This is a genomic window from Brevundimonas lenta, from assembly GCF_014196335.1.
In the GTDB taxonomy this organism is placed as follows: Bacteria; Pseudomonadota; Alphaproteobacteria; order Caulobacterales; family Caulobacteraceae; genus Brevundimonas; species Brevundimonas lenta.
This window is the reverse complement of the sequence record NZ_JACIDM010000001.1, coordinates 385,659-440,911: the sequence shown is the minus strand read 5'-3', so window position 1 is coordinate 440,911 and position 55,253 is coordinate 385,659. Positions and strand designations below refer to the sequence as shown.

54 protein-coding genes (2 of these 54 cut by a window edge) are annotated in these 55,253 nt (G+C 69.4%); 29 read left to right on the top strand and 25 right to left on the bottom strand.

Features of this window, described 5'->3' with window-relative positions; translation table 11 throughout:
* Nucleotides 1-755: the 5' portion of an HlyD family secretion protein gene (locus GGR12_RS02260; protein ID WP_183202446.1), read on the bottom strand. The gene continues 358 nt to the left of window position 1, outside the view; the window shows 755 of its 1,113 coding nt (coding positions 1-755); the start codon lies at nt 753-755; its stop codon lies beyond the left edge, outside the window.
* A 123-nt stretch (nt 756-878) separates the two neighbouring features.
* On the opposite strand from GGR12_RS02260, the gene GGR12_RS02255 reads away from it, so the two are divergent.
* On the top strand, nt 879-2,129 hold the full coding sequence (locus GGR12_RS02255) for a flavin monoamine oxidase family protein (RefSeq protein ID WP_183202444.1): 1,251 nt from the start codon (nt 879-881) through the stop codon (nt 2,127-2,129).
* Between the two features lie 83 nt (nt 2,130-2,212).
* Nucleotides 2,213-2,929, top strand: a complete 717-nt coding sequence (locus GGR12_RS02250) for a hypothetical protein (RefSeq protein ID WP_183202442.1) — start codon at nt 2,213-2,215, stop codon at nt 2,927-2,929.
* Nucleotides 2,930-2,950: 21 nt separating this feature from the next.
* On the opposite strand, the gene GGR12_RS02245 is transcribed toward GGR12_RS02250, so the two are convergent.
* Nucleotides 2,951-4,309: a serine hydrolase gene (locus GGR12_RS02245; RefSeq protein ID WP_183202440.1), complete on the bottom strand. Its 1,359-nt coding sequence runs from the start codon at nt 4,307-4,309 to the stop codon at nt 2,951-2,953.
* Between the two features lie 144 nt (nt 4,310-4,453).
* Between GGR12_RS02245 and nth the strand changes: the two genes are divergently transcribed.
* Together nth and GGR12_RS02235 are read left to right on the top strand one after the other, a co-directional pair.
* On the top strand, nt 4,454-5,209 hold the full coding sequence (gene nth, locus GGR12_RS02240) for an endonuclease III (protein ID WP_183202438.1): 756 nt from the start codon (nt 4,454-4,456) through the stop codon (nt 5,207-5,209).
* 64 nt (nt 5,210-5,273) lie between these two features.
* Nucleotides 5,274-5,693: a hypothetical protein gene (locus GGR12_RS02235; protein ID WP_183202436.1), complete on the top strand. Its 420-nt coding sequence runs from the start codon at nt 5,274-5,276 to the stop codon at nt 5,691-5,693.
* On the opposite strand, the gene GGR12_RS02230 is transcribed toward GGR12_RS02235, so the two are convergent.
* On the bottom strand, nt 5,671-6,552 hold the full coding sequence (locus GGR12_RS02230) for an ATP-grasp domain-containing protein (RefSeq protein WP_183202434.1): 882 nt from the start codon (nt 6,550-6,552) through the stop codon (nt 5,671-5,673). The two genes, GGR12_RS02235 and GGR12_RS02230, sit on opposite strands and share 23 nt — an antisense overlap.
* A 239-nt stretch (nt 6,553-6,791) precedes the next feature.
* Between GGR12_RS02230 and GGR12_RS02225 the strand changes: the two genes are divergently transcribed.
* Nucleotides 6,792-7,808, top strand: coding sequence for an adenosine kinase (locus GGR12_RS02225; RefSeq protein WP_183202432.1), 1,017 nt, complete (start codon nt 6,792-6,794; stop codon nt 7,806-7,808).
* A 161-nt stretch (nt 7,809-7,969) separates the two neighbouring features.
* Here GGR12_RS02225 and GGR12_RS02220 read toward each other — a convergent pair whose 3' ends face one another.
* From GGR12_RS02220 to GGR12_RS02210, 3 genes are all read right to left on the bottom strand, one after another.
* Entirely contained in the window at nt 7,970-8,515 is a 546-nt protein-coding gene (locus GGR12_RS02220) for a Smr/MutS family protein (RefSeq protein WP_183202430.1), read from the bottom strand.
* On the bottom strand, nt 8,512-8,757 hold the full coding sequence (locus tag GGR12_RS02215) for a helix-turn-helix domain-containing protein (RefSeq protein ID WP_183202428.1): 246 nt from the start codon (nt 8,755-8,757) through the stop codon (nt 8,512-8,514). The genes GGR12_RS02220 and GGR12_RS02215 overlap by 4 nt, the downstream gene beginning before the upstream one ends.
* A gap of 62 nt (nt 8,758-8,819) precedes the next feature.
* Nucleotides 8,820-9,380, bottom strand: a complete 561-nt coding sequence (locus tag GGR12_RS02210) for a DUF2975 domain-containing protein (protein ID WP_246328709.1) — start codon at nt 9,378-9,380, stop codon at nt 8,820-8,822.
* A gap of 510 nt (nt 9,381-9,890) precedes the next feature.
* Here GGR12_RS02210 and rdgB point away from each other — a divergent pair.
* From rdgB to GGR12_RS02160, 10 genes are all read left to right on the top strand, one after another.
* Nucleotides 9,891-10,469, top strand: coding sequence for an RdgB/HAM1 family non-canonical purine NTP pyrophosphatase (gene rdgB / locus GGR12_RS02205; protein WP_183203726.1), 579 nt, complete (start codon nt 9,891-9,893; stop codon nt 10,467-10,469).
* A 17-nt stretch (nt 10,470-10,486) separates the two neighbouring features.
* Nucleotides 10,487-11,641 (top strand): radical SAM family heme chaperone HemW, encoded by a 1,155-nt coding sequence (gene hemW / locus GGR12_RS02200; RefSeq protein ID WP_183202426.1) that lies wholly within the window; start codon nt 10,487-10,489, stop codon nt 11,639-11,641.
* Nucleotides 11,642-11,879: 238 nt separating this feature from the next.
* Nucleotides 11,880-12,752: a 16S rRNA (cytidine(1402)-2'-O)-methyltransferase gene (gene rsmI, locus GGR12_RS02195; protein WP_183202418.1), complete on the top strand. Its 873-nt coding sequence runs from the start codon at nt 11,880-11,882 to the stop codon at nt 12,750-12,752.
* Nucleotides 12,749-13,189: a YraN family protein gene (locus tag GGR12_RS02190; RefSeq protein ID WP_425486202.1), complete on the top strand. Its 441-nt coding sequence runs from the start codon at nt 12,749-12,751 to the stop codon at nt 13,187-13,189. The genes rsmI and GGR12_RS02190 overlap by 4 nt, the downstream gene beginning before the upstream one ends.
* On the top strand, nt 13,186-14,001 hold the full coding sequence (locus tag GGR12_RS02185) for a SirB1 family protein (RefSeq protein ID WP_183202416.1): 816 nt from the start codon (nt 13,186-13,188) through the stop codon (nt 13,999-14,001). Before GGR12_RS02190 ends, GGR12_RS02185 begins: the two co-directional genes overlap by 4 nt.
* 204 nt (nt 14,002-14,205) lie before the next feature.
* Nucleotides 14,206-15,156 (top strand): glutathione synthase, encoded by a 951-nt coding sequence (gshB, locus tag GGR12_RS02180; protein ID WP_183202414.1) that lies wholly within the window; start codon nt 14,206-14,208, stop codon nt 15,154-15,156.
* A 298-nt stretch (nt 15,157-15,454) separates the two neighbouring features.
* Nucleotides 15,455-17,044 carry a YifB family Mg chelatase-like AAA ATPase gene (locus GGR12_RS02175; RefSeq protein WP_183202411.1) on the top strand — a complete coding sequence of 530 codons (1,590 nt, stop codon included), beginning with the start codon at nt 15,455-15,457 and terminating at the stop codon, nt 17,042-17,044.
* A 73-nt stretch (nt 17,045-17,117) separates the two neighbouring features.
* Nucleotides 17,118-18,401, top strand: coding sequence for an FG-GAP repeat domain-containing protein (locus GGR12_RS02170; RefSeq protein ID WP_183202409.1), 1,284 nt, complete (start codon nt 17,118-17,120; stop codon nt 18,399-18,401).
* Nucleotides 18,402-18,451: 50 nt separating this feature from the next.
* Nucleotides 18,452-19,984, top strand: a complete 1,533-nt coding sequence (locus tag GGR12_RS02165; RefSeq protein WP_183202407.1) for a response regulator — start codon at nt 18,452-18,454, stop codon at nt 19,982-19,984.
* 33 nt (nt 19,985-20,017) lie between these two features.
* Nucleotides 20,018-21,769, top strand: coding sequence for an AmpG family muropeptide MFS transporter (locus GGR12_RS02160; protein WP_183202405.1), 1,752 nt, complete (start codon nt 20,018-20,020; stop codon nt 21,767-21,769).
* A 45-nt stretch (nt 21,770-21,814) separates the two neighbouring features.
* Here the strand turns inward: GGR12_RS02160 and GGR12_RS02155 are convergent, their stop codons facing one another.
* Nucleotides 21,815-24,094, bottom strand: coding sequence for an NADP-dependent malic enzyme (locus tag GGR12_RS02155; protein ID WP_183202403.1), 2,280 nt, complete (start codon nt 24,092-24,094; stop codon nt 21,815-21,817).
* A 208-nt stretch (nt 24,095-24,302) separates the two neighbouring features.
* On the opposite strand from GGR12_RS02155, the gene GGR12_RS02150 reads away from it, so the two are divergent.
* From GGR12_RS02150 to GGR12_RS02140, 3 genes are read left to right on the top strand one after another with little or no spacing between them, the layout of a single operon-like run.
* A complete protein-coding gene (locus GGR12_RS02150) occupies nt 24,303-26,471 on the top strand; it encodes a TonB-dependent receptor (protein WP_343053060.1) in 2,169 nt (722 codons plus the stop codon).
* Between the two features lie 8 nt (nt 26,472-26,479).
* A complete protein-coding gene (locus GGR12_RS02145; RefSeq protein WP_183202401.1) occupies nt 26,480-27,577 on the top strand; it encodes a PepSY-associated TM helix domain-containing protein in 1,098 nt (365 codons plus the stop codon).
* The gene (locus tag GGR12_RS02140) at nt 27,574-27,762 is read left to right on the top strand and encodes a hypothetical protein (RefSeq protein ID WP_183202398.1); all 189 of its coding nucleotides are present in this window, start codon (nt 27,574-27,576) and stop codon (nt 27,760-27,762) included. Before GGR12_RS02145 ends, GGR12_RS02140 begins: the two co-directional genes overlap by 4 nt.
* On the opposite strand, the gene dapF is transcribed toward GGR12_RS02140, so the two are convergent.
* Entirely contained in the window at nt 27,759-28,592 is an 834-nt protein-coding gene (gene dapF / locus GGR12_RS02135) for a diaminopimelate epimerase (RefSeq protein WP_183202396.1), read from the bottom strand. The two genes, GGR12_RS02140 and dapF, sit on opposite strands and share 4 nt — an antisense overlap.
* A gap of 59 nt (nt 28,593-28,651) precedes the next feature.
* Between dapF and GGR12_RS02130 the strand changes: the two genes are divergently transcribed.
* The 3 genes from GGR12_RS02130 to GGR12_RS02120 all read left to right on the top strand — a co-directional run bounded on the left by GGR12_RS02130 (nt 28,652) and on the right by GGR12_RS02120 (nt 34,371).
* A complete protein-coding gene (locus GGR12_RS02130) occupies nt 28,652-29,485 on the top strand; it encodes a potassium channel family protein (RefSeq protein ID WP_183202394.1) in 834 nt (277 codons plus the stop codon).
* A 285-nt stretch (nt 29,486-29,770) separates the two neighbouring features.
* On the top strand, nt 29,771-31,948 hold the full coding sequence (locus GGR12_RS02125; RefSeq protein WP_183202392.1) for a prolyl oligopeptidase family serine peptidase: 2,178 nt from the start codon (nt 29,771-29,773) through the stop codon (nt 31,946-31,948).
* Nucleotides 31,949-32,100: 152 nt separating this feature from the next.
* Nucleotides 32,101-34,371, top strand: a complete 2,271-nt coding sequence (locus GGR12_RS02120) for a prolyl oligopeptidase family serine peptidase (RefSeq protein WP_183202390.1) — start codon at nt 32,101-32,103, stop codon at nt 34,369-34,371.
* A 201-nt stretch (nt 34,372-34,572) separates the two neighbouring features.
* Here the strand turns inward: GGR12_RS02120 and GGR12_RS02115 are convergent, their stop codons facing one another.
* From GGR12_RS02115 to ftsY, 3 genes are all read right to left on the bottom strand, one after another.
* On the bottom strand, nt 34,573-35,205 hold the full coding sequence (locus GGR12_RS02115; protein ID WP_183202388.1) for a MarR family winged helix-turn-helix transcriptional regulator: 633 nt from the start codon (nt 35,203-35,205) through the stop codon (nt 34,573-34,575).
* A gap of 74 nt (nt 35,206-35,279) precedes the next feature.
* Complete coding sequence (locus GGR12_RS02110) at nt 35,280-35,960, bottom strand: inner membrane-spanning protein YciB (protein WP_183202386.1); 681 nt, start codon at nt 35,958-35,960, stop codon at nt 35,280-35,282.
* 2 nt (nt 35,961-35,962) lie between these two features.
* On the bottom strand, nt 35,963-36,898 hold the full coding sequence (gene ftsY, locus GGR12_RS02105) for a signal recognition particle-docking protein FtsY (protein ID WP_183202384.1): 936 nt from the start codon (nt 36,896-36,898) through the stop codon (nt 35,963-35,965).
* A gap of 99 nt (nt 36,899-36,997) precedes the next feature.
* Between ftsY and GGR12_RS02100 the strand changes: the two genes are divergently transcribed.
* A complete protein-coding gene (locus tag GGR12_RS02100) occupies nt 36,998-39,058 on the top strand; it encodes an NAD(+) synthase (RefSeq protein ID WP_183202382.1) in 2,061 nt (686 codons plus the stop codon).
* 14 nt (nt 39,059-39,072) lie between these two features.
* Here GGR12_RS02100 and GGR12_RS02095 read toward each other — a convergent pair whose 3' ends face one another.
* The 3 genes from GGR12_RS02095 to GGR12_RS02085 all read right to left on the bottom strand — a co-directional run bounded on the left by GGR12_RS02095 (nt 39,073) and on the right by GGR12_RS02085 (nt 40,910).
* On the bottom strand, nt 39,073-39,378 hold the full coding sequence (locus GGR12_RS02095; RefSeq protein WP_183202380.1) for a hypothetical protein: 306 nt from the start codon (nt 39,376-39,378) through the stop codon (nt 39,073-39,075).
* 10 nt (nt 39,379-39,388) lie between these two features.
* Nucleotides 39,389-40,264, bottom strand: coding sequence for an alpha/beta fold hydrolase (locus GGR12_RS02090; protein ID WP_183202378.1), 876 nt, complete (start codon nt 40,262-40,264; stop codon nt 39,389-39,391).
* A 133-nt stretch (nt 40,265-40,397) separates the two neighbouring features.
* On the bottom strand, nt 40,398-40,910 hold the full coding sequence (locus GGR12_RS02085) for a D-glycero-alpha-D-manno-heptose-1,7-bisphosphate 7-phosphatase (protein WP_183202376.1): 513 nt from the start codon (nt 40,908-40,910) through the stop codon (nt 40,398-40,400).
* Between the two features lie 163 nt (nt 40,911-41,073).
* Here GGR12_RS02085 and GGR12_RS02080 point away from each other — a divergent pair, with 163 nt between their 5' ends.
* From GGR12_RS02080 to GGR12_RS02070, 3 genes are read left to right on the top strand one after another with little or no spacing between them, the layout of a single operon-like run.
* The gene (locus GGR12_RS02080; RefSeq protein ID WP_183202374.1) at nt 41,074-42,234 is read left to right on the top strand and encodes a DegT/DnrJ/EryC1/StrS family aminotransferase; all 1,161 of its coding nucleotides are present in this window, start codon (nt 41,074-41,076) and stop codon (nt 42,232-42,234) included.
* Nucleotides 42,235-42,239: 5 nt separating this feature from the next.
* Complete coding sequence (locus GGR12_RS02075; protein WP_183202371.1) at nt 42,240-43,172, top strand: Gfo/Idh/MocA family protein; 933 nt, start codon at nt 42,240-42,242, stop codon at nt 43,170-43,172.
* 26 nt (nt 43,173-43,198) lie between these two features.
* The gene (locus GGR12_RS02070; RefSeq protein ID WP_183202369.1) at nt 43,199-43,594 is read left to right on the top strand and encodes a hypothetical protein; all 396 of its coding nucleotides are present in this window, start codon (nt 43,199-43,201) and stop codon (nt 43,592-43,594) included.
* 58 nt (nt 43,595-43,652) lie between these two features.
* Here GGR12_RS02070 and GGR12_RS02065 read toward each other — a convergent pair whose 3' ends face one another.
* Complete coding sequence (locus GGR12_RS02065) at nt 43,653-44,135, bottom strand: MaoC family dehydratase (protein WP_183202367.1); 483 nt, start codon at nt 44,133-44,135, stop codon at nt 43,653-43,655.
* A 4-nt stretch (nt 44,136-44,139) separates the two neighbouring features.
* Nucleotides 44,140-45,141 (bottom strand): threonine ammonia-lyase, encoded by a 1,002-nt coding sequence (locus GGR12_RS02060; protein ID WP_183202365.1) that lies wholly within the window; start codon nt 45,139-45,141, stop codon nt 44,140-44,142.
* A 212-nt stretch (nt 45,142-45,353) separates the two neighbouring features.
* Here GGR12_RS02060 and glpK point away from each other — a divergent pair, with 212 nt between their 5' ends.
* Together glpK and GGR12_RS02050 are read left to right on the top strand one after the other, a co-directional pair.
* A complete protein-coding gene (glpK, locus tag GGR12_RS02055; protein ID WP_183202363.1) occupies nt 45,354-46,847 on the top strand; it encodes a glycerol kinase GlpK in 1,494 nt (497 codons plus the stop codon).
* The gene (locus tag GGR12_RS02050) at nt 46,844-47,923 is read left to right on the top strand and encodes a phosphotransferase family protein (protein WP_183202361.1); all 1,080 of its coding nucleotides are present in this window, start codon (nt 46,844-46,846) and stop codon (nt 47,921-47,923) included. The genes glpK and GGR12_RS02050 overlap by 4 nt, the downstream gene beginning before the upstream one ends.
* Before the next feature lie 150 nt (nt 47,924-48,073).
* Here GGR12_RS02050 and GGR12_RS02045 read toward each other — a convergent pair whose 3' ends face one another.
* From GGR12_RS02045 to ccmC, 7 genes are all read right to left on the bottom strand, one after another.
* Nucleotides 48,074-49,789, bottom strand: coding sequence for a CHAT domain-containing protein (locus GGR12_RS02045; protein WP_183202359.1), 1,716 nt, complete (start codon nt 49,787-49,789; stop codon nt 48,074-48,076).
* Nucleotides 49,789-50,418, bottom strand: coding sequence for a hypothetical protein (locus GGR12_RS02040; RefSeq protein ID WP_183202356.1), 630 nt, complete (start codon nt 50,416-50,418; stop codon nt 49,789-49,791). The genes GGR12_RS02045 and GGR12_RS02040 overlap by 1 nt, the downstream gene beginning before the upstream one ends.
* A 130-nt stretch (nt 50,419-50,548) precedes the next feature.
* Nucleotides 50,549-51,301 carry a DUF1223 domain-containing protein gene (locus GGR12_RS02035; RefSeq protein ID WP_183202354.1) on the bottom strand — a complete coding sequence of 251 codons (753 nt, stop codon included), beginning with the start codon at nt 51,299-51,301 and terminating at the stop codon, nt 50,549-50,551.
* A 57-nt stretch (nt 51,302-51,358) separates the two neighbouring features.
* Nucleotides 51,359-51,595 (bottom strand): hypothetical protein, encoded by a 237-nt coding sequence (locus GGR12_RS02030; RefSeq protein WP_183202352.1) that lies wholly within the window; start codon nt 51,593-51,595, stop codon nt 51,359-51,361.
* A gap of 45 nt (nt 51,596-51,640) precedes the next feature.
* Nucleotides 51,641-52,210, bottom strand: a complete 570-nt coding sequence (locus GGR12_RS02025; protein WP_183202350.1) for a DsbE family thiol:disulfide interchange protein — start codon at nt 52,208-52,210, stop codon at nt 51,641-51,643.
* Nucleotides 52,207-52,401 (bottom strand): heme exporter protein CcmD, encoded by a 195-nt coding sequence (ccmD, locus tag GGR12_RS02020; RefSeq protein WP_183202348.1) that lies wholly within the window; start codon nt 52,399-52,401, stop codon nt 52,207-52,209. Before ccmD ends, GGR12_RS02025 begins: the two co-directional genes overlap by 4 nt.
* 2 nt (nt 52,402-52,403) lie before the next feature.
* The gene (gene ccmC / locus GGR12_RS02015; RefSeq protein WP_183202346.1) at nt 52,404-53,126 is read right to left on the bottom strand and encodes a heme ABC transporter permease CcmC; all 723 of its coding nucleotides are present in this window, start codon (nt 53,124-53,126) and stop codon (nt 52,404-52,406) included.
* Nucleotides 53,127-53,221: 95 nt separating this feature from the next.
* Here ccmC and GGR12_RS02010 point away from each other — a divergent pair, with 95 nt between their 5' ends.
* Nucleotides 53,222-53,446 carry an alkylphosphonate utilization protein gene (locus tag GGR12_RS02010; protein ID WP_183202336.1) on the top strand — a complete coding sequence of 75 codons (225 nt, stop codon included), beginning with the start codon at nt 53,222-53,224 and terminating at the stop codon, nt 53,444-53,446.
* Nucleotides 53,447-53,630: 184 nt separating this feature from the next.
* Here the strand turns inward: GGR12_RS02010 and ccmB are convergent, their stop codons facing one another.
* Complete coding sequence (gene ccmB, locus GGR12_RS02005) at nt 53,631-54,284, bottom strand: heme exporter protein CcmB (protein WP_221212182.1); 654 nt, start codon at nt 54,282-54,284, stop codon at nt 53,631-53,633.
* An 8-nt stretch (nt 54,285-54,292) separates the two neighbouring features.
* Nucleotides 54,293-54,931 (bottom strand): heme ABC exporter ATP-binding protein CcmA, encoded by a 639-nt coding sequence (ccmA, locus tag GGR12_RS02000; protein WP_425486201.1) that lies wholly within the window; start codon nt 54,929-54,931, stop codon nt 54,293-54,295.
* A gap of 162 nt (nt 54,932-55,093) precedes the next feature.
* On the opposite strand from ccmA, the gene acnA reads away from it, so the two are divergent.
* Nucleotides 55,094-55,253, top strand: the 5' end (the start) of a protein-coding gene (gene acnA / locus GGR12_RS01995) for an aconitate hydratase AcnA (protein WP_183202332.1). The gene runs 2,558 nt beyond the window's last position; the window shows 160 of its 2,718 coding nt (coding positions 1-160); the start codon lies at nt 55,094-55,096; its stop codon lies off the right edge, out of view.

Genomic DNA, 55,253 nt, shown 5'->3' with positions numbered 1-55,253 from the left:
ACATAGGTGTCGCCCAGCGGCACGATCGACAGGATGGTCCCGCCCGGACGCACGTACTGGCCCACGCGGACGCCGCGGGCGCCGACGACGCCGGACACCGGCGCGCGGATGACGGTGCGGTCGAGCGCGATGCGGGCCTTGTCGACGGCGGCGCGGGCCTGTTCGACCGAGGCGACCGACTGATTGCGGGTCGAGCCCAGCACGCCGGCGGCGCGCTGTTCGGCGACCAGGGCGGCCTGCGCCTCGGCGACCGAGGCCTGGGCGGTGCGGACGCCGGCGCGTTCGGTTTCGATGCGCTGCTGCGAGACCCAGCCCTTCTCGGCCAGTTGGCCGTAGCGGGCGACCTGCTGGCTGGCCAGTTCGGCCTGGGCCTGGGCCTGGGTCACGGCGGCAGCGCGCGAGGCGATCATCGCCTGCTCCTGCTCGGCGCGGGCGTCGACGTTCTGCACCCCGGCCTGCAGGGCGGACAGCTGGGCCTCCGCCTGGGCGAGGTTGGCCTTGGCGTCCGCATCATCGAGACGGATCAGCACCTGGCCGGCCTCGACGCGCTGGTTGTCGGCCACCAGCACCTCGACGACATAGCCGTCGATCTGCGGGCTGACCTCAGTGGTGTCAGCCTGGACGAAGGCGTTGTCGGTGGCTTCCCACCGCTGCTTGCCCTGCCACCAGACGACCCCGCCGACGATCAGGGCGAGGCCCACGACGGCGGCGACGATCAACGGCAGACGCTTTTTCTGGACCGGGGTGAGGGTCATGAACGGAACTCGGGGAGGAGATCGGGGGAGGATTGGCCGCATAAATGGACAGAACCGTCCAAAAATCAACTCCGCTTGTTTCGGCGCCGCAACACGTCATGTTTCGCCCCGTTAAGGTCTGTGATGACAAACCCCCTCCCCGCCTCCCTCGACATCGCCGTCATCGGCGCCGGCGCCGCCGGCATCGCGGCCGCGCGCGCCCTGTCCGGACAGCCGCTGTCCGTCGCCGTTCTGGAGGCGCGAGAGCGTATCGGCGGCCGGGCCCACACCCTCGCCTTTGACGGCCACGGCCTGGACATGGGCTGCGGCTGGCTGCACTCGGCCGACGAGAACGTGCTGGCCGAACGGGCCGAGGCCGAGGGCTTCACCGTCGATCGCACCCCGCCGCCGTGGCGCAGGCAGGCCTTCAATCACGAGATGTCGCCGGCGGAGCAGGCCGATTTCCACGAGGCCTTCACCGCCTTCGAGGAGCGGGTGGCCGAGGCCGCTGCGGCGAACCGGGAAGGCCCCGCCTCGACCCTGTTCGATCCCGGCAGCCGCTGGAACGCCCGCATCGACGCCATCTCGGGCGCGCTGAACGGGGCCCGTTTCGCCGAGGTCTCGATCCTCGACTACGACGCCTATCGCGACACCGGGGTGAACTGGCGGGTCGTCGAGGGCTATGGCCGGCTGGTCGCGCATCTGGGCGCGGGCATCCCGGTCGTCACCGACTGCGCGGTCAGCCGCGTCGACCGCGCGGGCCCGACCCTGAAGCTGACCACGGCGAAGGGCGTGGTCGAAGCGCGCGCCGTCATCGTCACCGTCCCCACCGACCTGATCGCCCGCGAAACCCTCCGCCTCGACCCGCCCCTGCCGGACCTGGTCGAGGCCGCCGCCCACCTGCCGCTCGGCCTGGCCTCGAAGCTGCACATGACGGTCACGGGCGCCGACGACTTCCCGCCCGACAGCCAGCTGTGGGGCCGATCCGACACCTCAGACACCGCCGGCTATCATCTGCGCCCCTTCGGTCGCCCGATGATCGAGGCCTGGTTCGGCGGCGACATCGCCCGCCAGCTGGAGGCCGAGGGCGAGCCCGCCTTCTTCGCCTTCGCCACCGACGAGCTGGTCCACCTGCTGGGCTCGGACATGCGCAAACGCCTCGCCCCCGTCGCCGCCTCAACGTGGGGCGCCGATCCCTGGTCCCTGGGCGCCTACTCCCACGCCCTGCCCGGCCACGCCGGGGACCGCGCCGTGCTCAAGACACCGCTGGAGAACCGCATCTTCATCGCCGGCGAGGCGACGGCGGAGGCCTTCTACGGCACGGCGCACGGGGCGTGGATGGAGGGCGAACGCGCGGCGCGCGAAGCGCTGGCGGCGCTGAGCATTCGAACCTGATCCGTCAGGCCGGCGCAGGGATTGGACGGAGCCGCCGGGAGGGGTCACAACTGCCGTGGAGCTTTGACGGTCGGGAGACGGGCATGCATCGGGGAATGGGGATCGTCCTGGTCCTGGGCATGATCATCGCCGCGCTCTTCGCCGCCTGGACCAGCGAGAGCCGGAGTCCGTATTTCGATCCCGCCCTCTACAAGGGGTCCTACCCGTGCACGCTCGACTACGATGGGACGCGGGGAGCCATCGATACGAGCGTTGAAGACTGGTTCGCCAAACCGCTCCGCCGGGTCAGCGAGCCTTCGCTCTATTTCAGCAAGCCTCCGGCCGGGACGACGACCCTTCGCTTCACCTTCCTGCCGGCCTTCGTCGAACCCGTCGTCGTCCGGATCGACGATCTGTACGGCGAGCAGCCACGCCTGACGGCAACGCGGGTCGTGGACCAGGTCATCGTCCGCGAAGGCCCCGATCACATCACTCGCGACCTGGCGAAGGCCGAGGTGGAGCCGATCATCGCCTTTCTCGCCTCCTCCCGCGTTCTGAACCTCCCGCCGGACTCATGCCTCAGCGGGATCGACGGCGTCGTCTTCCTGATCGAGGCGAACGGACCCGGAGGCTATCGCTTCATCAACCGGTGGGGCGTGTCGGACGGGCCGGTCTATGACCTCGGCAACATGATGTTCGACCTGACCGGATGGTCGAACGGCAGACAGGGTCCCGACCGCGGCGAGCTGGGCAGGCCCTACACCGATTCCGACGGCAGGCGGTGGCCAAGACCGGACCCCGTACCCGCCCCGGAGATCTGACCGGTCCCGGCTCGTCGCTCCCTACTTCTTTTTCACCTGCAGCTGCCGGCCGTTCTGGTGCAGGACCATGCCGTCGACCGCGCCCGAGGCATCGCGGGTGAAGACCACGCGGGCGTCGACCACGGTCAGGAAGAAGGCGTCGGGGCCTTCGGCGAACAGTTCGAACTGGTCCTGGCCGGTGGCCTGGGTCATCAGCTTGCCGTCGACCACCGACATGGTGAAGGCGAAGGTCGGGGTGGCTTCGTAGACGCCCTCGTAGGCATGCAGGGCTTCGGGCGCGACGGCGATGGCCTGGCGCTCGCCGTGCAGGGTGACGGTTCCACCGCGGGCGAGGGTCATCAGATCCGTGCCGAGCGTGTCAGGCGCGAGGCCGTTGAGGTTGCCCAGCACCACGACCGTCAGCCGGTCGCCGGTCTCGTAGCCGAGGTAGGTGTTGAAGCCCTCGATGCCGCCGTTGTGGCTGATGACGGTGTCGCCGTCCGTCTCGGTGACGCGAAGCCCGAGGGCGTAGTCGTTGCGGCCGGGGGTGGTCAGGGCGCGCATGGAGTCGGCGTTCAGCAACCGGCCGCCGAACAGGCCCTGCTCCCACTTCAGCAGGTCGCGCGTCGTCGAATAGAGGCCGCCGGCGCCCTGGGGAACGCTCATGTCGATGTAGTCGGCGTTGACGACGCCAGCCGACGACGGGGAATAGCCCGAGGCGCGGCGGGGCAGCACGAGGTCGTGGCGATCGTAACCGCTGTCGCTCATGCCCAGCGGCTGGAACAGGTTGGCGGTGACGAAGTCGGCGTAGGACTGGCCGCTGACCTTTTCGATGATCGCGGTCAGCAGGACGTAGCCGGAGTTCGAATACAGCCAGCGCTCGCCCGGCTGGAAGTCGAGCGGCCGGTCGCGGAAGCGGCCGATCAGTTCGGCGGGCGTCGTCGGCAAGGTCTTCGACGCCGCATAGTCGTCGAAGGCGGTGAAATTGGGTACGCCCGAGGTGTGGTTCAGCAGGTGGCGCACGGTCACCGCGTCCCAGGCGGCCGGGGCGTCGGGCAGATACGTCTTCACCGGCGCATCGAGATCGACCAGGCCGCGCTCGGCCAGCAGCACGACGGCGACGGCGGTGAACTGTTTGCTGACCGAGGCGAGGCGGAAGCGGGTGTCGCCGGCGTTGGGCACGCCCCATTCGCGGTTGGCCATGCCGTAGCCGCGGTCCAGCAGGATCTCGCCGTCGCGGGCCACCAGCACCGAGCCCGAGAACTCGTCCCGGTCGGCGGCGGCGCGGACGATCTGGTCCATCCGGTCGACGTCCTGGGCCAGGGCAGGCGCGGCGCAAAGGACAAGCGCGGCGGCGACGAAGGCGATGCGCGCACCGCTGGACAGAATGGTCTTTGACATCGTTAGCCCCTCTCAGGCGTGACCTTCACGCCGCTGGTAGAGACCACAACCTGCGCTGGCGGATGCGGCCGATCAGCTTAAGCTTGTGTAATGTGCCGGGGGCAAGGGTCTTGGATCGGCCGGGAAACGCGCTATCGGTCAGCCATGGTCAAACCCGCCGGCGCCAAACCCCGATCCCGTGCGAAGGCGGTCGCCCCGAAACGCCCGGCCGTCATGACCGGCGCCATGGTCCCCGTGCTGCGCTGGCCGCCGGACGAGGATCGGGTCGAGACCATCTTCGAACGGCTGTCGGCGATCATGCCCGACCCGAAGACCGAGCTGAACTGGTCCAGCCCCTACACCCTGGTCGTCGCCGTCGCCCTGTCGGCCCAGGCCACCGACGTCGGGGTCAACAAGGCCACCGACAAGCTGTTCAAGGTCGCCGACACCCCGGCGAAAATGCTCGCGCTCGGCGAGGAGGGGCTGGTTTCGTACATCAGCTCCATCGGCCTCTATCGCGGCAAGGCGCGCAACGTCATCGCCCTGAGCCGCATCGTGCTGGAGCAGCACGGCGGCGAGATCCCGCTGAACCGCGAGGCGCTGCAAGCCCTGCCCGGCGTCGGCCGCAAGACCGCCAGCGTGGTGCTGAACGAACTGGGCATCGAACCGGCCATCGCCGTCGACACCCACGTCTTCCGCGTCTCGCATCGCCTCGGCCTCGCCAACGCCGGCACCCCCGACAAGGTCGAGGCGCAGCTGCACCGCGTGGTGCCCGAGGAGTGGCTGCCCAAGGCCCACCACTGGCTGATCCTGCACGGCCGCTACACCTGCACGGCGCGCAAGCCGAAATGCTCCAGCTGCGTGATCAGCGACCTGTGCCCGAGCCGCGCGGGACTGCAGGCCCTGGGCGAGGCGGCATAGGTCGGTGACAAACCGCTCCCTGCCCCTGTTGACGCTATCGGCCGTCGCGCTGGCGATAGTTCTGGTGGCGATCGTCGGCCTCTCTCCGATCGTGGTCTCCAGCCAGGACGAGAGTATCGGCCGAATCGTCATCTATCTCCTGCTCCCGCCCTTTCTCTCTTCAGCGGGCCCGCGTTTGGTTATGGCGGCGCTGCTGCTGTGGGGTGGTTGCCTGCTTCTCCGGCCAGCTTCACGCCGCAGGCTCCGGACGGTGGCTGTATGCTGCGCAGCGGTAGGTGTGGTCTCGGGCATTTGGGAGATCGCGAGTTCAGAGCTCGCTTTCGCCAGGGCCTGGTCGAACACCTCCGACTGGACGCTCGCCGATGCGCGCGCCTACTTCCTTTCGGTCAACTACCTGGATGCGCTGCTACAGGCTGCGTTCGGGCTGTTTTCCTGCGTCCTGCTATTGGCGCTGGGAAACCTCAGGCGCTGGCCTCAAGCCTGACCTTCACCGCTGCCGCGAACTTCGCGCCGCCGTCGGGCGCCGAGCCGAGATAGAAGTCCGGTTCGATAAGTTCGGCCTCCATCAGACGCCAGCCGCCCTCGGGGGCCTGGGCCATGTCGATGCGGGCGTAGAGGAGGTCCTCGTCGATCGCGGCCAGGGTCTGTTGCGCCAGCGCCAGCGCGGCCGCGGGCGGTTCGGGAAGGGCGACGTACTGGCCGCCGAACTGCACCTGGATACGGAAGTCGCCGCCGACCGGGCGCTTGTTGACCACGTGGCTGAGCGCGCCGCCGAAGAACAGCAGGCTGGTTTCGCCTTCCGTCTCGATCGACGGCAGATAGGGCTGGATCATCGCCGGGCCCTGGGGGGCGTCGACCATGGTCTCGCCGCGCGACAGGCGCAGGGTCTTCCACGCGCCGCCGGAGACGCGCGGCTTGACCACGACCGTATCGACGCCGAAGCGGTCGAAGGCGGCGTCGACGTCGGCCTGGTCCACGCCCTCGACCCACATGGTGTCCGGCACGGCGACGCCCTTGTCAGCCAGGCGGCCGAGATAGGACTTGTCCGAGTTCCAGGCGATGACGTCGGCGGGGTTCAGCATACGCACGCCCGCGGCGGCCCAGGTGGCGCAGGCCTGCATCCAGCGGTCGTGATCGCGGTGATAGCCCCAGACGATCAACGGCAGGACCAGCGGATAGCCGGTCAGGGCCGAGGCGTCCCCGATGTGGTCGGTCCACGGCGTCGGCTCGACCGTCACGTCCGCCGCCTTGAGCGCGTCGGACAGGCGCTCCAGCACCCCGGGCCACTGGCCGGCGTAGGACGGATCGGCGGGGTCGGGGGTCAGGACGGCGATACGGGTCATGACGACGCTCATGCCAGGGTTCGCCCCCTTTTTCTATCGTCATTCCCCGGCGCGCAGCGACCGGGGAACCCAGCGGCGCCGAAGGCGATCCGGCCCGACGGGCGCGTGGGATTTTCGCCCTTCGGGCGCCGCTGGGTCCCCCGGTCTGCGTCGCTGACGCGCCTTGCCGGGGGATGACGAAAGCTCAGGATTCGCGCCGGAGTCTCGCCAATCGGCGCCCGGACCGCTATGGCGCGCCCATGACCCAAGCCGCTCAATACGACGTCCTCGCCGTCGGCAACGCCATCGTCGACGTCCTCGCCCCCTGCGAACCCGCCTTCCTCGAGGCCCAGGGCCTGGTGCCCGGCTCGATGCAGCTGGTCGACGCGAACCAGAGCGCGGCCCTGTACGCCGCCATGGCCGCGGGCGTCGAAGCCTCGGGCGGCTCGGCCGGCAATACCGTCGCCGGCGTCGGCAGTTTCGGGGGCCGCGCGGCCTATATCGGCAAGGTCGCCGACGACCAGCTGGGCGGCGTCTTCACCCACGACATCCAGGCCGTCGGCGTCCATTTCGAAACCCCGCCGCTGCAGGACGGCGCCGCCCAGGGCCTGGCCACCGGCGTGTGCATGATCAACGTCACGCCCGACGCCCAGCGCACCATGTGCACCTTCCTGGGCGCCGCCAACCAGCTGACCGTCGCCGACATCGACGCGGACCTGGTCGGCGCCTCGGCCATCGTCTACCTCGAAGGCTATCTGTTCGACCCGGCCCCGGCCCGCGCCGCCTTCGAGGCCGCCGCCGCCGCCGCCCACGCCGCGGACCGCAAGGTCGCCATCACCCTGTCCGACTCCTTCGTCGTGCACCGCTGGCGCGCCGAGCTGCTGGCCTTCATCGAGGCCTCGGCCGACATCGTCCTGGCCAATGAGGCCGAGCTGGCCGCCCTGTTCGAAACCGAAGACTTCGACGCCGCCGCCGACCGCCTCGCCTCGATGGTCGAGGTCGCCGCCGTGACCCGCGGCGCCGCCGGTTCGGTGGTCATCTCGGGCGACGAGCGTGTCGATGTTCCGGCCTTCGCCGTCGACAAGATCGTCGACACCACCGGCGCCGGGGACCAGTACGCCGCCGGCCTGCTGCTGGGCCTGGCCCGCGGTCTGTCGTTGGAGGACGCCGGCAAGCTGGGCTCGCTGGCCGCCTCGGAAGTCATCGCCCACTGGGGCCCGCGCCCGATGACGCCGCTGCAGGCGCTGGCGGAACAGGCGGGGCTGACGCTGGGCTGAAGGCCAGGCCGAATTACTCCGCTCATCCCCGCGAAAGCGGGGACCCAGCGTTTTGGGTGATCGGTGAGAACCGACGATGCGCGGCTCGCAGTCCTGAAGCGTCGGCGCACCAACAAAAGGACTGGGTCCCCGCTTTCGCGGGGATGAGCGGATTTTGTGAGTCAGCTCCGCCGGATCGTCACATACAGCGCGCCGTCACCGCCGTGGTGGCGCGCGGCCGGGGCGAAGCCGGACACCACCGTCCTCAGGGTCGGCGACTGCAGCCATTCATGCACGGAGGCGCGGATCACGCCCGTGCCGCCGCGCCGGCCCTGGCCGGTGACCACCAGGACCGAGCGGTAGCCGCGCGCCTGGGCGCCCAGCAGGAAGCCGGTCAGGGCGTCCTGGGCCTGGAAGCGGCCGTAGCCGTGCAGGTCGATCTTCGCCTCGATGGGATCCCTCTCGCGCGACAGGCGGCGCTGACGGCGGGGCTCGAGTTCCTCGGGCAGGCCGCGGGTGCGTTGGGGCTGGGGCGCAGGCGGCGTAACGACCGCCACCGGGCGTTTCGCCTTCGGCGATTTCGTCGGATGGGGCGCGGCCGGCGGATCGGGTTCGACCGCGCCGATGGCGATGCGCGGGGCCTTCTTCGGTTTGGCCGGGGTCACCGAGCCCGTGACCCGGGCCCAGATGCGGCGGTCTTCAGGGCTCAGGTCCGAGCGCCGGCTCATGCCTCGGTGTCTGGCTCGTCGGAGGCGAACTCGACCGGGCCCGGCTCATGCGCCAGCAGGTCGCCGGGCTGGCAGTTCAGCTCGCGGCACAGGGCGTCCAGGGTCGAAAAGCGGATCGCCCGCGCCTTGCCGGTCTTCAGGATCGACAGATTGGCCAGGGTCACGCCGACGCGATCGGCGAGTTCCGTCAGCGACATGCGACGTTCGAGGAGGATGCGGTCGAGCTGGACGCGAATGGCCATGGTCGGTCTCTACCCGCAGCACGTTCGGGGGAAAAGGCGGCGATGACCGGATACGGGACTGCTCAAATGGTCAGCTCCGATTCCCGGCGCAGGCGCGCGCCTTCGCGGAACACCTGGGTCAGCACGAACACCACCAGGACCGAGAAGGCGGGGGTGATCAGGTCGAACAGGCTGGGCGAGGGCAGTTCGCCACGCACCAGGCGCGAGACCAGGGTCTGGCCGATCCAGGCGCCGCCGGTGACCACGGCCAGGGTCAGGCCGATCTGCCTCAGCCGGGCGACGTTGGCGGGATGGAAAGGGTCGCCCATGCGCAGCGTCAGCACGATGGCGCGCAGGTGGCGCAGGATCAGGGCGAAGCCGCCGAGATAGGCGATCACGGCGCCGGCGGCGAACAGGATGTAGGCGCGGGGCACGGGCACATTGGTGCCGCCCGACTCGGTCGTCACCGTCAGCCCCATCGGGCCCAGCGGGACGAACGCCATGAAGATGAAGAAGAGCACGGCGGCGACGGCGGCCAGCGCCAGGGCCCAGAAGGCGGCCGCGAGGGCGATGCTCAGAAGGGTGGTCATCGACCCGGCGCCCAGCCCGGGCAGGGCGGGCGTCCGGATGGAAGGCAGACGCATCCCGGACGATGACCGGTTCGGGAAGCGCATGGAGACGGCCTCTTTCAGGCCGGAACGAAGGGCGCGATCGCCGCGCGGGGTCCGGCGAACCCTCGCGCGGTCTTATTCATCGCGTGTCCCATTCGGATCGTCAAAGTCCCGGTGACCGAAAGGTCGATCAGAAGAACTGGACGAGGGTGGCGACCAGGGCGGTCGGCATGGCGGCGAGCAGGAAGGCGTTGAGGACGCCGTGGCCGACCTTTTCGATGAAGTAGGAAGCGTTCATGGTGTTCATTGTCGTTCTCCGTCAGTCCTGAATGAGGGACGTTTTTGCCCTCGTTTGGTTGTTCCGCTGCATCGACGTTGCCGGGGGAGGGCTTTATCGAGGAACGTCGCGGCGTCCGTTCTTGAGATAATAGATAGGCCGTGCGCGGCCGGAAGTCTCGTTACATATCGTTTAACGATATTAAACATCTGCAATGAATTGTTTCTGCTACGCTTGAGGTCGAAATGTTGAGACTGATCAAAGGGATGCGGCTGGTCGCAGCGACCCACAATCCCGGCAAGGCGCGCGAGATCGAAGCGCTGCTGGATGGACATTACGAGGTGGTCACCGCCGGCAGCCTGAATTTGCCCGAGCCGGACGAAACCGAGGCGACTTTCACCGGCAACGCTCTGCTCAAGGCGCGCCACGCCGCCGACCTGTCGGGCGAGGTCGCCCTCGCCGACGACTCCGGCATGTCGGTCGCGGCCCTCGACGGCGCCCCCGGCATCTTCTCCGCGCGCTGGGCCGGTCCGGACAAGGATTTCGGCTTCGCCATGCGCAAGGTCGAGGAACGGCTGGAGGAGATCGGCTCCGACGATCGGCGCGCCTGGTTCACCTCGGCCCTGGCCGTCGCCTGGCCGAACGGGCCGGCCGTGGTGGTCGAGGGCCGGGTCGACGGCCTGCTCACCTTCCCCCCGCGCGGCGACCGCGGCTTCGGCTACGACCCCATCTTCATCCCCGACGGCCAGACGCAGACCTTCGGCGAACTGGACCCGGCGCTGAAGGACTCCATCAGCCACCGCGCCCTGGCGTTCGCGAAACTGAAGGCGGCGCTCATCGACTGACGGTGTAAGGAGCCGTCATGATCCCCGACCCCGGCAGCGACGTCGCCCTCTACGTCCACTGGCCGTACTGCGCCCGCATCTGCCCGTATTGCGACTTCAACGTCGTGCGCGACCGCGGCCGCACGGACGAACAGCGCGGCCTGGTCGACGCCATCCTGACAGATCTGGAGGCGCAGGCCGCACTGACCGGCCCGCGCCGGCTGGCCTCCATCTTCTTCGGCGGCGGCACGCCCTCGCTGATGGATCCGGACGCCGTCGGCCGGATCATCGCCCGCACAACCGCCCTGTTCGAACCGCGCGGCCCGATCGAGATCACGCTGGAGGCTAACCCGACGGACGCGGAGGCCGATCGCTTCGCCGCCCTCGCCGCCGCCGGGGTCAACCGGCTGTCGATGGGCGTCCAGGCGTTGGACGACGCGGCGCTGAAGGCGCTGGGGCGCAACCACTCCGCCGACGAAGCCCGCCGCGCCGTCGCCACGGCCGCCCGAGCCTTCGACCGCCTGTCCATCGATCTGATCTACGCCCGCCCCGGCCAGACCGTCGCCGACTGGCGCGGCGAGCTGAACGAGGCGCTGGATCTCGGCTTCGAGCACGTTTCGCCCTATCAATTGACCATCGAGCCCGCGACCGCCTTCGGCCGCGCCTTCGCCCGCGGGACCCTGGTCCCGCCGGACGAGGATCAGGCCGCCGCTCTCTATGAGGCCACCCAGGCGGTGCTCGAGGGGGCCGGCTTCGAAGCCTATGAGGTGTCCAACCACGCGGGCGGCGTCGCCGCCCGCTCGTCGCACAACATCCATGTCTGGCGCGGCGGCGACTATCTGGGCCTCGGCCCCGGCGCCCACGGCCGCCTGACCCTGGACGGCGTCCGCACCGCCACAGTCGCCCGGCGCGGCATCGCCGACTATGTCCAGGGCGTCGCCGACGGCGCCCCGTGGAGCGAACGCGAACGCCAGTCGCCGGCCGAGGCCGCCGAGGAACGCATCCTGCTGGGTCTGCGGACAGTCGAGGGCGTGCGGCTGACGGATCTGGAGGCGCTGGATCTCGACGTGGAGGAAGGACGCCTCGCCGACCTGCTGGCCGACGGCTTCCTCGTCCGCGACAGCGACCGCGTCGCCGCCACAGCGAAGGGCCGGCCGGTGCTGGACGGCGTGCTCAAGGCGCTGCTGACCTGAAAAATCACCTCCATGCTTTCGTCATTCCGGGCGCAGGCTCGCGCAGCGAGCCGAAGACCCGGAACCCGGCGGCGCCGTAGCGTAGCGAAGGCGATGACTCCGCGAGTCGCGTGCGTGACAGGTTCGCGCTCTCGCGCGCCGCTGGATCCCCCGGTCTCGCTACGCTCGCCGGAGGATGACGAAAGCAAAGGAAGCATCGCCCTTGAGCCGCGGCGGCGTCGCTGTCACGGTCCCGCCGATGCCTGACCCCACCGTCTTCCCGCCGACCGCCCCGCCGCCGCGCACCGTCGCGCCCGGCCTCTATCTGGTGGCGACGCCGATCGGGAACCTGCGCGACATGACCCTGCGCGCGCTGGACGTGCTGGCCGCCGCCGAGCTGGTGCTGGCCGAGGACACGCGCGTCACCGCCAAACTGCTGTCGGCCTACGGCCTGAAGGCCAAGCTGGAGCGATGCGACGACCACGCTTCGGCCCGCGCCGCCGAACTGGCGATCGAGCGGTTGCGCGAGGGAGCTGTCGTCGCCCTCGTCTCCGACGCCGGCACGCCGCTGGTGTCGGATCCCGGCTATGTCGTCGCCCGCGCCGTCATCGCCGAGGGCCTGCCGGTCCATCCGATCCCGGGGCCGTCCAGTCTGTTGGCCGCCCTGTGCATCGCCGGCCTGCCCGCCGACCGCGTCCTGTTCGCGGGCTTCCTGCCGCCTAAGTCGGGCGCCCGCCGCACCGCGCTGGAAGAGCTGCGGACCGGTCGTCAGACCCTGGTCTTCTTCGAGAGCGGCCCGCGCCTCGCCGACAGCCTGGCGGACATGGCCTCCGTGCTGGGCCCCCGCCCCGCCGCTGTCGCCCGCGAACTGACCAAACTCTATGAGGAGTGCGTGCGCGGCTCCCTCGCCGAACTGGCCGTCGATCCGCGCTGCCAGGCGCCGAAGGGCGAGATCGTCATCGTCGTCGCGCCCGGCGAGGCCGAGGTCGCCACCGAGGCCGACGCCGACGCGGCCCTGAAGGAGGCCATGACCCGCCTTCCCCCCGGCGAAGCCGCCGCCGAGGTCTCGAAGGCGCTGAACCTGCCCCGCAAACCGCTCTACAAGCGGGCGCTGGAGCTGCAGGGACGGTGACCGCCCCCCGGCCCGCGACCCGCCTCAAGGCGCCGAAGGTCGTGCGGGCCCGTCGCGGCTGGCGCGTGGCGCTGGGGGCGTTGTCGCACCGGCTGGGCCATCGCTCCGAATGGGTCGCCGCCGCCCTGCTGATGCTGCGCGGCTATCAGGTGTTGGGTTTCCGCCTGAAGACCCGGGCCGGCGAGATCGACATCCTCGCCCGTCGCGGCCGCACCCTGGCCGTCGTCGAGGTCAAGCGCCGGGCCACACTCGAGCAGGCCCTGACCGCTCTGACCGCGGCCCAATATGAACGTTTGTTGTCCGCAGGACGCGCTGTGTTGCGCCAAAGACCCAGCTTGGCCGGACATGTGCTGAGAATCGATATGGTGGCGCTGGCCCCCGGACGGTTTCCGCGTCATCGTCTGTCCGTGGTTCCCTTCGAGGAGGGGCGGGGATGACGCGTGACGAAGCCGAGTTCGGGCTGACGGAGGCCGGCCAGGCCGACGATGACGCGTTTCCGTTGCTGGAAGCGGCGATCGCCTGCGCCATCCACGACTATCCCTTCCGCGATCCCGAACCCGTCCGCGTCCTGGCCGCCCACGCCGCCGAACGACTGGCCGAGCGCATCACCGGCGAAACCCCGGACGACGCCCTCGCCGAGACCATGTCGGGCGACCTGCGCCTTAACGGCGACCTGATCAACTACGACCACCCGGGCAACACCGACGTCATCGACGTGGCCGAGCGCCGTCGCGGCCTGTCGGCGGCCCTGTCCATCTTCTACCTCGACGCCGCCCGCCGCGCAGGCATCAAGGCCCAGGGCGTCGACTTCCCCGGCCACTTCCTGCTGCGGGTCGAGACCCCGGACGGCCCGGTGGCGCTGGACCCGTTCAGCCAGGGCCGTCTGGTCCTGCCGTCCGAGCTGACGCGCCGCGCCCTGCGCGCCGGGCTGACGCCCCACGTCGCCGACCGCCTCGACGTGCTGATGGCCCCGGTCAGCGACCGCGAGGCCCTGATCCGTCTGCAGAACGTGCTGTTCAGCCGCGCCATCCGCATGGGCGACTATGAGGGCGCCGAACGCTCGGCCGTCCGCCGCGCCCTTCTGGACCCCGAGGACCACCGCCCGTGGCTCGACGTCGCCGCCGCCCGCGAGAAACAGGGCGCCCTGGCCGGCGCGCTGGAGGCCCTGTCCCGCGCCCGCACCCTCGATGATCCGACCGAGGCGCGCCGCCGCATCTCGGTCGACCGGGTCCGGCTTCAGCTGAACTAGGCGTCGGCTGCGCCGCCGCAGTGATTAGTGGCCAGTGATTAGTGGTTGGCTGCGGCCCTGATGGTTCCAATGACGCACGGGCGGCGATTCATCGAACCACTAATCACTAACCACTAATCACTTCCCGCGCTCCAGCCCCAAGGCTTGCGCCCGACCTTCGCGGCGCCCATTAGCCAAGCTCGCCCGCAAGCGTAAGGACAGCCGATGCTCAGAGTTGCGATCCAGATGGACCCTATCGAAGGGGTCAACATCGAGTCCGACACCACCTGGCTGCAGGCGATGGAGGCCCAGAACCGCGGCTATCCCGTCTGGGTCTATGATTTCCGCACCCTGGCGCTCGAGGACGGCAAGCTGTTCTGCCGCGCCTTCCCGGTGACACTGCGCCAGACGGTCGGCGACCACGTCACCATCGGCGACGAGGTGAAGCTGGACCTGGCCGGGGACGTCGACGTCATCCTGATGCGCCAGGACCCGCCTTTCGACATGGCCTATGTCACGGCGACCTATCTGCTGGAGACGGTGCATCCGAAGACCCTGGTCGTGAACGATCCGGCCGAGGTGCGCTCCGCGCCCGAAAAACTGCTGGTCACGAAATTCCCCGGCCTCACGCCGCCGACCCTGATCAGTTCGGACCCCGTCGCCCTGAGCGACTTCCACCGCCGCCACGGCGACGTGGTGCTGAAACCCCTGCACGGCGCCGCGGGCTCGGGCGTCGTCCGGCTCAAGGCCGACGATCCGAACCTCGAGGCCTTGGTCGAGATTCACGCCGTGGGCAGCCGCGACCCGCTGGTGATCCAGAAATTCATTCCCGCCGTGTCGAAGGGCGACAAGCGCATCATTCTGATCGACGGCGAGCCGGTCGGGGCCATCAACCGCATTCCGGCGAAGGATCAGGTCCGCTCCAACCTGCGGGTCGGGGGCACCGCCGCGCCCGTCGAGCTGACGCCCCGCGACCTCGAGATTTGCGCCGCCATCGGCCCGACGCTGCGTGACAAGGGCCTGCTGTTCGTCGGCATCGACGTGATCGGCGACTACCTGACCGAGATCAACGTCACCTCCCCCACCGGCGCCCAGCAGCTCAAGCGCTTCACCGGCGTCGATGCGGCCGCCCTGATGTGGGACGCGATCGAGGCGAAGTTGCGCGAACGCGACTGATTGGCCACCATTCGCTCATGCGCGAGCCACGACCCTCTCTGGCCTATCGACTGGCGTGGCTTTTTCCGCCCGTCGGCCTGCTCCTGTTCGTCTGGGTGATTGAAGGGCCACGGCTTTTCGACCTGACCGATCCCCGCAACATGTGGGGTGGCGTGGCAACGGTCGCGTACTTCGTGATCTATGCAGGATGGCTGGCCCGCGACGCCCTTCGACGTCAGCGGCCCTAGGCGCCCCGCACGGGAGGCTTGCAAGGAAATCGGGTTCGTGTTTCGTTCTCTCCCGTCAGGCGGGAGGGAACATGCTGGCAAGCGTCGTCACGGTTGCGTTCGAAGGCGTGGACGCACGGCGCGTGGACGTACAGGTCCAGCAGCTGTCCAGCGATCAGCCGTCCTTCACCATCGTCGGCCTGGCCGACAAGGCGGTTGCCGAAAGCCGCGAGCGGGTGCGCGGGGCCTTCGCCGGCATCGGCCTGGCCATGCCGTCGCGGCGGATCATCGCCAACCTGGCCCCCGCCGACCTGCCCAAGGAAGGCAGTCATTTCGATCTGCCCATCGCCCTGGCCCTGCTGGCCTCGATGGGCGTCATTCCGGCGGACGCCCTGAGCGACTGGGCGGCGGTGGGCGAACTGGGTCTCGACGGCCAGATCGCTCCGGTCGGCGGGACCCTGCCGGCGGCGGTGGCGGCCGACGCCATGGGCCTGGGCCTGATCTGTCCCGAGGCCAACGGGCCGGAAGCCGCCTGGGCCGGCGACGTGCCGGTGCTGGCGCCCCGCTCGCTCATCGGCCTGGTCAATCACTTCAAGGGCGCCCAGGTGCTGCGCCGGCCCGAGCCGGGGGCCATGCGCTCCGGCGACCGCATCCCCGACCTGCGCGAGGTGAAGGGCCAGGAAAGCGCCAAGCGGGCGCTGGAGATCGCAGCCGCCGGCGGCCACAACCTGCTCTTCGTCGGCCCGCCCGGCTCGGGCAAGTCGATGATGGCTGCGCGCCTGCCCGGCCTGTTGCCGCCGCTGACGCCGAAGGAGTTGCTTGAGACCTCCATGGTCTGGTCGGTGGCCGGGCTGATTGAGCGCGGAGCCCTGACCCGCGACCGGCCGTTCCGCAGTCCGCACCATTCCGCCTCCATGGCCGCCCTGACCGGCGGCGGCCTGCGGGCCAAGCCGGGCGAGGCGTCGCTGGCGCACAATGGCGTCCTGTTCCTCGACGAACTGCCCGAATACTCGGCCCAGGCGCTCGACTCCCTGCGCCAGCCGCTGGAGACCGGCGAGATCGTGGTTGCCCGCGCCAACGCCCACGTCCGCTACCCGGCCCGCTTCCAGCTGGTCGCCGCCATGAACCCCTGCCGCTGCGGCCTCGGCGGGGCCGGACGCGGCGCGTGCGGAAAGGCCCCGCGTTGTCAGCGCGACTATCGCAACCGCATCTCCGGCCCGATGTTCGACCGCATCGACCTGACGGTGGAGACACCGCCGGTCACCGCCTCCGACATGGCCCTGCCGCCGCCCGCCGAAGGCACGGCCGAGGCCGCAGCCCGCGTGCTGACCGCCCGCCAGATGCAGGAAGACCGGCTGCGCGCCGCCGGCATCGACCCGGCGATCGCCTACGATCAGGCCATCAACGCCCGCGCCTCGGGCGAGACGCTGGATCGTTTCGCCACGCCGGACGAGGCGGGCCGGGCCCTGCTGATGAAGGCGGGCGAAGTCGGCGGGCTGACGGCGCGCGGCTGGACCCGCACCCTGCGGCTGGCCCGCACCATCGCCGATCTGGACGGCTGCGACGGGGTCCTGCGCCGTCACATCGCCGAGGCCCTGATCTATCGCCGCAGCACCGCCGACGCCGGCGACCAGTTCGAGGCGCAGTATGCGCGCGGCCCGGCGCCGACCCCTGCCTGGTGAGCATCGGCCCTTACCGATTTGTCACGCCCCTCCCCGCGCTGCTCGCGATAGCGTGGCCGCGGGAGGATCTGTCATGACGCCACGCCTGTCCCTTCTCGCCGGGGCCGCCCTGCTGTGCCTCGCGGCCAGTCCGGCCGCCGCCCAAAGCTTCCGGTTCGAGAACGTCACCGACACCCACCTGCCCGACACGCCGCTGCGCAACAGCATGGACGTGGGCGTGGCGGACCTCGACGGCGACGGCGATCTGGACGTGGTGGTCCCGCAGGAGTTCCGCCTGAACAAGCTGCTGCTGAACCAGGGCGACGGACGGTTCACCGACGCCTCGGACCGCTTCCCGCCCCTTTCGACGCAGGAGATGGCCGGCGGGCCGCCGCAGCTGAAGTTCGAGGGCGCGGGCCATGACAGCGAGGACGTCTCCATCGCCGACTTCGACGGCGACGGCGTGCTGGACATCATCATCGTGTCCGAGGACGACGTGAAATTCGGCCGCACCAATGTCCACGAATATTACGGCGGCCAACCCGGGGCCCGGTACTCGCGGGTTGAGACAATCGTCGTCATCTCCAACCGGGGACCGGGCAGCATGTTCACGCAGACGCCGCTGGTCGACTCCGAGGCCGATGCCGTCGCCCATGCCGACATCGATGGAGACGGCGACCTCGATGTCATGATCGCCGGAGCCGGCCAGGACCGGCTGCTGATCAACGACGGCAAGGGCAGTTTCCATTTCACCCGCGAACCCGCCGAAAGCCGCGTCACCCAGGACGCCGAGTTCGCCGACCTGGACGGCGACGGCGATGTCGATGTGGTGCTCGGCCAGGAAGGCGGGCACGCGCTGTGGCTCAACGACGGGACAGGGGTCTTCATCGACGCCTCCGACCGCCTGCCCGATCCCGGCAACGTCGAGGCGCGCAAGGTCACGCCGGCGGACGTCGATGGCGACGGCGATCTGGATCTCTATTTCAGCCACGTCGGCTGGCAGGGGCGCAGCCCGCAGGACCATCTGCTGATCAATGACGGGTCCGGCCGCTTCACCGACGGCACGGCCGAACGCATCCCGACCGAGGACGGCACGACCCTGGTCGCCCGCTTCGGCGACCTGGACGGCGACGGCGACCTCGATCTGGTGCGCGGCGAGCATGGGCCGCTGACGGTCTGGCTGAACGACGGCCGGGGCGTGTTCACCGATGCGTCGGATGCCGTGCTGGGAGCTGACCGGGTCGAGGGGCCGAACATCGCCCTGGCGCTGGCCGACTTCGACGGCGACGGCCGGCTGGACATCTATGTCGGCCAGCTGAAGGCCGGCCGCGCCGATGAGACCATTCGCGATAGACTCTTGCTTAACCGGGCTAATTGAACCGCCCTTAAGAATTTCCGGGTCAGTCTCTGCTTCAGGGAGAACCCGGCATGGCGCGGCGACAGACCGACACGACGACCCCGATTGAAGCCGAAGGCTCGGCGGAGCAGCAGTTCCTGCGTCTGATGAGCCACGAGATGCGAACGCCGCTGAACGGCGTGATCGGCATGCTCGGCCTGCTGCAGCGAACGCGCCTCGACGGCGCCCAGCGCGCCTATCTGGAGACCGCCCGCTCCTCCGCCGAACACCTGCTGGGCCTCGTCAACGACCTGCTCGATTACGCCCGCCTGGAGGCCGGCAAGCTGGAGTTCGACTCCCAGCCGGTCGATCTGGAATCCATGGTGCGCGGCGTCGCCGAACTGCTCAGCCCCAAGGCCCACGACAAGGGACTGGAGATCGCCTGGTCGGTCGCCCCCGAGGCCGTCGACGTGCTGGCCGACGAAGGCCGCCTGCGCCAGGTGCTGTTCAATCTGGCGGGCAACGCCGTGAAATTCACCGAGAGCGGCGGCGTCCACATCGCCATCCAGCGCAGGGGCGGCACGGCCGCGAAACCCCGCCTCGCCTTCATCGTCGACGACACCGGCCCGGGCGTCCCGGCCGAGGCGCGCGAGCGCATTTTCGAGGAATTCGGCCACGTCGACGCGTCGGACGCCAGCCGCTTCGGCGGCGCCGGCCTGGGCCTGGCCGTGGTCCGCAAACTGGCCGACGCCATGGACGGCACGGTCACGGTGGCCGACCGTCCGGATGGCCCCGGCGCCCGCTTCCGCTTCGAGGCCGCCTTCCCCGCCGTCGGCGGCGCCAAGCGCGGCAAGCCGCTGGCCGGGCACGCCGTGCGCGTGATCAGCCCCGACCCGTTCGTGCGCGCCGCCGCCGCCGCCCAGGTCGTCGCCTCGGGTGGTATTGTCGCCGACGACGCCCGCATCGCCCTGATCGACCACGCCGCCCGCGAGACCGGCTTCGGCCTCGCCGCCCGGCCCGCGGACACCCGCGCCATCGTGCTGCTGAAACCGTCGGAGCGCGACCTGATCGCCCGCTACCGGTCGGCCGGCTTCCAGGGCTATCTGATCAAGCCGCTGCGCCGCGCCTCGCTGGCCGAGCGGGTGCTGGCCGCCGCCGGCGCCTGGCAGATCTCGCGGCCCGGACCGCCGCCGGCCCCGCCGCCGGACGACGACCGCGTCGTGCCCGGTCGCTTCGCCGGCACCCGCGTGCTGCTCGTCGAGGACAATCCGGTCGGCGCCCTGCTGGCCTCCACCCTGCTGAAGCGCGAGGGCTGCGCGGTCGAGACCGCCGCCAGCGGGCACGAGGCGCTCGATGCCATGAAACGCGCCCGCTACGACCTCGTGTTCATGGACATGCGCATGCCCGGCATGGACGGACCGACCGCGGCGCGGCGTCTGCGCGAGCGCGGCGACGGCACGCCGATCGTGGCCCTGACAGCCAACGCCTTCGCCGAGGACCGCAAGGCCTGCCTCGAAGCCGGCATGAACGATCACCTGATCAAGCCGCTGGAGCTGGAGTCGCTGCGCGCCTCCCTGACCCGCTGGACGAACCGCACGGAGCGCGCCAAGGTCGCCGTCGGATAGGGGCGCGCGGGGGCGTCTGCAAAGGGACGCCATATGACCGACGCCAGCACGCCCGCCAAACCCGTGCGCGGATTCGGAGGGCTCGCGGTTTACGGCGAGCGGCGCATCTTCGTGATGCTGCTGCTGGGGTTCTCGGCAGGCCTTCCGAACCTTCTGATCTTCGACACGCTTTCGGCGTGGCTGCGGGAAAGCGGCCTGACGCTCAAGGTCATCGGCTTCTTCGCCCTGGCCACGCTCAGCTATTCGCTCAAGTTCGTCTGGGCGCCGCTGGTCGACCGCACGACCATACCTTTCCTGACGCCTCTTCTCGGACACAGGCGGTCGTGGATGCTGGTCACCCAGGCTGTGATCATTCTCGGCCTCTGGTCGATCGCCGGCCTGAACCCGCAGAACGCGCTCATGTCCGTGGCGATGTTCGCCGTCCTTGTCGGCTTCTTCGGCGCCACGCAGGACATCGTCATTGACGCATGGCGGATCGAGGCATCGGACGACACCCGGCACGGGGCCATGGCTGCGGCCTACCAGTGGGGTTACCGCATCGCGATCATCGTCGCCGGGGCCGTGCCGCTGATCCTCGCCGACCTCTACAATTGGAACCTGTCCTACGCCGTTATGGCCGCCCTGATGGGCCTCGGCGTCGCAGGCGTGCTGCTGGCCCCGCGTGAACGCGCCCACACCATCCGACCGATCCCCGTCGGCGATGTGCCCTCGCGTCCGCCGCTGGAGGTGCTGGAGTGGGTTGCACGTCTGCTCGTCATCATCATCGCCGCCCTGATCGTCGGATCGGGCCTGACGGGCGCCGCGGACCTCCTTGCAGGAGGTCTCGGCCTGGCTGGCCTGTCCGCGGAAGGTAAGGAAGCACTCAAGGCCGCGTGGGAAGCCAAGCCGCAGGGTGTTTATCTTCAGGTTGCGGCCGTGATCGGGGGCCTGACCCTTCTGGTCGTGGCCTGCTGGCCGATCCCCGGCGTGAAGACCCGTCCCGGCGCATACCTCGCGGGATCATTCGGTCAGCCGATGGCCGACTTCTACCGACGCTTTACGGGTGTCGCGACGCTGATCCTCGCCCTGATCTGCGTCTACAGGTTGGCCGACTTCGTCCTCAACATCATGAACCCGTTCTATCTGGACCTGGGCTTCACCAAGACCGAGCTGGCCGAGGTGCGGAAGGTGTTCGGCGTGCTCATGACCACGCTGGGCGTGTTCATTGGCGGTTGGTCGGTGGCGCGGCTCGGTCTGATCCGCACCATGGTCATCGGGGCTTTCATGAGCCCGGTTTCGAACCTCGTCTTCGCATGGCTTGCGACACAGGGGCCAAGCATCAACGCCCTTGTTATCGCTATTGGCGTCGACAACGTAGCGACCGGTTACGCGGGCACCGCCTTGATCGCCTACATGTCGAGCCTGACGTCGCTCGGCTTCACGGCGACCCAATACGCCCTGTTCAGCTCCCTCTATGCACTGCCCGGCAAACTGATCGCGTCCCAGTCCGGGCGGATCGTCGAGGGCTCGGCCCGGGCGGCGGAAGGCGGCGGCCTGTTTGCGCCACTCAAAGGATTGTTCGTCAACCTGCCGGCTGGCTCGCTGGCCGAAGGCGCGGCGACCAGCGGCGTCACACCCGCCGCGCTGGGCGCGGGCTATGTGGTGTTCTTCCTGTACTCGACCGTGATCGGCATCTTCGCCGTCGTGCTTGCCTTCATCGTGGCGCACAAACAGACCGAGCTGCAGGCGAGGAACGCTGAGCAGGCCGACGCCGACGAGGCGGCGACCGAGGCCCAGCCCTCCTGAGGCAAGGTCCAAGGAGGGGCCGCGGTCCGCAGCCCCTCTCATCCCCTATTCCTCGACGTCGGCGCCTTCCTCGTAGGCGGCGAAGGTGGCGGCGGTGATGATCTCGCTGACCGAGGCGCCGAGGGAGACGATCTGGACCGACTTCTCCAGCCCGACCAGCAGCGGACCGATCACGGTCGCGCCGCCCAGCTGCTGCACCAGACGGGTCGAGATGGCGGCTGAATGAATGGCGGGCATGACCAGCACGTTGGCGTGGCCTGACAGACGCATGAACGGATAGGCGGCGCGCGCCTCCGGATCCAGCGCCAGCTCCGGCGGCATTTCGCCCTCGTATTCGAAGTCGCAGCCGCGCTGGTCGAGGATGCGGATCGCCTCGCGCACCTTCTCGCCGCGGTCGCCCGGCGGGTTGCCGAAGGTGGAGTAGCTGAGGAAGGCGACGCGCGGGGTCTTGCCCAGCTTGCGCACCGTCTCGGCCGCCTGGATGGCGATCTCCGCCAGCTCCTCGGCGTTCGGCAGTTCGTGGATCGAGGTGTCGGCGACGAACAGGGTGCGGCCCTTCGCCAGCAGGATCGACAGGCCGATCATCCGCTCCTTCACGTCGAGGACGCGCCGGACCTCCTTCAGCACCATGTTGAAGTTGCGGGTCACGCCAGTGACCATGCAGTCTGCCTGGCCGCGCGCGCACATGGCGGCGGCGAAATAGTTGCGGTCCTGGTTGATCATCCGCTGCACGTCGCGCTTCAGATAGCCGCGGCGCTGCAGCCGTTCGTACAGCCAGTCGGTGTAGTCGACGTTGTGCTCGGAGACCCGGGCGTTGACGATCTGGATGTCCATCTCGTCGAAGTTCAGGCCGGCCTCGGCGGCGTTCTTGCGGATCAGCTCCTCGCGGCCGATCAGGATCGGCGTGCCCAGCTCGGCCTGTTTGAAGCCCCAGGCGGCGCGGATGACGGCGGTCTCCTCGCCCTCGGCGAAGACCACGCGCTTGTTCGGGGCGGCGCGCACGGCGCCCGAGATGTTTTGCATCAGCGCGGCCGACGGATCGAGGCGCGAGCGCAGCGAGGCGCGGTAGGCGTCCATGTCCTCGATCGGCTTGCGGGCCACGCCGGTATCCATGGCGGCCTGGGCCACGAACGGCGGGATGAACCAGATCAGGCGCGGATCGAACGGGGTCGGGATGATGTAGTCCGGGCCGAACTTCAGCTTGCGACCGCGATAGGCGGCGGCGACCTCGTCCGGCACGTCCTCGCGGGCCAGGGCGGCGAGCGCTTCGGCGCAGGCGACCTTCATCTCGTGGTTCACCCGGCGGGCGCGCACGTCCAGGGCGCCGCGGAAGATGTAGGGGAAGCCCAGCACGTTGTTGACCTGGTTCGGATAGTCCGACCGGCCGGTGGCGATGATGGCGTCCGAACGCACCGACAGCACGTCCTCGGGCGTGATCTCCGGGTCCGGATTGGCCATGGCGAAGATGATCGGACGGGGCGCCATGGAGGCGACCATCTCCTTGGTGATCGCGCCCTTGGCCGACAGGCCGATGACCACGTCGGCGCCGACCATGGCCTCTTCGAGGGTGCGCAGATGGGTGTCGGTGGCGTGAGCCGCCTTCCACTGGTCGACGTGGTCGCGACCGCGATAGACGACGCCGTCGCGGTCGACGATGACCGTGTTCTCGTGCCGCACCCCGGCGGCCTTCATCAGGCCGATCGACGACAGGCCCGCGGCGCCGGCGCCCGCCAGAACGACCTTCACATCCTCAAGCTTCTTGCCGGCGATGTGGCAGGCGTTGATCAGGCCGGCGGTCGAGATGATCGCCGTGCCGTGCTGGTCGTCGTGGAAGACGGGGATGTCCAGCAGGTCCTGCAGCTGGCTTTCGATCTCGAAACATTCCGGGGACTTGATGTCCTCCAGATTGATGCCGCCCCAGGTGTCGCCGATGTTCTTGACCACGGTGATGAACTCGTCCGGGTCGGTGGTCTTCACCTCGACGTCGAAGCTGTCGACGTCGGCGAAGCGTTTGAACAGGACGGACTTGCCCTCCATCACCGGCTTGGACGCCATGTGGCCGAGGTTGCCGAGACCGAGGATGGCCGTGCCGTTCGAGATGACGGCGACCAGGTTGCCCTTGGAGGTGTAGTCGTAGGCCTTGTCGATGTCGGCCGCGATCGCCAGCACCGGCACGGCGACGCCCGGCGAATAGGCCAGCGACAGGTCCCGCTGGGTCGCCATCGGCTTGATCGGCGCCATCGAGATCTTGCCCGGGGCGGGGTAGCGGTGGAAGTCCAGCGCGTCCTCGTCGGAGAAGGTCTGTTTGTCGGTCAGGTCGGGCATGGTTCTCGGCGTTTCTCGTCGCGCGGTCGCGGTTCCGGGGGGTTCGCTTCGTTCCTAGAGCGGGGGGACGGACGGGACAACCGCTGACGCAAGGGAAGCAACGAAGACACGGCGACGCAGAATCGCTCCGGGAACGGTGGCGATTACCTTGACGGAACCTCGTGTTACTGCGACGCGCTCTCAAATTGACTCTTCAAGGATCGCCAACGTGACCCTGCGCACGCTCCTGCTTCTGACCTCGGCCGCCTGCACGACCCTGCTGGCCGCCGCGCCCGCCATGGCCCAGGACGCCACGCCGTCCGAGCTGGAGGAGATCGTCGTCACCGGTTCGCAGGTCGAGCTGCGTCCCGCCTACCCGGGTGGCCAGGTCGCCACCGGCGGCCGCGTGGGCATGTTCGGCGCGCTGGACATCATGGACACGCCGTTCTCGACGACCGCCTTCACCGAGGAGCTGGCCCGCAACCAGCAGGCCCGCAGCGTCGCCGACATCCTTCAGAACGACCCGGTCGTGCGCGTCGCCAAGGGCTTCGGCAACTTCCAGGAGCTGTACGTCATCCGCGGCTTCCCGGTCTTCTCCGACGACATGACCTACAACGGCGTCTACGGCATCCTGCCGCGCCAGTATGTCGCCGCCGAGCTGCTTGAGCGGGTCGAGGTGTTCCACGGCGCCACCGCCTTCCTGAACGGCGCGGCCCCCGGCGGCAGCGGCGTCGGCGGCGCCTTCAACCTCGTGCCCAAGCGCGCCGGCGACCTGCCCCTGACCCGCGCCACCGCCGGCTTCGAGCCCGAAGGCCAGTTCTACGGCGCGCTGGACGTGTCGCGTCGCTTCGGCGAGGGCGACGATTTCGGCGTTCGCGCCAACCTGGCCCGCCGCTTCGGCGAAGGCGCCATCGACGCCCAGGAAGTCGACCTGCAGGTCGCCGCCCTCGGCCTCGACTACAGCGGCGACAACCTGCGTTTCTCGGCCGACGCCGGCTATCAGGACAACCACATCGACTCTCCGCGTCCGCAGGTGACGCCCCTGGGCGACGTGCCGACCCCGCCGTCCGCGTCCGGAAACTTCGCCCAGCCATGGACCTACACCGACGAGCAGCAGTTGTTCGGCGTGGTGCGCGGCGAATACGACTTCTCGAATGACGTCACCGCCTGGGCCGCCGTCGGCGCCCGCAACGGCGAGGAGGCCAACGTTCTGGCCAACCCGACCGCCGCCGCCGACGGATCGACCACCGCCTACCGCTTCGACAACGCCCGCGAGGACACCGTCGTCTCGGCCGACGTCGGCGTGCGCGCCGAAATCGACACCGGATCGGTGAGCCACCGCATCGTCGCCTCGGGCGCGATCCTGCAGTCGAAGTCGCGCAACGCCTACGCCTTCTCGAGCTTCTTCGCGCCCTTCTCCAGCGACCTCTACAACCCGGTCAACGTGGCGCCGCCGGTTCCCGACTTCTTCGTCGGCGGTTCGATGTCGAACCCCCACGTCACCGAACGGGTCCAGAACTCCAGCCTCGCCCTGGCCGACATGGTCGAGTTCATGGACGGCAAGCTGATCGCCATCATCGGCGGTCGCTACCAGGAGATCGAAACCAAGTCCTACGACTACAACTCGGGCGCCTTCCTGTCGGGCTATGAGGGCGACGCCTTCACCCCGGCCATCGGCCTCGTCTACAAGCCGACCGACCAGATCTCGATCTACGGCAACTACGCCGAGGCCCTGATCCCCGGCGCCACCGCTCCGGCCGTCAGCGGCGGCGTGCCGGTGATCAACGCCGGCGAGGTTCTGTCCCCCTTCCGCGGCGAGCAGATCGAGGCGGGCGTGAAATACGACTCCGGCCGCTTCGGCGCGACGGTCAGCCTGTTCCGCATCACCCTGCCCAGCGCCTTCGTCGAGAACAACGTCTTCGCCGCCAACGGCGAGCAGCGGAACCAGGGCCTTGAGGCCAGCGTCTACGGCGAACCGGCCGACGGCCTGCGCGTGCTCGGCGGCTTCACCATTCTGGACGCCGAAATGACCAGCACCGTCGGCGGCGCGCTGGACGGCCGCACCCCGATCGGCGTGCCGGACTTCCAGGGCAATGTGAACGTCGAGTGGGACGTGTCCGGCGTGCAGGGCCTGACCCTCGAAGGCCGCGCGGTCTACACCGGCGAGCAGTGGGTCAACGCCACGAACACGGTCGAGCTGGAGGACTGGACGCGCTTCGACCTGGGCGTCCGCTACAGCTTCGAGCCAACCGAAGGCGGGCCGATCGTGCTGCGCGCACGGGTCGAGAACGTCGCGGACGAGGACCACTGGGCCTCCGTCGGCGGCTATCCGGGCGCCAACTATCTGGTGCTGGGCTCGCCCCGGACCTTCGTCATGTCCGCCTCCGTCGACTTCTGAGCCGCACCTTGAAGGCAAGCGTCATCCGCGGCTGGTCGTGGGTCCATAAATGGACCAGCCTGGTCTGCACGCTGTTTCTGCTGATGCTGTGCCTGACCGGCCTGCCGCTGGTCTTTTCGCATGAGCTGAACGAGGTCCTGCTGCACAAGCCATGGACGGCCGCGAACGCGGACGGCCGCAAGCTGGACCTCGACCGGGTGCTGGACGTCGCCCTGGCCCGCAAGCCGGGCGAGGTTCCCGCCTTCATGAGCTTCGACGAGGACCGTCCGGTGGTGAACGTCACCAGCCGCGCCCCCGACGCCCCGGCCGGCCAGTTCAGCTTCCAGCCCATCGACCAGACCAGCGGCGACGCCGCGCCCCTGGTCGCCGGCCACCCGCTGCTGGAATTCCTGCTCCAGCTTCACACCGACATGTTCGCCGGGCTGCCGGGGATGCTGTTCCTCGGCGTCATGGGCCTGTTGTTCGTGATCGCCGTGGTGTCGGGCGTGGTGCTCTATGCGCCCTTCATGCGCCGCCTGCCGTTCGGCACGGTGCGCGTCGGGCGGACGAAGCGGCTCCGCTGGCTGGACTATCACAACCTGCTGGGCGTGGTGACGCTGGCCTGGGTGCTGGTCGTCGGCCTGACCGGGGTGGTCAACACCCTGGCCGTGCCGATCATCGCCTACTGGAAGGACACCCAGCTGGGCGAACTGGCCGCCGCCCACGCCAGCCCCGCCGCCATGGGCGAGCGCGCCTCGCTGGATGCGGCGGTGAAGCGGGCCCAGGCCGAGCTGCCCGGCATGCAGCTGCAGTTCGTGGCCTTCCCCGGCACGGACTATTCGACCGACCACCACTACGCCGTCTTCTTCCATGGCGACACGCCGCTGACGAAGCACCTGATCACACCGGCGCTCATCGACGCCCGCACCGGCGAACTGGCGGCGGTCAAGCCGATGCCCTGGTATGTGAAGACGCTGTCGCTGTCGCAGCCGCTGCATTTCGGCGACTACGGCGGCCTGCCGCTGAAGATCCTCTGGGCGATCCTGGACCTGATCACCATCATCGTGCTGGGCAGCGGCGTCTATCTGTGGCTGTCAAAGCGCTCGAGCGGCGAGGCGAAGGCGTGAGCCGTCCCCTCACCTTCGGCCTGCGCGCCATCTTCGCCGTTCCGGCCGTGCTGGCGGCCCTGTCGCTGTTCGGCCTGGTCGCGGCCCTGATCGGCGACGGCGTCTGGGACATGATGGGCTGGCTGGGCCTGCTGGCCCCGGTGGCGGCGATCGCCTGGGCGCTGATCGCCCGCAAGCACCGTTAGAGGGCGAGCACGCCCGTCCGCTCGACCTCGATCGGACCGGTCATGAAGACGTGGCCGGTGTCCTCATCCCAGTCGATCCTCAGGCGGCCGCCATCGACGTCGACGGTCGCATGACGGTCGGTGACGCCGCGCCGGGCCGAGGCGACCAGGGCCGCGCAGGCGCCGGTGCCGCAGGCCTTCGTCAGGCCCGCGCCGCGTTCCCACACGCGCAGACGGATGTGGTCGGGCGCCAGCGCATGGACGAAGCCGACGTTGACGCCTTCCGGGAACAGCGGGTGATGCTCGATCAGCGACCCGGAGCCGCGCACGAAGCCGTCGTCGGGCGTCTCGCTGACGAAGAAGACCACGTGCGGATTGCCCATCGAGACCGCGCCCGGCGTATGCAGCAACGGCGCGTCGATCGGCCCGACCTGAAGCTCGATGCCGCGGGTGTCCATCTCCTCGGCCAGCGGCACCTCGGTCCAGTGGAGACGGGGCGCGCCCATGTCGACGCGGACCTGGCCGTCTTCGGCCCGGGTGGCCACGGTCGGCCCGCCGGCGGTGTCGATCAACACCCGGTCCTTGCCGGTCGATTCCATCAGCACCCAGCCGACGCAGCGCAGGGCGTTGCCGCAGGTTTCGACCATGCTGCCGTCCGCATTCCACACACGCATGAAGGCGTCGGCGGTGCCGCTGGGCTCGATGGCGATCAGCTGGTCGCAGCCTTCGCCCGTGGTCCGGTCGGCGATGGCGCGCGCCTGTTCGGCCGTCGGCGCGAACGGCGTCTCCAGCGCATTGACCACGACGAAGTCGTTGCCCGCGCCGTTCATCTTCAGGAATGGCCTGCCCATCAATTCGCATATAGCGACAGACGGTTCCTTGCGCGAGCGACGCGCGTTATCGCTGGGTCATGAGCCGTACCAAGACCGCGCCCGCTCAGGCCCCGGAGCCGACCATCCCGCCGAAGGCCGACGGCCTGCGCCTGCGGGCGCGGCTGCGATACCTGTATCACGGCGCCTCGCCGCTGGCGGTGCGGTTCCGCCTGGCGGTCATCGTCATCGACTTCGCCATCATCGCCTTCTTCCTCGCCGCCCCGCTCCTGCACTCGGCGGGGATGGTCTTCTACGTGGTCGACTATGTGATCGCCGTCATCCTGGCCCTCGACATGACCGGGCGGGCCCTGGCGCACACCGACATCCGCGACTGGCTGAAGAAGCCGGCGACCTGGGTCGACCTGTTCATCCTCGCCACCCTGATGTTCCCCGCCTGGCTCTACAATTTCGGCTTCCTGCGGATGCTGCGGCTATGGACCCTGCTGAACTCGGACTTCTTCTGGCGCACGATCGGCCACAAGTACGACGACACCCGGGTCGAGGAGATCACCCGGGCGCTGGCCGCGCTGGTCACCTTCCTCTTCGTGGCGACGGGCTTCGTCTATGCGACGTTCCACGACGACCAGACGGTCATCCACGGCTACCTCGATGCCCTGTATTTCACCGTCACCAGCCTGACGACCACCGGCTATGGCGACATCACCCTGCCGGGGCCATGGGGCCGGGTGCTGTCGATCGTCATCATGCTGACGGGCATCACCCTGTTCGTCCGCCTGGCCCAGACCATCTTCCGGCCGCACAAGGTCCGCTTCCCCTGCCCCGTCTGCGGCCTGCAGAAGCACGATCCCGACGCCGTCCACTGCAAGGCCTGCGGCGAGATCCTGTGCATCCCGGACGAGGGGCATCCCTGATCTCAGTTTCCGCTTTCGTCATCCTCCGACGAGCGCAGCGAGATCGGGGGACCCAGCGGCGCGCGACAGCGCGAACTTGTCGGGAGCGTAGCTGCTTCAGGCATTTCGCCTACAGCGCCGCCGGGTCCCCCGGTCTTCGCCGCTTCGCGGCTTGCCGGAGGATGACGAAAGCAGCAGAGGGGCATCGCCGACAAGGATGACAAAGCCGTAACCTTCGGCCCGCGCGCCTTGTTGGAGCCCCGTCGCCGGGTAAGGTGCCGCCGACCAATCGTCGGGGAACCATTCATGATCCGCACCGCCGCGCTCGCCGCGCTTCTCGCTTCCACCGCACTTTCGAGCGCCGCCATGGCCCAGACCACGCCCGCCCCCGCTCCGGCCGAAACCTCCGGCGGCGGCTTCGCCACTTCGGACGCCACCGACCCCTATCTGTGGCTGGAAGAGGTCGACGGCGAACGCGCCATGGCCTGGGTGCGCGAGCACAACGAGCGTTCGCTGGGCGTCCTGCGCGGCGACCCGCGCTACGAGACCCTGCACCGGCAGGCGCTTGAGATCGTCCAGTCGCGCGACCGCATCCCGGCGCCGGGCTTCAACCACGACGGCACCATCGACAATTTCTGGCAGGACGCGACGCACGTGCGCGGCGTCTGGCGCACCACCAGCCTGGACAGCTACCGCACGGCCGAGCCGCAGTGGGAGACCATCCTGGACTTCGACGCCCTGGCCGCGGCCGAGGGCAAGAACTGGGTCTACAAGGGCGCGACCTGCCTGCCGCCGGATGAGACCCGCTGCCTGATCTCCCTGTCGGATGGCGGCAAGGACGCGGTGACGATCCGCGAGTTCGACCGCTCGACCCGCACCTTCGTCGACGGCGGCTTCGTGCTGCCTGAGTCCAAGGGCGGCGCCTCCTGGGTCGACGCCGACACCCTGCTGGTGTCGCGCGACTTCGGTCCGGGCACGATGACCAGCTCGGGCTATCCGATGATCGTCAAGGTGCTGAAGCGCGGCCAGACCCTGGACCAGGCGCAGACGGTCTTCAGCGGCCAGCCGACCGACGTGGCCGTCTCGGGCTACACCCTGCGCGACGCCGACGGCGTGGTTCAGGCGACCCTGATCAACCGCGGCATCAATTTCTACGAGAGCGAAACCCACCGCCTGAACGCCGACGGCACGACCACGCAGCTGCAGCTGCCGGCCAAGTCGAACATCAACGCCCTCGTGCAGGGCCAGATGGTGGTCACCACCGACCAGGACTGGACCGCCCCCTCGGGCCAGCAGTTCAAGACCGGCGACGTCATCGCCTGGGATCTGCAGCGTTGGCTGGCCGATCCGGCGACCCCGGCGCAGCTGGTCATCCGTCCGACCGACCGCGAGGCGATCGAGGGCATCTCCAACACCCGCAACAAGCTGGTCGTGGCCCTGTACGAGAACGTCCGCGGCTCGGTCTACGTCTATGAGCCCAACGCCTCGGGCGAGTGGGCCCGCACCCGTCTGGACCTGCCGCAGAACGTCACCGTCGGCGTCGGCTCGGCCAGCGAGCAGGACGACCGCGTCTTCGTCAGCGTCGCCGGCTATCTGAACCCGTCCAGCCTGTACCTCGCCGACGCCGCCACGGCGGACGCCGACGTGGTCAAGTCGCTGCCGGCCAAGTTCGACGCCACCGGCATGGTGGTGGAGCAGTTCGAGGCCCGTTCGGCCGACGGCACCATGATCCCCTACTTCGTCGTCCATAAGGGCGACATGCCGCTGGACGGCTCGAACCCGACCCTGCTGTACGGCTACGGCGGCTACCAGAACTCCCTGCTGCCGGGCTATTCGGCCACGGTCGGCAAGCTGTGGCTGGAGCGCGGCGGCGTCTATGTCGTCGCCAACACCCGCGGCGGCGGCGAGTTCGGCCCGCGCTGGCACCAGGCGGCGCTGCAACAGAACCGCCAGCGCGCCCACGAGGACTTCCAGGCCGTCGCCCTGGACCTGCAGGCCCGCAACATCACCAGCCAGCCCCGACTGGGCGTCATGGGCGGCTCGCAGGGCGGCCTGTTCATGGGCGCCATGCTGACCCAGCGTCCGGACCTCATCAACGGCGCCGTCATCCAGGTGCCGCTGTTCGACATGCTGCGCTTCCACAAGCTGCTGGCCGGCCACTCCTGGATCGCCGAATACGGCGACCCGGACATCCCCGAGCAGCGCGCCTGGATCGAGCAGTACTCGCCCTACCAGAACCTGCGCGCCGACCAGCCGTACCCGGAAGTCTTCATCCACACCTCGACCAAGGACGACCGCGTCCACCCGGGCCACGCCCGCAAGGCCGCGGCGCGTCTGGAGGAGCTGGGCTATCCGGTGCTGTTCTATGAAAACACCGACGGCGGCCACGCGGCCGGCGCCAACCTGCAGGAGACGGCCCGTCGCCTGGCGCTGGAGTACACCTACCTCAGCCGCCGCCTGATGGACTCGCCGGCGCAGGAGTAGGTCTCACACTCCTCCCCCACCGGGGAGGGGGACCGCGAAGCGGTGGAGGGGGCGACCCCGTCCACCGCTCTCCGGCCCCAATCCCCCTCCACCATCCTTCGGATGGTCCCCCTCCCCCGATGGGGGAGGAACTAAGTTTCCCGGAGCCCCCGATGAACCGTCTGCTTCTGTCCGCCGCCGTTCCGGCGCTACTGCTGGCGGCCCCCGCCATGGCCCAGACCGGCGACCCGATGGACCAGGCGCATTACGCCTCTCCGCGCGCCAATGATCTGCTGAGCCTTCGGCCGATCGCCATCGAACCGGCCCCGGCGCCCCATCTCCCCACCGACCTCTCCCCGGCCGGCGTGCGCGCCGCCGACGACCATCTGGCGCTGGAGGAGGTCAACGGGACCGAGGCCATGGCCTTCGTCGCCTCCGAGAATGAAAAGAGCCTCGCGACCCTCACCGGCGACCGCCGCTACGAACCATTCCGGCAGCAGGCCGAGGCGATCCTGACGGCGACGGACCGCATCCCCTCGCCGTCCTTCCTCGGCGACGGCATCGGAAACTTCTGGCAGGACGCGGCCAATCCAAAGGGCGTGTGGCGGCGCACGACGCTGCAGTCCTATCGCTCCGCCGATACGCAGTGGGAGACCCTGCTGGACATCGACGCCCTGTCGCGCGCCGAGGGCAAGGACTGGGTGTTCAAGGGCGCCGACTGCCTCGCCCCCGACGAGACCCGCTGCCTGATCAATCTGTCGGACGGGGGCAAGGACGCCGTGGTCGTGCGCGAGTTTGACCTGACCACGAAAGCCTTCGTGGACGGCGGCTTCATCCTGCCCGAGGGCAAGCACCGCATCGAATGGCTGGACCGCGACACCCTGCTGGTCGCCACCGACTTCGGCGCCGGGACCCTGACCGAGTCCGGCTACCCGTTCATCGTCAAATCCCTGAAGCGCGGCCAGACCCTGGCCCAGGCGACCGAGGTCTACCGCGGCGACATCAGCGACGGCGGCTACGGGGTCAGCCCGAGCGTGCTGCGCAACGACGCGGGCCAGACCGTGGCGATCCTGATCAATCGTCCTCTGGACACCTTCCGCAGCGAAACCTGGCAGTTGCACGACGAACGCCCGGTGAAGCTGAACCTGCCGGAACGCGTGGGCGTGCGCGGCGCCATGGCCGGACAGGGGCCGGACGGCATCGTGCAACTGGTGTTCACCCTTGATGAGCCCTGGGCGTATCGCGGTCGCGACTACGCGACCGGTTCGCTCATGTCGGTATCGCTGGCCACCCTGCGCCCCGCCGACGCCGACGAGATCATCGTTTCGAACGCCGCCATCCAGGTCTTCGCCCCGACGGCGCGTCAGTCGATCGAGGACGTCGCCGTCTTCGACGACCGGATCGTCGCCGGCATTCTCGACAACGTCCGCGGCCGTGCGGTGAAGTTCGAGGATCGCGGCGAGTGGGGCTGGCCGGAGACGGCGCTTCCCGTGCCGGAGAACACCACCATCCATCTTGGGTCGACCAGCCGGTCGGACGGCCGCTTCTTCTACAGTGTCGAAGGCTTCCTGACGCCCCAGACCCTCAGCCTCGGCGATGCCGCGGCCGCGACCGGTGAAACCCTCCGCCAGGCCCCCGCCCGCTTCGACGCCTCGACCCACAAGGTCGAGCAGTTCGAGGCCACCTCGTCGGACGGGACGAAGATTCCCTATTTCGTGGTCATGCCGAAGGACCTGGTCCTCGACGGGCACGCCCCGACCATCCTGTTCGGCTACGGCGGTTTCCAGGTGTCCAAGCCGCCCGCCTACATCCCCGAGATGGGCAAGCTGTGGCTCGAGAACGGCGGCGTCTTCGTCAACGCCAACATCCGCGGCGGCGGCGAGTTCGGACCGGAGTGGCACCAGGCGGTGCTCAAGGAAAACCGCCAGCTGGCCTTCGACGATTTCGCGGCGGTGGCGGCCGACCTGCACGCGCGCGGCATCAGCTCGCCGCGCCGCACCGGCATCTACGGCCGCTCGAACGGCGGCGTGCTGACCTCGGTGTCGATCACCCAGCATCCGGAACTGTTCAACGCCGCGGTCATCGAAAGCCCGCTGATCGACATGCTGCGCTATTACGAGCTGCCCGCCGGCGCGTCGTGGATCGGCGAATACGGCGATCCCCGCATCCCCGAAGAGGCCGCCTACATCGCCCGCTACTCAGGCTATCAGCAGCTCCGTCCGGGCGCGGAATATCCGCGCGTCTACATCACCACCAACACCCGCGACGACCGCGTTCATCCCGGCCACGCGCGCAAGTTCGCGGCCCGTCTGGGCGATATGGGCTACGACCACATCTATTATGAGGAAACCGCCGGCGGTCACTCCAACGACGCCGACCCGGTCGCCAACGCCCGCCGCTGGGCTCGCCACTACGTCTACCTGGCGCAGCAGTTGATGGATTGAGGCTGAGAACCCTTCTCCCAATGGGAGAAGGTGGCGCGCAGCGCCGGATGAGGGGCGGCCGGTTCAGTCCGCGTAAGCGGCCGCTCAGGTCCGTTTGCGCGGCTTGCGCCGAAGGGCGAGGATCGACCCTCACCCTTTCGCGCAAGGACGACGGCCTTGCCGTCGTGCGCTCAAGCCCTCTCCCATCGGGAGAGGGACGCGTCAGGCCGGTTCGACCAGTTTCAGCTTCGCGGTTTTGGCCGGTTTAGCCGCCTTCGGCGCCTTGGCCGGCTTTTCGGCCTTCGCCGGCTTGTCCGCCTTCTTCGCCAGCTTCTCGGCCTTCTTCGCATCGCGGGCGGCCTTCTTCGCCGCCTTGGCCTCGGCCTTGGCCTTGACCGGCGCCGCGTCCGCCTCGCCGGCCAGTTCGGACAGCAGGTCGAGGAAGCCGTCGCGCTTGCCCTTGGGCAGCAGGGCCATGATCCGCTTGTCGGCGGCCTCGACCCGCGGCCGTGCGGCCTCCAGCGCCGCCTGACCGGTTTCCGACAGGCGCACCGCCTTGGCGCGGGCGTCGACGACCGACTTCTCGCGCTCCAGAAGGCCCCTGGTCGTCATGCGCGAGACTAGGTCGGCGAAGGTCGAGCGATCGATGCCGGTGGCGCGCACCAGATCGGTCTGCGTCAGGCCCGACTTCTTGCTGACCGCCTCCAGCACCGCGAACTGGCGCTGGGTCAGGCCGTCAGGGCCCGTCTCGTCGGCGTAGATATCGAGCGCCAGCTGAAGCACGCGGTGCATCAGATGGCTGGGCGAGGCGGACAGGCCGCCCCCGCGCTTCGCCTTGTTTCCGGACTTCACCATAACCGTATCCCCTCGGCTGCGCAGTACAGCTATCAGTCGCGTTTTACGGTTTGACGACGGACGAAGCGGAAGCGTCAGGGAGCGGTGTCCGGTTCCGTCGGGGCGGAGATATCCGGATCGGCGTCGGGTGACGTCAGGTTGCGCAGGATCAACGGCGCCTGGGAGAGGCCGAACAGGGTGGTGACCGCCCACAGCACGCCACGGAAGCTGATCCAGACGTCCGCCGGATCGACATGCGCGTGGCCCACCTTCGCCGCCGCCCAGCCCACCAGGGCCTCGTTGCGGACCAGTTCATTCACGACGGCCACGGCCAGGAAATAAAAGCCGTACCGCACCGTCAGGATGCGCCAGGCGCGGTCCGTGATCGGAATAACCGACCCCAGCAGCGCCTTCAGCGGCTTCTTGCCCATCCACGTCCCGCCCAGAAGCGTGACGCCGAGGGCGAAATTCAGCACCGACACCTTCAGCTTGACCCACAGGTCGTCGCCGGTGACCAGGGTGATGACGCCGAACACCAGGGCGAAGCCGCCGACCAGCAGCGGCATCAGGGCCAGCCGCTTCTCGGCCACCAGGCCGACGACCACGGCCACGGCCGATCCGGCGACCAGCGCCCAGGTGGCGTTGACGAGGGCGATCTCGCCCGGCTCGCCGCGCAGGCGGAAGAAGGCGAAGGCGGCCACGAAGGCCAGCAGTCCGCCGAAGTCGACGGCCTGTCTCAGGCCGGAGCCGGAGTTGGCGGGCTTGCTGTCACTCATACTCAATCCTCGAGCCCGACCAGCGAGCGTGAAAAGGCCCGGGCGTCGAACGGTTGCAGGTCATCGACTCCTTCGCCGACGCCGATCAGTTTGATGGGGGCGTCCGAGGCCTGGGCCACCGGCACCAGCACCCCGCCCCGGGCGGTGCCGTCCAGCTTGGTCATGACCAGGCCGGAGACATAGGCGGTACGGCCGAAAATCTGTTCCTGCGCCAGGGCGTTTCGTCCCACCGTGGCGTCGAGCACCAGCAGTGTCTCATGCGGCGCCTCGGGATCGATCTTCTTGAGCACGCGGACAATCTTCAGCAGCTCGTCCATCAGCGCCTGCTTGTTCTGCAGCCGGCCGGCGGTGTCGATCAGGACGACGTCGTAACCTTCGGCCCTGGCGCGGGTGTAGGCGTCGAAGGCCAGGCCGGCGGGGTCGGCCCCGTCGCGGCGGCTCTCGAAGGTCGCGCCGGCGCGTTCGGCCCAGACCTTCAGCTGCTCGCGGGCGGCGGCGCGGAAGGTGTCGCAGGCGACGATCATCACCTTGGCGCCCTGGCCGGTCAGGTCCGAGGCGATCTTGCCCAGCGTCGTGGTCTTGCCCGAACCGTTGACGCCTACAAACAGGGTGACGAACGGCCTGGCGCCGTTCAGCGGCTCGTAGCGGGCCTCGTGATTGACCAGTTCGGCCGCCACCGCCTCGGCCAGGGCCTCCCTGACTTCAAGCTCGTTGGCGCCGGCGCCGAAGCGCAGGTCGCGGAAACGTGCGACGATCCGGTCGGTCGCCGCCGGGCCCAGATCGCTCTCCAGCAGGTGCTCTTCCAGCCCCTCCAGCGCCTTCTCGGTCAGCGGCTCCTTCACGAAGGTGGCCACGACCTGCTCGGTCATCTGCTTCGACGAGCGGGACAGCCCTTCGGTCAGCCGGGAGAACCAGCCCTTTTTCGGCGTATCGTTCATGAACCCGCTTTAGCGGTCGGCGGTTTACAGGTCACGGGCAATCGTGGCGAAGCGTCGCCTTTGGCTCTATATGAGCATAAGACCCTGAAGGACCGAGCCTTGGCCGAGACAGCATCGTTCCACTCGCCCGCCGCCCACGGCTTCGTCCGGGTCGCCGCCGCGACCCCTGTAGTCCACACCGCCGACCCCGTCGCCAACGCCGACGAACACATCGCCCTGATCGAACAGGCGGGCGCGCAGGGCGTCGATCTGATCGTCTTCCCCGAGCTCAGCCTCAGCGGCTACGCCATCGACGACCTGGTGCTCCAGGCGGCGCTTCTGGACGAGGTCGAACGGCAAATCGACCGCATCGCCCAGGCCACGAAGGACACGGGCGTCATCGCCGTCATCGGCGCGCCGATCCGGCACGAGGAGCGGCTCTACAACACCGCCGTGGTCATGTCGGGCGGCTGGGTGTGGGGCGTGGTCCCCAAGACCTATCTGCCCAACTACCGGGAATACTACGAGAAGCGCTGGTACGCCGCCGCATCGCCCGAGCTGTATTCGGGCGCCGGCTGCACCGTAGCCGGCTACTACGCCGGCTTCGGCGCCAATCTGGTGTTCAGCGTCGAGGGCCGGCCGGGCTTCGTCTTCGGGGCGGAGATCTGCGAGGACTACTGGGCCCCGCTGCCGCCCTCGACCCGCCAGGCCCTGGCCGGCGCCCGCATCCTGCTGAACCTGTCCGCCTCCAACGTTCTGATCGGCAAGTCCGTCGACCGGGCGATGCTGTCGTCCAGCCAGTCGGCGCGCGCGATGGCCGCCTATGTCTTCACCGCCTCGGGCTGGGGCGAAAGCACCACCGACCTGGCCTGGGACGGACAGGCGACGATCCACGAACTGGGCGCGAAACTGGCCGAGGGCGAACGCTTCTCGATGGAAAGCCACCTGACGATCGCCGACATCGACGTCGAGCGCATCGGTCTGGAGCGCCAGCGCACCGGCACCTTCGCCGACTGCACCCGCCGCGAGGTGAAACAGGGCGACTTCGTCGACGTCTCCATTCGCGACGCCGCCGAGGGGCGCGCCGCCGGCGACCTGCTGCGCCCGCTGGACCGCCATCCCTTCGTGCCGGACGACCCCGCGCGCCTCGACCAGGACTGCTACGAGGCCTTCAACATCCAGGTGCAGGGGCTGATGCGCCGGATGAAGGCGACCAACGCCCAACGCATCGTCATCGGCGTCTCCGGTGGGCTGGATTCCACCCAGGCCCTGCTGGTCGCCTGCAAAGCCTTCGACCGCCTCGGCCTGCCCCGCACCGGCATCCTCGGCTACACCATGCCCGGCTTCGCCACCTCGGAAGGCACGAAGGCGAACGCCTGGGCGCTGATGAAGTCACTGGGGATCAGCGGCGACGAGATCGACATCCGCCCCGCCGCCCAGGCCATGCTGGAGGGCATCGGCCACCCCTACGCCAAGGGCGAGGCGATCTACGACATCACCTTCGAGAACGTGCAGGCGGGCCTGCGCACCGACTATCTGTTCCGCCTCGCCAACCAGCACGGCGGCTTCGTGCTGGGCACCGGCGACCTGTCGGAGCTGGCGCTGGGCTGGGCCACCTACGGCGTCGGCGACCATATGAGCCACTACAACGTCAACGGCGGCGTGGCGAAGACGCTGATCCGGCACCTGATCCGCTGGGTCGCCGACCGCCAGGTGGTCGGCGCGGACGCCGTGCCGGTGCTGCGCGGCATCCTGTCGACCGACATCTCGCCCGAGCTGGTGCCGGCCAAGGACGGCAAGATCCAGTCGACGGAGGGTACGGTCGGCCCCTACGCCCTGAACGACTTCTTCCTGTTCTACATCACCCGCTTCGGCCTCAAGCCGTCCAAGGTCGCCTACCTGGCGCACCAGGCCTGGAAGGACGCCTCCACCGGCGACTGGCCGGCCGGCACCCAGGACGACGAAAAGGTCGAATACGACCTCGCGACCATCAAGGCGTGGCTGCGCAAATTCCTCGTCCGCTTCTTCCAGACCAGCCAGTTCAAGCGCTCGGCGGCGCCGAACGGGCCCAAGGTGGTCACCGGTGGTTCGCTGTCGCCCCGCGGCGACTGGCGCGCCCCGTCCGACGCCACCGCGCGGGTCTGGTTGGACGAGCTGGAGGCGAACGTTCCGGAGGCGTGATCGCCCTGGGCGGGTCAGCCAGGGATCCAGCCAAGCAACACAGCCACCACCGCCCCTACCGCAATCACATTGGCGCCGACCGCAATCCGGAGCGGCCAAACAAGCCAACGCGTCGTGCGATCCTGCAACCGGGGGAAAGCCGGCGAGAAGAGGTAGAAGGGGTCTATTCCCCATCCGAACCACTGGAGCAGCCACGGCATACTGGCCGGAAGTTCTCGCGCACGAATCCGCCGGCGGGCCCGGTGATCGACGTACAGCGCCATAGCGAACGCCAGACCGTTCAGGGCGAAGAGGACGAAAAACCCGGTCAGCAGCCACATGCTGTGAAGCTTAGGGCAACTCCGACAGGAACGGGAAGATCGCCGCCTTGGCCTCGGCCTCGTCCAGCATCGGCGCATGGCCGACGCCCGGCACCTCGACATAGTCCATGCGCGGCGCGCGTTTGCGCATCTTCGCGGCGATGGCCGGGCTGAGCAGGTCCGAGGTCTCGCCGCGGATCAGCAGCACCTGCCGCCCCTTGGTCAGGCGGGTGAACATCGGCCACAGATTGGGGACCAGCGCCTTCGCCCCCGCCGCACGGATCGGGACCATGATGTCGGGGTCGTAATTGAGGACCGGCGCCCCCTCGGTCCCCTCGCGGAACACCCGCCGGGCGAAGGCGTCCCAGTCCTTGTCCGTGTAGTGCGGGAAGGCCACCCCGTTGGTCTGCTTCGCATAGGCGGCGGCCTCCGCCCACGTCGGGGTGTCGACCGCCTGGCCGGTGTAGGCGGCGATGCGCATCAGCCCCTCCTTCGCCACCTCGGGACCGACGTCGTTGATGATCGCCCCGGCGATGACCTTCGAGCGGATCGCGGCCAGGGCCATGGTGATCAGCCCGCCCATCGAGGTGCCCACGAACACCGCCCGCTCGATCCCCGCCTGCTGCAGCAACGCCAGCACGTCCTGGGCGTATTGCGCCGGCTGATAGGTCATCGGATCCGGCGCCCGGTCCGACAGGCCGCGCCCGCGCACGTCGATGGCCAGCACCCGGCGGCCGCTCTGGGCGATCAGCGGGGCGATGACCTCGAAATCCTTCGAGTTGCGGGTCAGGCCATGGATGGCGATGACCGGCAGCTTCGCCGGTCCGGCCGCCGCGGCATAGTCGCGGGCGTAGAGGCTGAGACCGTCGGCGCTGTTCCAGCGGCGATCGACGCTAGCAGAAGTCATGGGTTCTCCGGGGTACTCACGCTCGACGCTATTTCATCCCCGGCGGAAATTCATCCGTCAGCTTCTGACGATGACAATCAAGCCTGTCGGCGCGCCGCTGGATATCGGCCAAAGGTCGTAGTCGGGAAAGAAATCAGGCCCCGAGCAGGTCCTTGACGAAATCGTCCAGGTCGCCGCCCTCGAAGCGGAAGCCGGGCACGCCGGCGCGGCGGGCCGCCTCCATGTCCGAGGGCTGGTCGCCGATCATGAAGCTCTTGGCCATGTCGATGTGATGCTCGGCGGCGGCGCGCATCAGCATTCCGGGATTGGGCTTCCGGTCCGGATGGTCTGGATGGATGTAGGCCTCGACACTGCCCTCGGCGTGGAACGGACAGGCGTAGACCGCGCCGATGCGCCCGCCGGCGGCCGCCAGCTTGCGCACGATCAGGTCGTTGAAGGCGTGCATCTGGGCTTCGGTGAACAGGCCGCGCGCCACGCCCGACTGGTTGGTGACGATGACGCACAGATAGCCGAGCCGGTTCAGGCGTCGCACCGCTTCCGCCGCCCCCGGCGTCATGCGCAGGTGCGATTCCAGGTGGGGATATCCCGTGTCCTCGATAAGCACGCCATCGCGGTCGAGGAACACGGCGGGAACGCCGGTCGACATGCCTGCGGATTAGGAGTCATCACGCTTCGTTGCAATCCCTCACCCGATGTGACCCGCGCGGATTTGGCGCTGACGACGTCGATTTGGTAGGGAGCGCCCACCCTGACCGGCGCGTTTGACCTGCGCCGCCCCGCCCGCGCGTCCGCGACCGGAGACCTCCGACATGACCATCCCCTTCATCGACCTTCAGGCCCAACGCCTGCGCCTCGCCGGCAAGATCGAGGCCGCCGTGCAGGAAGCCGTCGTCGGCGGCGCCTGGGTGATGGGTCCGCAGGTGCGCCAGTTCGAGGCCGACCTGGCCGCCTTTGGCAAGGCGAAGCACGCCCTGGGCTGCGCCAACGGCACCGACGCCCTCGCCCTGCCGCTGATGGCCTGGGGCGTCGGCCGCGGCGACGCAGTCTTCGTGCCCAGCTTCACCTTCGCCGCCACCGCCGAGATCGTGCCGTGGTTCGACGCTGAGCCGGTGTTCATCGACGTCGACGCGAAGACCTACAACATGGACCCCGGCCACCTCGAGGCGGCCATCGAGGCGACGATCAAGGAAGGCCGGCTGAAGCCGCGCGTGGTCATCGCCGTCGACCTGTTCGGCCAGCCCGCCGACTATCCGGCCATCAAGGCCATCTGCGACAAGCACGGCCTCAAGCTGATCTGCGACTCCGCCCAGGGCTTCGGCTGCACCATCGACGGCGACCACCCGCTGAAGTGGGCCGACATCACCACCACCAGCTTCTTCCCGGCCAAGCCGCTGGGTTGCTACGGCGACGGCGGGGCGGTGCTGACCAATGACGACGAGCTGGCCCAGCTGATCGACTCGATCCGCGTGCACGGCAAGGCGGTGGCCATCGACCTGAAGGACCGCACCTTCGACCACGACCCGAAATACCTGAACATGCGCATCGGCCTGAACAGCCGGCTGGACACCATCCAGGCCGCCGTCCTGATCGAGAAGCTGAAGGTGTTCGGCGAGGAGATCGAATGGCGCAACCGCATCGCCGCCCGCTACAACGAAGGCCTGCGCCCCCACGTCGCCGCCGTTCCGGACGTGCCGAAGGGCAACGTCTCCAACTGGGCCCAGTACACCATCGAGCATCACGACCGCGACGGCCTGGCCGCTCACCTGAAGGAACAGGGCGTGCCCACTGCGGTCTACTATCCGATCCCGCTGCACCTGCAGCCGGCCTATGACATGTACCCGCGCGGACCCCAGGGCCTGCCGGTCACCGAGCGCCTGAAGGATCGCGTCATCAGCCTGCCGATGCACGCCGACCTCGATGAGGCTACACAGGACCGCATCATCGCCGCCGTCGCGTCGTTCAAGGGCTGATTCCCATGACCACCCACCAGTCCGTTCTGAAGTTCGGCGTCGCCGGCGCCGGCGTCATGGGCCGCAACCACGCCCGCGTGCTGGCCGACATCCGCGACGTCGAGCTGACCCACGTCTTCGACCCTGACGCCGTGACCGCCGAGGGCGTCGCCGCCGCCTATGGCGCAGCCGCGGTGACCGACGCCCAGGCCTTCGTCGACGCCGGACTGGACGCCGCTGTCGTCGCCACCCCGAACCGGACCCACGCCGATCTGACCGTCGCCCTGCTCGAAAAGGGCGTTCACGTCCTGGTCGAGAAGCCGATCGCCGCCACCGTCGCCGACGCCCGCCGCATGATCGACGCCGCGAAGGCGAACAAGCGCACCCTGATGGTCGGCCAGGTCGAGCGCTTCAATCCCGCCGTCGACGCGGTCAAGCGCGCCATCGCCGACGAGGACGTCATCTCCATCCAGATCACCCGCGTCGGTCCCTTCCCGCCGCGCATGGGCGAGGTGGGCGTGGTTATCGATCTGGCGGTGCACGACATCGACATCATCCGCCACCTGACGGATTCCGAGGTCACCGAGGTCCAGCCCCAGGTCGTCCGCACCCGCGCCGAGCGCGAGGACACGGCCCTGCTGCAGTTCCGCCTCGAGAACGGGGCCATCGCCCACATCACCACCAACTGGGTCACCCCCTACAAGGTCCGCACCCTGCAGGTGGCGACGAAGAACAAGTTCGTGGTCGCCGACCTGATCACCCGCCAGGTCACCGAATATTTCGGCCAGCAGCCGGACGGCAGCTACCAGACCCGCGCGGTCAACAGCTGGCCCGCCGAGCCGCTCAAGAAGGAACTGGAAGCCTTCGCCCACGCCATCCGCACCGGCGAACCGCCCGCGGTCACCGGCGAGGACGGCCTGCGGAATCTGGAAGTCGCCCTGCGGTGCCTGGGCGAGTGAAGCCCTCACTTCGGCAGGCGATGGGTATGGCGGCGGTCTTCTCCTTAATCGGGGTTCTGCCGCTGCTTGTCTCAATAGTTGTACTCAGTCTCGCGCTGAATCGGCCGGAAACGCTGATGGTCGCGGGTGCGGGCGTTTTGTTATTCGAGTTTATTCCCTTGTCGGTCACCGGTGTGATCGTCGCCTTCACCTCGATGCGGACGACCTCTCAGCGCCGATGGACGCTCCAAAGCGGCCTCGTCGGGGGTGCAACGTCTATGGGTTTCGCCATTATCTCCGGCGCCTTGGCTGCTTTTTTCGGGAGCGATTTTCTGTCGTTGCTGCTCATTGGCGTTCTGTCTGGAGCCGGCGCGGTATGTTCTGCCGTGGTTGTCGGTCCGCGACGCCCGCAACCGGCGCCGGATATCAACGCCGTATTCTAGCCCCCTCCCGTTCACCAGTTGCGTCAGGGGTCGCCAGCTTCACGTCAAAGCAATGGCGTCAGCCCCCCACCACCTGCATCCCCAGCCACTCCGCGATCAGGGCCGGCTTTTCGGCGCCCTCGATCTCGACCGTGACCTCGTGCTTCAGCAGCCAGCGGCCGCCGCCCTTGTCCTCGGCGGACAGCAGTTTGAAGCGGCCGCGGACGTTCGAGCCTGACGGCACCGGGGCGAGGAAGCGCAGTTTGTCGAAGCCGTAGTTCACCCCCATCACCACGCCCTCCAGCGGCGGCACGGCGTCGTAGGTCATGGCCGAAAGCAGGCTCAGCGTCAGGAAGCCGTGCGCGATGGTGCCGCCGAACGGCGTGGCCTTCGCCGCCTCCGGATCGATGTGGATGAACTGGCGGTCCTCGGTGATCTCGGCGAAGGCGTCGATGCGCGCCTGGTCGACATGGATCCAGCGGCTGACGCCGATCTCCTGGCCGATCAGGCCGGCGAGGTCGGCGGTCGGGGTCGGGACGCCCTTGCGTTCGGTGCGGCTCATGCGGTCAGACGTCCTCTCGGGATTGCGGCGTGAAGCGGTCTTCGATGATGGAGGCGAACAGCACGGGATCGACGTTGCCGCCCGACAGCACGACCACCGAGGTCATGTCCTTCGACTCGACCGCGCCCGACAGCAGGGCCGCCAGCGACACCGCGCCGCCCGGCTCGACCACCAGCTTCAGATGGCGGAAGGCGAAGCGCACGGCCTCGGCGACCTCCTCGTCGGTCACCGTCTCGACCCCGGCCAGACGGCGGTTGATCGGGAAGGTCAGCTCGCCCGGCCGGTCGGTCATCAGGGCGTCGCAGATGGTGCCGTGCGCCGCCGGATGGGTGCGGCGCTCGCCCGCCGCCAGCGAGATCTGGGTGTCGTTGTAGTCGGCCGGCTCGATGCCGATCACCGGCGTGTCCGGCGACAGGGCGTCCATCGACAGGTTGATGCCGGCGATCAGTCCGCCGCCCGAGGCGCCGCACAGCAGCTGGTCGATACGTCCGCCGCGATCCTCGACCTGTTCGACGATCTCCAGGCCGACCGTGCCCTGCCCCTCGATCACGAACGGATCGTCGAACGGACGCACCAGCACGCTGCCGCGCGTCGAGGCGATCTCCTCGCCGATGTCCTCGCGGCTCTCGGTGTAGCGGTCGTACAGCCGCACCTCGCCGCCGAAGCCGATGACGCCCTCGACCTTCACCTTCGGGCTGTCGGCGGGCATGACGATGATCGCCGACGTGCCCATCATCTTCGCCGCGCAGGCCACGGCCTGGGCGTGATTGCCGGACGAATAGGCCACCACCCCGCGCTTCAGCTCGTCGTCGGTCAGACGGCTGATGCGATTGTAGGCCCCGCGGAATTTGAAGGCCCCGGCGCGCTGCAGGTTCTCGGCCTTCAGCAGGACGCGGCCGCCCAGGCGCTCATTCAGCGCGGGGCTTTCGATCAGGGGAGTCCGGACGGCGTAACCGGACAGCTGGCGGGCGGCGTCCTTGACGCCTGCGAACGAAGCGGTGTGCATGGCCCGTACATAACCGCATCGCTTGCGATTACGCACTACCCCCCGCTCATCCCCGCGAAGGCGGGGACCCAGTGTTTTGGGTGATCGGTATCGCCCAGGTGCGGCTCAAGCCGTCGTCCAGAAACACCGGCGCTTCTCCAACAGGACTGGGTCCCCGCTTTCGCGGGGATGAGCGGGTTTTGATGGGCGGCCCTGCGCGCTAACGTCACCGCATGACCCAGCTGATCCTCGCCATCGACCAGGGCACCACGTCCACCCGCGCCATCGCCTTTGAAAAAGCGCTCGAGGGCGGCCTGCGGCCCGTGGCGGTCAGCCAGATCGAGCTGGAGCAGCATTTCCCCCGTCCCGGCTGGGTCGAGCACGACGCGGCCGAGATCTGGACCGCGACCCTGCAGACCTGCCGCGAGGTGGTGCGCAAGGCCGGCGGCGTCGGCCGCTTCGCCGCCATCGGCATCACCAACCAGCGCGAAACCTCGGTGATGTGGGACGCGACGACCGGCGAGCCCCTGCACCACGCCATCGTCTGGCAGGACCGCCGCACGGCCCCGATCACCGCCGCCATGTCCGCCGCCGGCGAGGAAGAGATGGTCCAGCGTACCACCGGCCTGATCCTCGACCCCTATTTCTCCGCCTCGAAATTCGCCTGGCTGCTGGACGCCGTCCCCGGCGCCCGCGCGCGGGCCGAGGCCGGCGAGGTGAAGCTGGGCACGATCGAGAGCTGGCTGATCTGGAAGCTCACCGGCGGCGCCAGCCATGTCACCGACGCCACCAACGCCAGCCGCACCTCGCTGATGGACCTGCGCATGCGCGAATGGCGGCCGGTGCTGGCCGAGCTGTTCGGCGTGCCGCTGAACGCCCTGCCGCAGATCCGCGGCTGCGCCGACCACCTCGGCGACTGCGAGCCCTCGCTGCTCGGCGCGCCCTTGCCGATCCACGGCGCGGCGGGCGATCAGCAGGCGGCCCTGGTCGGCCATGGCGCGCTCAAGCCCGGCGACGCCAAGATCACCTACGGCACCGGCGCCTTCCTGGTCGCCAACGTCGGCGCCGAACCCGTGACCTCGACCAGCCGCCTGCTCGGCACGCTCGGCTACGACGTGGGCGGCGAGGCGGCCTTTGCGCTGGAAGGCTCCATCTTCTCCGCCGGCTCGGCCATCCAGTGGCTGCGCGACGGGCTGAAGGTGATCAGCGAGTCCCGGCATTCCGAAGCCATGGCCCAGGAGCTGAAGGACAATGGCGGCGTCTACATGGTCCCCGGCTTCACCGGCCTCGGCGCCCCGTGGTGGGAGCCCGACGCACGCGGAACCATCGTCGGCCTGACCCGCGATTCCGGCCCGGCGCACATGGTCCGCGCGGCGCTGGAGAGCCTCGCCTATCAGACCCGCGATCTGCTCGACGCGCTCGCCAAGGACGGGGCCCCGCGCCTGTCGGTGCTCAAGGTCGACGGCGGCGTCACCGCCAACGCCTTCGCCATGCAGTTCGTCGCCGACATCTGCGAGGTGACGGTCGAGCGCCCCGCCTTCCAGGAGATGACAGCGCTCGGCGCAGCCAAGCTGGCGGCGCTGGGCGTCGGCCTGATCGACGACCTCGAGGACCATCCGGTGGAGGCTCCGGCGCGCTGGGAGCCTCGCATGTCCGGCGAGGAGCGTGAACGCCTGCTCAAGGGCTGGCGCGGCGCGGTGAAGGCCGCCATCATCGCCGCCCAATGACGACCTCTCCCGCTTCCGACGACGCTCAATCGACCTTCTCGGGCACGCGAGAGGTCGATCCCCGCTACGCTCTCGATGAAGCCGCGCTCGGCGCCTGGCTGGCCGCCCATGTTGAGGGCTACACAGGCCCTCTGACGGTGCGCCAGTTCAAGGGCGGCCAGTCCAATCCGACCTATGAGCTGTCGACGCCCGGCCGCACCTACGTCCTGCGCCGCAAGCCGCCGGGGACGCTGCTGCCCTCGGCCCACGCCGTCGACCGCGAGTTCACCGTCATTTCGGCCCTGCACGCCCAGGGCTATCCGGTCGCCCGGCCGTGGGCGCTGTGCACCGACGACGCCGTCATCGGCTCGATGTTCTACGTCATGGACAAGGTCGAGGGCCGGGTTCTGTGGGACCTCAAACTGCCGGGCATGGAGCCGGCCGAGCGCCGCGCCATCTACGCGGCCCAGGTCGACACGCTGGCGGACCTGCATCGGTTCGATCCGGCGCAGATCGGCCTCGCCGACTACGGCCGTCCGGGCAACTATTTCGAGCGTCAGGTCGGCCGCTGGACCAAACAGTACCGCGCCTCCGAGATCGATCCGATCCCGGCCATGGACCAACTGATCGACTTCCTGCCCGCGACCCTGCCGGCCGAGGCGCCCGCCCGGATCGTCCATGGCGACTTCCGCCTCGACAACCTGATCCTTGCGCCCGACGCGCCGCAGGTCCGCGCTGTGCTGGACTGGGAGCTGTCGACCCTCGGCGATCCGATGGCCGACTTCTCCTATCTGCTGATCGCCTGGGCCATTCCGCAGAGCGCCCGCAACGGCCTCGCCGGCGCCGACCTGGAAGCCCTCGGCATTCCGTCGATCGAGGAGATGGTCGACCGCTACGCCGAGCGGACCGGCGCCCGGCCGCAGAACCTTGACTGGCTGTTCGCCTACAATCTGTTCCGGCTGGCGGCCATCTGCCAGGGCATCGCCGGCCGCGTCCGCGACGGCACCGCCGCCTCGCCCCAGGCCCGCACCATGGCCGCCCAGGTCCCCTTCCTGGCGGAAGGGGCGTGGAGCTTCGCGAAGAAGGCCGGGGCCTGATCCCACCATCCGCTCATCCCCGCGAAGGCGGGGACCCAGGTTTTTGGGCGATCGGAGCGTCCTGTAGAGAGCCGCCGCCAATCCCATGTCCTTCGCGCGAAAGCACTGGGTCCCCGCCTTCGCGGGGATGAGCGGAAACCGAACGAGGTCTCAGCCCGGCTCTCCAACGAGCGTGAAGGCGGCCCAATAGGCCGGGTGCGCCCAGCGCCGCTCGGCGCGCACCGCCCGCATACCGGCCTGCAGCGCTCGCGCCCGCACGCCGGGATCGGTGGCTGCATGGTCGTCCAGATCGGCGAAGGTGGCGGTGATCAAGGCTGTGGTCGCGGCGTCCGACACCTCCCAGTGCGACACCATCACCGACCGCGCCCCGGCATAGAAGAAGGCCCGCGCCAGCCCCGACAGCCCCTCGCCGCCCGGGCGTCCGTCTGAGGCGGCGGTGTTGCAGGCCGACAGCACCACGAACTCGGCGTCCAGCTTCAGCTGCGCCGCCTCCGACGCGCTCAGATAGCCGTCGTCGTCCTCGGTGGCGGCGTCCGGCGGGGTCATCACCAGGCCCGGCTCGGCGGCGGTCGAGCCCGCCGTCAGGCCATGGGTCGAGAACACCACGAACCGCGCCCGCGACAGGGCCTCGGCGTCCAGCGACCGCACCGCATGCTCGGTCGCCTCGGCGCCGATGCGGACCACGGAGTCGGGATAGCGCGCCTTCAGCGTCTCCAGCTCGACCCGCGACCCGCGCAGGTACGGCAGCGCCTTCAGCTTCCCGACATCCGCCAGCTGACCGTCGCCCATGACGTCGTCGGCCCGGGGCGCGCCGCGCACCTCCTCGACCGGCGCCCCGGTCAGCAGCGGCGCCCCGAAGGCCGCCAGCCGCAGGGACGGTCCCGCCGGGGCCTGGCGCGCATGGGTCCCGGGCATGTCAGGACAGCCGGCGCTGCGCTGGGCCGGATCGGCCACCAGATAGCAGCGCAGCGAGCGCAGGCTGGACACCGACGGCAGGCTGGCCAGGGCGTAGCGGTCGACCAGCCAGGACGTCGACGTCAGGGCGTCCGGGCCGGCGTCCGGGCCGGTCGGCGCCTCCGTCGACAACACCGCCATCGGCAGCGACGTCAGGGCCCCCGTGACCACGGTGATCAGAGTGGTCTTGCCCTCGAACACGCCTTCCACCGGCCGCACCAGTTCGGCGTAGAGGCGATACGATTGAGAGCGCTCGAACACGGGCGTCGGACGACCCGCGAACAGCGTCGGATCGACCTCCGGCCCCCGCGCGGCCGTCGTGGTCAGCGAGGCCCGCAGGCGGGCGACCGCTTCCGCAACCGCCGCCTCGTCCAGGCTCTCCGACCGGGCCCAGGCCACGCGGTCGCGCGACACGCCCCAGACATAGGTCGCCTCGGGATTGACCAGCACCAGCAACAGTCCCTCGTCGGGCCGCAGCAGCGCCTGGGTCTCGGCGATCGTCAGCGCCCGCGGGCTGGTCAGTTCGGAATAGGCGGGAAAGCGCGCCTCGATCTCCGCATCCACCGCCTGCAGACGCGCGGTCGCGGCCTCCCAGTCTGTGCGGGCGAGGGTGCGGGCCTCGAACCCGGCGGGGTCGTCGGCGGCGTAGAACCGCTCCAGCACGCGCTCCAGCCGGTCACGGCGGACGATCAGCGCCTCGCGTTCCTCCGCCAGCCGGCCCAGCGCGTCGTCGCCCTGGGCGAAACGGGCCGAGACCCGCGCCAGGGCGTCGGCGGCGTCCGACGCGATGGCCCACTGGGCCGCCTCGAACGCTTCCGCACGGAGCTTTTCGGGCGTGTCCGGCCCGGCCGGGGCGGCGCCCGCCAGGGCCAGCAGGCCGATCGCCGCCAGCGCTCCGAACAGCCGCCGCATCAGTTGCTCAGCACCTGGATGCTGGTCCAGACGTCGCCGCGATTGACGATGTTGACCCGCATCTTGCCGCCGGCGCCCGACGATACGGTGCAGACCGGATAGTGATCGCCATAGCCGTCGCGACACAGGATGGACCCGCGCGAGTCGCGGATGATCAGGTCGATGTCGGTGTCCCCGTCGCCGATCGCCGCCACCCGCAGAATCTCGCCCCGCCGCGCATCCAGCTCGAACGCCCAGGCCTCACGGGCGCGCAGCTGTTTGACCGTGAACACCGGCCCCGCGCCGAACGGCGACGACTGGACCCCCCGGGTCAGCGGCTCGCGCAACCGGTCGATGGCGTCCATCAGCGGCTGGTTTCCGGCGGACAGGGCCGCGGCCTCGTCCAGCAACCGTCCCGGCGTCAGGATGGGCTCCCCGCCCTCGCCCTCGCCTGGCCGCACCGGCACCTCGGCCAGCAGACGGGCGGCCATGATCAGGGCGCCGGCGTCGCCGTGCGTCCGCCCCCAGGACGCCAGCTCGGCGGCCGTCACGGACTGGGCCACCGCGCGCGCCTCGGGCGTCTCGATCGCATCGACATCGTCAAAGGCGGCGAGAGCCAGCCCGCAGGCGACCGCCGCGACGAGGGTCACCCCCCGCAATCTCCCCCTGATGCCGGCCATGCGCATCCCCCGTTCGCCGCCGCCCCCGAAGCCACGGAGGCGATCATGCACTGTCTTCGCAAGCGAGAGAACAGGGATACTGTTTGAAGATGACGGCCGTTCAGTGCTGCGCCAGCACCGCGCCGTTCAGGATGCGCCGGTCGGCCCGCGACTGGACGAGGACCGCCACCGCCTCATCGGCGTCGACCCCCGCCGGCAGCGGGTACAGCACCGGCCGGCCGGTCCACGGGCCCAGCACGCGCACGGACTTCACCACATTGACGTGGCGCACGGTGCGGCCGCGGTTGTCGCCGCGGGCGATCTCCACCGTTTGCGGACCCGGCTTGTAGATGACGGCCACGACTTCGGCGCCGCCGGTAGGCGCCTGACCCGAACCGACGCCGACGCGGTCGCCGGTCTCGCGGAACTCGATCTCGGGCGGGAAGACGCGGCGCGCCGCCTCCTCGTCGATGGCGCTCTGCAGCGCCCCCTCGCTGCCGCCCACGATCTGGCGGCGGCCGTCGATCACGACCTGCGGCGTCGAGACGTCGCGCAGGCGCAAGGGGCGGCGATAGGCGCGCTGACGCTGGGCGAACTCGGGGCGGGCGAAGGTGTCGGCCCAGCCGAGATAGTCCCAGTAGTCGACGGCGTAGGTCAGGGCGATCACGCCGGGCTCGTCCGCCACCGCCTCGACGCGGGCGTTGGCTTCCGGACATCCGGCGCAGCCCTGGGCGGTGAACAGCTCGACCACCACCGGCTCGGCCGGCGCGGCGTCGGAGCGCACGGCGCGCGTCGTCGCCGGCTGGGCCGAAGAGCCCGCGGCGATCAGGACGGCCAGTCCGGCCGCGACAGGAAGAAGCCCCCAGGTACGCATGGCGCGCACCTTAATCACGGCGCCCGCACACGCGCGTCTCATTTTCGCGTGAGGCCGTCAGACCCGGATGTCGACGAGGCTGCCCGGCCGGATGGCGCGTTCGCCCGAGGCCTCGAAAGCCGGTGCGGCGACCGAAGCGACCGGCCGTTCGGCCGCGGCCGGAGCCGCCGCGACGGGGCTCTTCACGCCGTCGAGGGCTTGCTGGAAAAAGGTCGACCGCGAAGACCGCGCAGGCGACAGGGGCGTCTGCGTCGGGAACAGGGGCGACGGCGTCGGGGTGCGAATCGCGCTCATGCCGACAGGGTTAATGAAACCCGTCGGAAATGGGTTAACCGGTTGTTACGAACGCGGCGTCGCGGTCGGCAGCGGGCGCGGCGGGGCCTGGATGGCCGCCACCAGACGGGCGATCTCGGCGTCGTCGACCAGCGGCCCGGACGACTTGGCCACCACCCGCCCCATGGCGTCGACGGCGAAGGTCTCGGGCGCGCCGGTCACGCCCAGGTCCAGGCCCGCCCGGCCCTCCCGATCGACCAGCACCATCGCATAGGGGTCGCCCAGCTCGTCGAGGAAGGCGCGGGTCTGGATCGGATCGTCCTTCCACGCCACGCCGACGACGGCGACGCCCTGTTCCTTCAGCGCCATCAGCTTCGGATGCTCGATCCGGCACGGGGCGCACCAGCTGGCGAAGACGTTGATCAGCATCGGCTTGCCGACACCGGCGGTCTTCAGGTCGACGTGGCCCGGCCCGGCCTCGCTGCCCGTCAGCATCGGCAGCACCGTCTCGGGCACCTGCTGGCCGACCAGGGCGTCCGGCTTCACCGCCGGATCGCGCTTCAGCGACCAGCCGACGAACAGGGCGGCCAGGGCGACCAGCACCACCAGCGGAACGACGGCGAACCAGCGGCTCATTTTGTTTGCGCTACCGCGCTTCGCGCTGCTTGAGCGCGATCGGGTCCGTTGGCTTCCAGCCGCTTCAGCTCGGCGTTCCAGCGACGCGAGGCGGCCAGGGCGCGGGCGGCCAACGCCGCCAGAACCACGGCGCTGATCGTCCAGGCCGGCCACACGAAGGCGGCGTATTTGCCCATGTCGAGATCGAACATCGTCAGGCCTCCAGCGCCTTGCGGGCGCGCAGGGTCAGCACGCGGCGGCGCACGATCTCGGTGCGGATGGAGGTCAGCCAGACCGCCAGGAACAGCGCCGCATAGGCCGCCATCATGGTCAGCAGCGGGGCCAGGAAGACCTCGCTCATCGACGGTCCGCCCATGCGCAGCAGCGAGGCCGGCTGGTGCAGGGTGTTCCACCAGTCGACCGAGAATTTGACGATCGGCAGATTGATCAGACCGACCAGGCCCAGCACGGCGGCGGCGCGGGCGGCCTTGGTCTCGTCGTCGATCGAGGCGCGCAGCGCCATGTAGCCGATGTAGAACAGGAACAGGATCAGCACCGACATCAGCCGCGCGTCGCCCCACGCCCACCAGGCGCCCCACATCGGCTTGCCCCACAGGCTGCCGGTGATCAGGGCCAGCGCCGTGAAGGCGGCGCCAGGCAGGGCCGCGGCGCGGGCGGCGGCGTCGGCCAGCGGATGGCGGAACACCAGGGCGAAGAAGCTCGACACGCCCAGCGCGCCATAGGCCATCAGCCCCAGCGAGGCGGCCGGCACATGCACGAACATGATCCGCACCGTGTCGCCCTGCTGGTAGTCCTCGGGCGCGGTGAACGACAGCCAGACTCCAATGGCCAGCAACACGACGGCCACGCCCCACGCCACGGGCGTGAGCGGTCGGGTGAAGCGCAGGAAGCGGTCGGGATTGGCGAGGCCGAACATGATCGACGGTCTCTTAGAGACCTATCGCGCTTCGCGCTACTTGAGGCCGTGATCGTCCCATGTGCTAGAGGGTCGCGCCTGATCAGGAGGCTCCCATGAGCGACGACATCGTCCGCGACTCGAACGGCAACATCCTCGCCGACGGCGACAGCGTCACCCTGATCAAGGACTTGAAGGTCAAGGGTTCGGGCGGCGTCACCCTGAAGCGCGGCACGATGGTGAAGAACATCCGCCTGACCGGCGACGCCGAGGAGATCGAGGCCAACGTCGAAAAGGTCCGCGGCCTCGTACTGCGCACCGAGTTCGTCAAGAAGGCCTGAGGCCTTCCCGGCGCAGCCGGGCTCAATCCAGAGGCCTGCTGGTTCGGCACGAAGGCCACGAAGGATTCACAAAGGGCACGAAGGGATCGGGCCAAACGCCGCGTCCTTCGTGTTCTTCGTGCCGCCTTGGTGTCCTTCGTGCCGAACCAACCGACCTGGAATGCCGGCTACGCCGGCGAAGACATCACCCCTGCGCGTTGCGGATCGCCGCCGCGCCGGCGAACGGCGTCACCACGCCCGCGAACAGCACGTATGCCGCCAGGAAGGCCAGGGCCGGCAACGGCGACAGGCCGTTGGCGGCGCGCTCCAGCACGCCCGCGCCGAACACCACCGGCGGAATGAACAGCGGCAGCACCACCACCGCGATCAGCAGGCCGCCGCGCTTCGAGCCCAGCGCCAGGGCCGCGCCCAGGGCCCCGGTCAGGGCGAAACCCAGTCCGCCGATCAGGGCCGCCAGTCCGGCCAGCGGCGCCAGCGCCGGCGGCAGGCCGAGGGTGATGGCGGCGACCGGCGCGGTCAGGGCCAGTGGCCAGCCGACGGCCATCCACTGCGCCTTGGCCTTGGCGATGACGACCAGCTCCAGCGGCACGGGCCCGAGCGCGATCAGGTCCAGCGCCCCGTCCTCGAAATCGCGCTCGAACAGCCTCTCCAGCGACAGGATCGAGGCCACCGCCAGGGCCACCCAGGCGATCCCGCCCGCCACCGGCCTCAGCCCCGCCGGATCGCCCCCGGCCGCCAGCGGCACCATCGCCGTCAGGCACAGGAAGAAACCGCAGGCCAGCAGCGGCCCACCGCCGCCCGCCCAGGCCAGCGCCAGCTCGCGCCGCCACAAGATCATCAGCGCCCTCACCGGCCGCCTCCGATATCCAGCGCCCGCGCCGCCACCGGCAGCGGATCGTGCACCGCCGCCAGGATGGCTCCGCCGCGATCCAGATGCGCCTGCATCAGCACGCCCAGCGCCTCGCGCCAGCGCGCGTCCAGCGGGCTGAGCGGTTCGTCCAGCAGCCAGATCGGCCGCTGCACCGCGATCAGCCGCGCGAACGCCAGCCGCCGCCGCTGCCCCGCCGACAGCTTGCGCACCTCCAGGTCCAGCAGAGGCTCCAGCGCCAGCACGTCGATCGCCGCCGCGATCCCGTCATGGCCCGCGCCCAGCCACTCGGCCTGGAAGGCCAGTTCATCCCGCGCCGGCCGCGCGCCCTTCAGCCCGTCCAGATGGCCCAGCCAGTGAATGTGTTTCGCCCGCGCCTCGTCCGCCTCGACATCGGCGAAGGAGATGTTGCCGGCATCCGGGCGGATGAAGCCGGCGACCGCGCGGAGCAGCGAGGTCTTGCCCGCGCCGTTGGCTCCGGTCAGCGCCACGGCCTCGCCGGACGCCAGCGTCAGCGACAGGTCGCGGAACAGCACGCGCTCCCCGCGGGACAGGCTCAGGCCCGAAATCGAGATCATCCGCGGACGGTCCAGTTGCGAACCCCTCTCAATACCCATGACAGCGTCGTGGATACATGGACGGGAACTGCAACCATCGCTATATCCGCTGCCGCCGCAGCAGGCGTTCGCCGCGCGCGTCGGGGACCTGTGAGCCCCTTCGTCAGTCGCGTGAACGTGCAACCGGATTGTCGGGCGGCGTTGACCAGAGGAAGCCTCTCCATGCCGTCGAACGACAGCCTCAAGACCCGTCAGGACCTTTCCGTCGGGCGCAAGAAATACGCCTATTACAGCCTTCCGGCCGCCGAGGAAGCGGGCCTGACCGGCATTTCGCGCCTGCCGCGCTCGATGAAGGTCCTGCTGGAGAACCTTCTCCGCAACG

What these genes read in the sequence shown, in the direction of transcription:
- GGR12_RS02120 (WP_183202390.1), top strand. Translation starts at nt 32,101, where the DNA reads ATGAACCGTCTGCTTCTGTCCGCCGCCGTTCCGGCGCTACTGCTGGCG.
- GGR12_RS02170 (WP_183202409.1), top strand. Translation starts at nt 17,118, where the DNA reads ATGACGCCACGCCTGTCCCTTCTCGCCGGGGCCGCCCTGCTGTGCCTC.
- GGR12_RS02165 (WP_183202407.1), top strand. Translation starts at nt 18,452, where the DNA reads ATGGCGCGGCGACAGACCGACACGACGACCCCGATTGAAGCCGAAGGC.
- GGR12_RS02175 (WP_183202411.1), top strand. Translation starts at nt 15,455, where the DNA reads ATGCTGGCAAGCGTCGTCACGGTTGCGTTCGAAGGCGTGGACGCACGG.
- GGR12_RS02110 (WP_183202386.1), bottom strand. Translation starts at nt 35,960, where the DNA reads ATGAGTGACAGCAAGCCCGCCAACTCCGGCTCCGGCCTGAGACAGGCC.
- GGR12_RS02155 (WP_183202403.1), bottom strand. Translation starts at nt 24,094, where the DNA reads ATGCCCGACCTGACCGACAAACAGACCTTCTCCGACGAGGACGCGCTG.
- GGR12_RS02045 (WP_183202359.1), bottom strand. Translation starts at nt 49,789, where the DNA reads ATGCGGCGGCTGTTCGGAGCGCTGGCGGCGATCGGCCTGCTGGCCCTG.
- nth (WP_183202438.1), top strand. Translation starts at nt 4,454, where the DNA reads ATGGTCAAACCCGCCGGCGCCAAACCCCGATCCCGTGCGAAGGCGGTC.
- GGR12_RS02080 (WP_183202374.1), top strand. Translation starts at nt 41,074, where the DNA reads ATGACCATCCCCTTCATCGACCTTCAGGCCCAACGCCTGCGCCTCGCC.
- GGR12_RS02160 (WP_183202405.1), top strand. Translation starts at nt 20,018, where the DNA reads ATGACCGACGCCAGCACGCCCGCCAAACCCGTGCGCGGATTCGGAGGG.
- ccmC (WP_183202346.1), bottom strand. Translation starts at nt 53,126, where the DNA reads ATGTTCGGCCTCGCCAATCCCGACCGCTTCCTGCGCTTCACCCGACCG.
- dapF (WP_183202396.1), bottom strand. Translation starts at nt 28,592, where the DNA reads ATGGGCAGGCCATTCCTGAAGATGAACGGCGCGGGCAACGACTTCGTC.
- GGR12_RS02130 (WP_183202394.1), top strand. Translation starts at nt 28,652, where the DNA reads ATGAGCCGTACCAAGACCGCGCCCGCTCAGGCCCCGGAGCCGACCATC.
- GGR12_RS02070 (WP_183202369.1), top strand. Translation starts at nt 43,199, where the DNA reads ATGGCGGCGGTCTTCTCCTTAATCGGGGTTCTGCCGCTGCTTGTCTCA.
- GGR12_RS02075 (WP_183202371.1), top strand. Translation starts at nt 42,240, where the DNA reads ATGACCACCCACCAGTCCGTTCTGAAGTTCGGCGTCGCCGGCGCCGGC.
- GGR12_RS02060 (WP_183202365.1), bottom strand. Translation starts at nt 45,141, where the DNA reads ATGCACACCGCTTCGTTCGCAGGCGTCAAGGACGCCGCCCGCCAGCTG.
- ccmB (WP_221212182.1), bottom strand. Translation starts at nt 54,284, where the DNA reads ATGATCTTGTGGCGGCGCGAGCTGGCGCTGGCCTGGGCGGGCGGCGGT.
- GGR12_RS02115 (WP_183202388.1), bottom strand. Translation starts at nt 35,205, where the DNA reads ATGGTGAAGTCCGGAAACAAGGCGAAGCGCGGGGGCGGCCTGTCCGCC.
- GGR12_RS02250 (WP_183202442.1), top strand. Translation starts at nt 2,213, where the DNA reads ATGCATCGGGGAATGGGGATCGTCCTGGTCCTGGGCATGATCATCGCC.
- ccmA (WP_425486201.1), bottom strand. Translation starts at nt 54,931, where the DNA reads ATGGGTATTGAGAGGGGTTCGCAACTGGACCGTCCGCGGATGATCTCG.
- GGR12_RS02125 (WP_183202392.1), top strand. Translation starts at nt 29,771, where the DNA reads ATGATCCGCACCGCCGCGCTCGCCGCGCTTCTCGCTTCCACCGCACTT.
- GGR12_RS02230 (WP_183202434.1), bottom strand. Translation starts at nt 6,552, where the DNA reads ATGACCCGTATCGCCGTCCTGACCCCCGACCCCGCCGATCCGTCCTAC.
- GGR12_RS02255 (WP_183202444.1), top strand. Translation starts at nt 879, where the DNA reads ATGACAAACCCCCTCCCCGCCTCCCTCGACATCGCCGTCATCGGCGCC.
- GGR12_RS02210 (WP_246328709.1), bottom strand. Translation starts at nt 9,380, where the DNA reads ATGCGTCTGCCTTCCATCCGGACGCCCGCCCTGCCCGGGCTGGGCGCC.
- GGR12_RS02225 (WP_183202432.1), top strand. Translation starts at nt 6,792, where the DNA reads ATGACCCAAGCCGCTCAATACGACGTCCTCGCCGTCGGCAACGCCATC.
- GGR12_RS02050 (WP_183202361.1), top strand. Translation starts at nt 46,844, where the DNA reads ATGACGACCTCTCCCGCTTCCGACGACGCTCAATCGACCTTCTCGGGC.
- GGR12_RS02215 (WP_183202428.1), bottom strand. Translation starts at nt 8,757, where the DNA reads ATGGCCATTCGCGTCCAGCTCGACCGCATCCTCCTCGAACGTCGCATG.
- rdgB (WP_183203726.1), top strand. Translation starts at nt 9,891, where the DNA reads ATGCGGCTGGTCGCAGCGACCCACAATCCCGGCAAGGCGCGCGAGATC.
- rsmI (WP_183202418.1), top strand. Translation starts at nt 11,880, where the DNA reads ATGCCTGACCCCACCGTCTTCCCGCCGACCGCCCCGCCGCCGCGCACC.
- GGR12_RS02025 (WP_183202350.1), bottom strand. Translation starts at nt 52,210, where the DNA reads ATGAGCCGCTGGTTCGCCGTCGTTCCGCTGGTGGTGCTGGTCGCCCTG.
- GGR12_RS02065 (WP_183202367.1), bottom strand. Translation starts at nt 44,135, where the DNA reads ATGAGCCGCACCGAACGCAAGGGCGTCCCGACCCCGACCGCCGACCTC.
- GGR12_RS02090 (WP_183202378.1), bottom strand. Translation starts at nt 40,264, where the DNA reads ATGACTTCTGCTAGCGTCGATCGCCGCTGGAACAGCGCCGACGGTCTC.
- ccmD (WP_183202348.1), bottom strand. Translation starts at nt 52,401, where the DNA reads ATGTTCGATCTCGACATGGGCAAATACGCCGCCTTCGTGTGGCCGGCC.
- GGR12_RS02095 (WP_183202380.1), bottom strand. Translation starts at nt 39,378, where the DNA reads ATGTGGCTGCTGACCGGGTTTTTCGTCCTCTTCGCCCTGAACGGTCTG.
- GGR12_RS02245 (WP_183202440.1), bottom strand. Translation starts at nt 4,309, where the DNA reads ATGTCAAAGACCATTCTGTCCAGCGGTGCGCGCATCGCCTTCGTCGCC.
- GGR12_RS02030 (WP_183202352.1), bottom strand. Translation starts at nt 51,595, where the DNA reads ATGAGCGCGATTCGCACCCCGACGCCGTCGCCCCTGTTCCCGACGCAG.
- glpK (WP_183202363.1), top strand. Translation starts at nt 45,354, where the DNA reads ATGACCCAGCTGATCCTCGCCATCGACCAGGGCACCACGTCCACCCGC.
- GGR12_RS02085 (WP_183202376.1), bottom strand. Translation starts at nt 40,910, where the DNA reads ATGTCGACCGGCGTTCCCGCCGTGTTCCTCGACCGCGATGGCGTGCTT.
- GGR12_RS02185 (WP_183202416.1), top strand. Translation starts at nt 13,186, where the DNA reads ATGACGCGTGACGAAGCCGAGTTCGGGCTGACGGAGGCCGGCCAGGCC.
- hemW (WP_183202426.1), top strand. Translation starts at nt 10,487, where the DNA reads ATGATCCCCGACCCCGGCAGCGACGTCGCCCTCTACGTCCACTGGCCG.
- gshB (WP_183202414.1), top strand. Translation starts at nt 14,206, where the DNA reads ATGCTCAGAGTTGCGATCCAGATGGACCCTATCGAAGGGGTCAACATC.
- GGR12_RS02220 (WP_183202430.1), bottom strand. Translation starts at nt 8,515, where the DNA reads ATGAGCCGGCGCTCGGACCTGAGCCCTGAAGACCGCCGCATCTGGGCC.
- GGR12_RS02010 (WP_183202336.1), top strand. Translation starts at nt 53,222, where the DNA reads ATGAGCGACGACATCGTCCGCGACTCGAACGGCAACATCCTCGCCGAC.
- GGR12_RS02035 (WP_183202354.1), bottom strand. Translation starts at nt 51,301, where the DNA reads ATGCGTACCTGGGGGCTTCTTCCTGTCGCGGCCGGACTGGCCGTCCTG.
- ftsY (WP_183202384.1), bottom strand. Translation starts at nt 36,898, where the DNA reads ATGAACGATACGCCGAAAAAGGGCTGGTTCTCCCGGCTGACCGAAGGG.